Raw genomic sequence first — 56,337 nt, forward strand, 5'->3', positions numbered from 1 at the left:
GCGGGCGGCGTTGGTGTATCTGGCCGAGTTGCGGATGCCGATCAGTATCGAACTGCCCACCATGAACCGGGACATGACCCAACCACACCGCTGACACGGACGAGCGCGAGGCCGTTCCCGGAGGAGTCCCGCGCCATAAGCGCCAGTAGCGCGGCTGGGCACTGCGGGACGAGCAGTGCATTCCGTCCTGAGTTATGAGGAGTTCGGCAAGCATGAGCCATAGGACGCTCGGTCCGCCGCATGGCTCGACCGCGAAGCGATCGATGTCCGGAAGTGAAGCGGGGTGCGCCGTGTCGATACCGCCCACGGATCGAACAGTGCTGTCGATATGACAACCCCCCAGCACTTCCGGCATATCCACATCGAATCGGGAGCCTTGGTCCTGGACTACCGAGCGTGTGCGGAACAGGCCAGGAGCGTGGCCGCCAGCTTGGCGCAGAGCCATCCGGAGCTGATCGTCACCATCGATGACGACGTCCACGTCGAGTTGCCGACGCTGCCCTGCGGCGATTTGTGGAAGTGAATCCGCCAGGCGCGGACCCGCCCGAGCACGCCATCGAGACAGCGGAGCTGATCGCGCCCGGGCGGATCGGTCCGAGGATCGTCGCGGTCGGAGTCGCTGTCTACGTGAATGCGCGTAGGGATATGGCGATCGGCTGCGTCGGTCGTCGTAGCCGATCGCGCGCTCGCGCGGGGGCGCGCGAACTCGGGGATGCCGTACCCTCACGGCATGGATCTGCGGGCGGTGTCACGACGGCTGTCCGCCTGGATTTCGCGTCGGCCCGCCTGGTTTCCGGATGTCCTGCTGGCGCTGTTCGTCACCGTGATCCAGGTGCAGAGCGCCGCGATTCCGGTGCCGCTCGAGCCGGCCTACACACCGGTGTCGGGTTTCGGATACGCCTTGCTGATCGTCAGCGGCTTGGCCGTCGCCGCGCGTCGCAGCCGGCCGGTCGCGGTGTTCGTGATCACGGGGCTGGCGAGTGTCGTCTATTTCGGTCTCGGCTTCCCCGACCGGCTTTCCTATCTGGGCCTCTTCGTCGCGCTGTACACCCTCGCCGCCTACGGCGACGGGCGGCGATCGCTGCTGGTCGCCGGTGCGGGCATCACGGTGCTCGCCCTCGGCTGGCTGATCGCCGCGGCGGACATCCAGCCGCTGGTGGCCATCGGCTGGGTGTTCTTCCGGATCGGCGCGTCGGTGATCAGCACGATCCTCGGTGAGTCGGTCCGATCCCGCCGGGTCATCGCCGCCGATGCGCAACAGCGCGCGGAATTGGCCGAACGGTCCCGCGACGAGGAAGCCAGGGCGCGGGTCGACGCCGAGCGGCTGCGGATCGCGCGCGAAGTCCACGACACCGTCGCCCACGCGATCGCCATCATCAACGTGCAGTCCGGCGTCACCGCCCACGTGCTCGACAAGCGACCGGAACAGGCCCGCGAAGCGCTGCGCACCATCGAACAGACCAGTTCGCGGGCACTGCGGGAGATGCGAGCCATTCTCGGCGTCCTGCGCGACGGCGACGAACGCGAGCCCTACCCCGGTCTCGGCCAGATCGATGAACTGGTCGGCAAGGCCCGCGACGCCGGGCTCGACATCGCGTTCGAGCAGACCACCCCGGTGACGCCGCTGCCCAGCGCGGTGGGCAGCGCCGCGTACCGCATCGTGCAGGAATCGATCACCAACGTGATCCGGCACGTCGGCCCGACCAGGGTGACGGTGGCGCTCGAACCCGGCATCGACGCCTTGCGGATACGGGTGATCGACGAAGGCCGCGGCGACGCCGCGCGTGTCCCGGCGCACGCGGGCGGCTCGAACCCGACCGGCCGCGGCATCCTCGGGATGCGGGAACGCTGCCGGTTGCTCGGCGGTGAACTCGACGCGACGCCGCGTCCCGGCGGCGGGTTCGAGGTCACGGCCCGATTGCCGCTGACGCCGGTCGGGTCGCGCTTGTGAACTCGCCGCCTCCGATCAAGGTTCTGCTCGCCGACGACGAACGCCTGGTCCGCTCCGGTTTCAAGGTCCTGCTCGACCTGGAGGACGACATCACGGTGGTCGGCGAAGCCACCACCGGTGCGGAAGCTGTCGAACTCGCCCGTGCCACTCGCCCCGACGTCGTCCTGATGGACATCCGCATGCCCCGACTGGACGGGATACGCGCCACCGCCCAGATCGCGCAGGCCACCGGAATGGAGCGGGTCAAGGTGCTCATCCTCACCACCTACGACACCGACGAGAACGTCTTCGACGCCTTGCAGGCGGGCGCGAGCGGATTCTTGCTCAAGGACGCGGGCCCCGCCGAGCTCTTGCACGCCATCCGGGTGATCGCCGCCGGTGACGCGTTGCTCGCACCCCGGATCACCCGCCGCCTGATCGGCCAGTTCACCGCGCAGCGCAGGGCTGCCAAGTCCGCGCAGGACCGGCTCGCCGTGCTGACCGACCGTGAGCGCGAAGTGCTGGCCCTGGTGGGGCAGGGCATGAGCAATGACGAGATCGGCGCCGCGCTGTTTCTCAGTCCCGCCACCGCGCGCACCCATGTCAGCCGCGCGATGGTGAAACTGGGTGCGCGCGACCGCGCGCAGCTGGTCGTGATCGCCTACCAGACCGGGCTGAGTGATCCCACCCCTTAGCGATCGGGTTCCTCCGCGTCCGGGTGCCGGCGCGGCCCCGGGCAACGAGCGGTGTGTGCACGAGATCCCCGCGGTTCGTCGGGGTGGTTGTCGCGGTACATCGTTGCCGCGGTGAGTGATTGGTGAACCGGATGCGCGACCGGCTACGACGATCGACGCAGCCGATCGCGCTTGGTGTACGCGTATTCACGTAGACAGCGACTCCCGTCGCAGGAAGCCGAGCATGCCCGGTGAGCGCGACGATCGACGGCATGATCTTGGATCCCGAACTCGAAGCAGCTGTCTCGTTCTTCCCCCCGGCCGACCTGAGCGACCCCGTCACCGCACGCGAACGCCTCGCCGAGCTGGCCGCCGCGATCCCGGTACCGGCCACCGCGCACCTGCGGATCGAAGATCGCACGGTGCCCGGCGACGTCGATGTGCCGATCCGCATCTATCGGCCACGCGAGGCGCGAGGCGCGATGATCTGGCTGCACGGCGGCGGATTCGTCATGGGCGATCTGGACACCGAACATCCGTGGGCCACGATGCTCGCCGAGAACTCCGGCGCGACGGTGATCTCGGTGGGCTTCCGCTTGGCGCCGGAACATCCGTTCCCCGCCGCCCATGACGACGTCTACGCGGTGCTGGCCTGGACGGCCGAGCACGCGGCCGAACTCGGCATCGACCCGGCGCGGATCGCGATCGGAGGCCACAGCGCCGGCGCGGGACTCGCGACCGCGGTGGCGCTGCGGGCGCGTGACCAGCAAGGGCCGCCGATCCGGTTCCAGCTGCTCAACCAACCCGTCCTCGATGACCGGCAGCAGGCGTGGTCGGCGCGTAATTTCACCGATACGCCCTTCGTGACTCGGGCGAAGGTGGCTCAGATGTGGCAGCACTACTTGGGTTCCACGCCTGCCACACCGTACGCCGCGCCCGCGCGGGCCACGGATCTATCCGGTCTGCCACCCGCGTACATCGCCACCGCCGAGTTCTGCCCGAACCGCGACGAAGACATCGACTACGCGCTGCACCTGCTGCGGGCGGGCGTGCCGGTCGAGCTGCACCAGTGGCCCGGCACATTCCACGGGTCGCAGGCGATCCTGTCCGCCGAGGTGTCCCAGCGTCAGAGCGCCGAACTCGCCGCTGTCCTGCGCCGCGCCCTGGCCGATGCCTCGACCGGCTCGCAAAAGCATTCAGCCGCACAGTGATCGACGAAGGCCGGAGAACGATGAGCACCATCGACCTCGCCGAGGCGAGGAAGCAGTCCACCTCACCCCCATCGGCTGCCGAACCCTCGGCGCAGCGGAGCGCGACGGAGTTGCTGCGCCCATACCTCGGGGGTATCGCCGCCGTCGTCGTCCTCCAGATCGTCGGCGCCGTCGCTGGTCTGGCGCCGTTGCTCGCGGTGGTCGAACTGGGCCGAACGCTGTTGTCGCCGAACCCGATCGATCACGGTCATGTCCGGATGATCGTGCTCGCGGGTGCGGCCGGGCTGTTCATCCGGCTGCTGTGCACGGCCGCGTCGTCCGGACTCGGACATCTTCTCGACAGCCGGGTGCAACTGTCGTTGCGCAGGCAACTGGCCGCACGACTGGGCCTGGTGCCGATCGGATGGTTCTCCCGCCGCCGCACCGGCGAGCTGGCGACGATCGTGGGCAAGGACGTCGACGCCGTGCACCCGCTCATCGCCCACACCCCAGGCGAGCTGGTCGCGGCCTTCGTCGTGCCGCTGGTGTCGCTGATCTACTTGTTCACCGTCGACTGGCGCCTGACGTTGATCACGCTGATACCGGTGGTGCTGGCAGTCGCGCTGGTCCCCCTCATGATGACCCCAGCCCGGCTGCACGCGCAGAAGGAGTTCGACGCGGGGATGGGCCGGATCGCGAATGCGACCGTCGAGTTCGTGCAGGGCATCTCGGTGGTCAAGGCGTTCGGCTCCGGCGAGCGTGCCCACCGGAGGTTCCGCACGGCCACAGATGATTTCGCGGACTCCTTTCTGCGCATGGTGCACGGTCTCGCCGGAATCGGCGCGGCGATGCAGGTGGTGCTTTCGCCGCCGTTCGTGCTGCTGGTCGTGCTGATCGGCGGCACGGTCCTGATCCAAGGCGGATCCCTGGCTCCGGCGGATCTCCTGCCGTTCCTGCTGCTGGGACTCGGCCTGACCGCTCCGGTCGCGGCGCTGGGTCACGGCTTCGACGATCTACAGGCCGCGCGGCGCGCGGTCGGCCGGATCCGGGACGTGCTCGCGGTGCCGTCGCTACCGGAGCCCGCGCTCCCGGTCGCACCGCAAGGGAACCGGGTGGAGCTGCGTGACGTCCGATTCGGCTACGACGCCGATCACGAGGTGCTGCGCGGGATCGACCTGGTGCTCGAGCCGGGTACGGTCACCGCCATCGTCGGGCCGTCGGGAAGCGGGAAATCCACCCTGGTGCAGCTGTTGCCCCGATTCTTCGACCCGACCCACGGTTCGGTCCTGCTGGGCGGGGTCGACCTGCGCCGACTCGGTAGCCGGGAGCTCTACCGGATGGTCTCCTTCGTCTTCCAGGACGTTCGCCTGCTGCGCGCGTCGGTGGCGGACAACATCGCGCTGGCGGTACCGCGGGCCTGCCTCGACGACGTGGTGCGCGCGGCCCGGCTGGCGAACATCCACGACCGGATTCTCGAGCTGCCGCACGGCTACGACACAGTGCTCGGCACCGATGCCGGATTGTCCGGCGGTGAGGCGCAGCGGATCTCGATCGCCCGCGCGCTGCTGGCCGACGCACCCGTTCTCGTGCTCGACGAGGCGACCGCCTTCGCCGACCCGCAGACCGAACAGGCCGTGCGCCGAGCCATGACGACTCTGAAGGGCGATCGCACCATCCTGGTCATCGCGCATCGTCTCGAGACCATCGCCGACGCCGACACCGTCGTGATGCTGGAGAACGGAACGATCGTCGAACGCGGCACGCCCGCCGACCTGCTGGCACAGAACGGGAAGTTCGCCGAATTCCGGCGATCGCACCGAGCCGCGCGCACCGATGCGATCGAAACCCTCGGCGGCGTGCTACGGCGCGAGTTCGGGCCACGGAGCGGGCAGCGGAACGCGGCCGCGCGGCGGCCCGCGAACGTCGCCGATCAGACATCGCAAGGAGGCGAGCCCCGATGATTCGAATGTTGCTGCGCGTGCTGGGACGCGAGTACGCCCGGCCCGTACGTCGCACCGTGGCCATGATGACGGCCACTTCGATAGCAGAAGGCCTGTCCTACGCACTTCTGGTTCCGCTGTTGCGGGCGCTGTTCGGCGACACGCCCACGGACGCCTGGCCCTGGCTGATCGCCTTCGGCGCGGCGATCGCGGGCTATGCGGCGCTGCGCTATCGCAGCGATCTGTCCGGATTCCTCGTCGGGACCACGCTGCTGCGCGGTGTCTATCGCCGATTCGGCGATCGCCTGGCCCGATTGCCCCTCGGCTGGTTCACCGCACGCCGCGTCGGGGAGGTCTCGGTACTCGCGAGCGAGGGTGTGCTGCAGGCGATGAGCGTCATCGCGCATCTGCTCGCACCGATGATCTCCGCGAGTGTGACGCCGCTGACGATCGTCGCCGTGATGCTCGCCTACGACTGGCGCATGGGGCTGGCCGCGCTGGCCGCCGTACCGGTCGTGGCGGTGATCCAGCTCTGGACGGGACGCTCGATGGCCGCGGCGGATGCCGAACGGACCGAGCGCGTGCAGGAGGCGACGGGGAGAGTCATCGAATTCCTTCAGGCGCAGCCGGTCCTGCGCGCCGGTGGCCGGACCGCCGAACGATTCAAGATGCTCGACGATTCGTTGTCGGGACTCGAACGCGCCTCCCGCCGGGCCATGCTGTCGGCGCTGCCCGGCATCGTGGGACTGACGCTCACGGTCCAGACGATGTTCACCGCGCTGCTGGCCCTCGGCGCCTACCTGGCGCTCGGCGGGCACATCGGTGCGGCGGAGATCCTGACCATCCTGGTGCTGGCCGCCCGCTGCGCGGATCCGCTGCTGTCGCTGTCGGAGATCGGCGGCAAACTCCGCGGCGCGCGTTCCGTGCTGGACGGTCTCGACACGGTGTTGCGCACCGAGCCGCTGCCGGAACCTCGCAGGCCGATCCCGCCGACCGGTCACGACCTGGCGTTCGAGTCCGTCGTCTTCCGGCACGGCGGCCGCACCGTGATCGACGACGTGTCGCTGTCGGTACCCGAGGGACGGCGGGTCGCGATCGTCGGACCATCCGGTGCGGGCAAGAGCACACTGCTGCAACTGCTCGCACGGTTCTACGACGTGGACGACGGCACGGTGCGTGTGGGAGGCGTCGACGTGCGCGCGATCGGCACCGATGTGTTGATGCGGCGGTTCGCCATCGTCTTCCAGGACGTCTATCTCTTCGACGGCACCATCGAGGAGAACGTGCGCCTCGGCCGTCCCGATGCCGACGACGCCGAGGTGCGGGCCGCCGCGGCCGCCGCCCGGCTGGACGAGGTGATCGAGCGGCTGCCCGGCGGCTGGGCGACGAATGTCGGCGAGGGCGGGGCGCTGCTGTCCGGTGGTGAGCGGCAACGAGTTTCGATCGCACGAGCGTTGCTCGAGAACGCGCCCATCGTGCTGCTGGACGAGGTGACCTCCGCGCTGGACCCGGCGAACGAGGCGGCTGTGCACGACGGTATCGAGCGCCTGATGGCGGGCCGGACGGTGGTGCTGGTCGCGCACCGGCTGCGGACCGTCCAGCGCGCCGATCACATCGTCTTCCTGGACAACGGCCGGATCGTCGAAGAGGGCAGCCACGACCAGTTGGTGCGCCGGGGTGGCCGATACGCCGATTTCTGGGCGATGTCCATGGCGACGTCAGCGGGCGAATGAGCCGGGGCCCGGTTATGCCGCCGCGAGACGCCGTTCGGTGGCGTAACGGGATTCAGTGCGCTTCTCGGATCCAATCCCGGTAGTGCGTCGATGCCAGGTGCGCGTCCGGCCCCGCGGTGAGCACATCCCCGGTGACGGCGGCGAACATGCCCGCGGTGTCGTCGGTGACGACGGTCCGGTCGTCGTGCCGGGCGGCCAGGGTGAGCCTGCCGAGTTCGTCGAGGGTGAAGACGTCCGGACCCGCGAAGTTACGAATTCCCAGCAAAGGCTCGCCGGTGGCGACCTCGACGACCGCGTCCACGACGTCCGCGGCGGCGATCGGCTGGATCGGGGTGGCGGGCAGGCGAACGGTGTCGCCGTCGGCGGTCCAGGACAGCACCGCGTCCATGAACTCGAAGAACTGGGTGACGCGAACGATGGAGTACGGCGTCGGCCCCTGCCGGAGCAGCTCCTCCTGCAGGGTCTTGGCCCGGTAGTAGTCCAGCTGGGGCACCTGGTCTACTCCCACGATCGAGAGGACGACCTGGTGGCGGACACCTGCGGTCTGTCCGGCGGCGAGCAGGTTGTCCATGGAGGTGCGGAAGAAGTCCAGGGACGCCTCGTCGAAGGTCGGCGAGTTCGCCAGGTCGATCACGACTTCGGCGCCTTCCAGTGCCTGGTCCAGGCCTTTCCCGGTGATCAGGTCTACACCGGTGGACATCGCCGCGGGGACGGCCTCGTGCCCGGCGGCGGTCAGTTTCCGAACCACCTGCGAGCCGATCCGCCCGGTTCCGCCGAGCACTGTGATCTGCATGGTTCCCGCCTTTCCCGTTGTGCCACCGGCCATTCCGGCGGTTCGTGGCGGGTGGCCGTGCGCCACGAGCAGTCGACCGACCGTCCGCGGTCGAAGCATTCCACCGGCGACCGGCGGCGGGGTGGCTTTGCCGACCCGCACGACAGAACCGTTATCGGTTCGTTCCGGCCGAGAGACCGGACAGGTGGCCGGGGGCCTGGCGCTGAGCGGTAGGACTCCGGCTGATTCGGCGCGGTGGCCCGCCGGATCCGGCTCAGCGATCGTCGAGCCGCCCGGGGCAGGTGCGACGGCGCCGGATCACTCCTCGGTTTCCATGTGCGAATCCATCCGCGAGAGGATCTCCTCGATGCGGTCGCGCACCCACAGGGCCAGCCGGTCGCTGCCCATGGCGGTGGCGACCGGGGCCGGGTCGTCCAGGGGCATCACGTAGCGTCCGTCGTCGGGGAGGTCCCGCCACAGCAGGCCCGCTTCGACACGTCCGCGGGGTCCGTATTTCGAGCGGCCCTGCAGCACCTTGACGATGCCGGTGCTGACGGCGGCGGTGTCGAAGAATGTGGCGCTGCGCAACGCGTCGTCGTCGGGATCGTCGTTGTCCGAGATCGTAGCGGCGGGGCGCTCGGGCTCGGGCCCGGGCTCGGTAGCCGGGAGCGAGAGGCGGATGTCGTCGAGCCGGCCCGCCCCGGACCGGGGGAGGAGTCCGACCACGGTGTCGGCCAGCGCGTGCGGATCGCACTCGAAGGCGTCGAAACCGCCACTGTGCGCGAGTGTTTCGGCCGGCCGCTGGGTGATCACGTAACCGCGTGCCCGGTGCCGCACCGCGTGCACCCGGGTGCGCGCTTCGGGATTGCCGAAATCCTGGTCGTTCCAGGCGTGCGCGACGAGGAAGACGTCCGGTTTGGCGAGCGCGCCCGCCAGGGCGTCCAGGTCGTGGTCGAGCCGTTGGCGCAGCCGCTGCCGAACCTGTGCTTTCTCCTGCTCGTAGTCGGCTTCCAGCCGGGTGCGGCTGGTGAAGACGAACGGGGCGGGCAGTTCGCCCTGCCGGACCTCCTCGCAGAGCAGGTTGAACTCCAGATCGGTGAATTCCCACGTGCCGTTCACGACTCGATCACCGGCTTCACCCGGTCGGGCACGGCGCCGATGGCGTCATCGAGATGCACCTTCGACTGCAGGAACTTGGCGGGCTTGTGGGTCGTGTTGCCCTGTCCGGCGCCACCCGCCGCGCTGGGCGCTCCCATCATGGGCGCGCCCGCGGGCATACCGTCCTGCCGCGCACCGGCCGCTGCGGCGGGATAGAGCGGCGCTTCGGCGCCGGGCAGCGATGCGCGCGGAAACAGATGTGCGGCACGGGATTGCTGCGTCGGGTGTTCCGACAGCTGGGGCTCCGCTCCTGCTCCTGTGCCCCCGGGGCCGGAGCCCGCGCCACTCCCGCCCGCGGGATCGACGGGAGCGTGCCCGGCCGCGGCCGCCAGCGCATCCGGATCGAACTGCCGCAACAGGTCCTGTAGTTTCTCCGCACCCGGCAGCGTGCTCCCGAATTGCGTGAGACTTTCCAGCCCCTGGGTCAGCGCCTTGCCCAGCTGTCCGAGGAACTCCCGGCCCGCCGAGGCGAGTGAACCGGCGCCTTGCCCCGCCGCGGCACCCGCCGCCGTGTCCTGTTGTGCCAGACCTGCCCCGGTGGCCGACGGCCCGTCCGTGCGGGTCGCCGCCGCGAGCGCCTGCTCGTCCAGCGCGCGGGGGAGGTTCTCCAGGACCGAGCGCACCCCCGCCGGGTCCACACCGCTGAGTTTCGACAGCGCGTTCTCGTCGACGACGTCCGGGATGCTGTCCAGAATCGAACGCACCTGCTCCGGCGGCAGCCCGGTCAGTTGCGACAGCGTGTCCTCGTTCAACAGGCCCGGGAGATTGTCCAGGACCGACCGCACCTGCGCGGGGTCCGCGCCCGTCGCCCGTGCCAGCGCGTCCTCCAGGGACCCCGTGTCCGCCCCGGAAGCCGTGCCGCGCGATCCCGCCGGTGCGCCGCCGGGCGAGCCGCCCGTGCCGGAGGACATGCGCGGCAGCGGGACCGCGCCGAGCGAGGGAACGTCGGGCATGCCACTGCTCGTGGCGGTTTCGGGCTGCCCGCCCGGCGACCCGCCGCCCCGGGGTGAGGAAGAACTTCCCGACCCGCCGGACGAACGCGCGGGCGCCGCGCTGTCCTGGGATCCCGCGGCGCCGCCGAACAGGCCCGCGGGCACGGACCCGGATCCACTGCCGGTGGGGCCGCCCGCCGCCTGCGAACCGGTTTCCGCCGCGTCGTAGCCTGCGGGCAGGGAGCCGCCGCCACGGCTGCCTGGCGAGGCGCCCGCCGGCTGGGCGTCACCCCCTGGACCGGCCGCGGAGCCAGGGCCGGAACCCGCGGTCTCGGAGCCGGCCTGCCCCTGTCCGGCCTCCAGGCCTTCCCGGTAGCCCTCCTCGTAACCGGCCTGATAATCCGCGCTGGGGCTCTGATCGCCGGTGCCCTGGTCGCCATAGCCGGATTGCTGCCCGCCGCCACCCGGCTGCTGGCGGCCCTGCCGGTTCGGATCGCTCCCGGGGGTGTTCTGATTGCCGCCCGGCTGGTTCTGAGTGTTGCCCGGTTGATTCTGTCCCTGGCCCCCGGAGGGTTGCGGTGCGGCGATCGGCCCGTTCACCACCGGCATCACCGACACCGTGTTCTTCATGCCCTCGCCGTAGTGCTTCTGCCATTCGTCGCGGTAGCGCCGGGTCACCCTGCCAGGGCAGCAGTCACCGGGATCCGAGGTCGCGGGCATGCTGAGTTTGGTGAGATGCAGCCACTGCGCCGTGTAATCCAGGTTCTGGCTCATCGCGATCATGGAGGTGATCAGCGGCTGCATCCCGTCGGAGTAACCGCGAACCGCTTCGGCGGCCGCGGTCGCGCCCTGTCCCTCCCATGCGTCGGTCCCCGCGGAGATCACGGTCACGAAATTGTTCAGTTTGCCGAGCAGATCGTTGGCCAGGCTGTGCCAGGTACCCGCGGCGGCGAGAACCGGCTGCGGATCGAGATCGCGTCCCAGCTCGTACAGTTCGGTGAAACTGAGACTGTCTTTGTTCTCGATGTTCGCCGTGACACCGGGATCCTTCGCACCCTGGTAGTCCTTCAGCGACGAGGGGAAGCTCTCGGCGTTCGCCTTCTCGACGTGCAGGTGCCCGTCTTCGTCCTTCCAGCTGATACCGCCGCTGGGCTTGTCGAATTCGGCGTCGGGAGCACCGGGCGCCTTCTTGCCCGGCGTGTAGGGCGTCGCCCGGGTGGGCATCTTCAGCGCGCTGAGCGCCTTGAAAGTGTCCCCGGAATCGCCGTCGGTCTTCGTGTACGACTTTCCCGCGGCGATGTAGGTCTCGCCCATGTCGGTGACGATCTTCGCGTGGTCGCCGAGGATGGTGTGCAGGCGGGAACCCTTGGTGGTGAACGCCATCGCCAGTTGCGCGCCGGAGGTCAGCGTGCCGATCGGCGCGAAATTGTTCAGGCGCAGGTCGGTCACCGCGGCCGCCATGCCGAGCAGGTCGTCGACCAGATCGGCGCAGGCCTTGGCCGCGGCGAGGGCGTCGGCCGGGTCGAACTTCAGATACCCCGCCTTCGCCTGGTTCTCCAGTCCGGACCACGTGTTCGATTCGAGGGCCATCGTCACTTTCCTCCGCGGGGGATCGGGTCCCCGCTCCTTCGGTTGTCCACTGCCGGTGCGGCGTCAGTCGTCGTTGTCCGCGACCACCGACCGCGGACCAGGGGCGCCGGGATCATCGACAGGCCAGCGCGCCGGATCGGGCGGCGTCAGCGGCGGGTCGGGCGCGGCAGGCATCAGCGAGCCGAGATCCGGTGCGCCTTCCACGATCTCGGAGAGCTTCGGCAGCGCGTTCTTTCGTTCCAGCAGCGGCGTCATCAGTTCCCTGCCGCGCGCGGCGACCTCGGCGGCCGCCGCCTGCACGGCCGCGGTGATGTTCTCGGCGATCTCGTCGAGGCTCAGATCCAGGACGTCGTCGGCGAATCGGGTAGCGATCAGGACGCCGTCGGCGTTCACCGTCACCTCGATGCGTTTGTCGCACGCGGTCACCGTGGCCGTGAGCAGCGAACGCCGCTTCTGCAGTTCGGCGATCCCGCGGAACTGCTCGCCGAGACCCTCGAGCATCGTCGCCATATCCGCGCGCAGGCGTTCGTTCACCATGTGCCGCTCACTTCCCCAACTGCCCGCCGGAGGCATGGTCGGTGCCGGTGAGCGAGTCCGCGGCCTCCCGCTGCCCCTCGGACATGTCGTGCAAGGTCTGCGCGGCACCGCTCGCGCCGTCGAGCAGGTTCTTACGCGCCGCCTGGTAGCCCTTCTCGCCCTGCGCGAACTTCTTGCCCCGTTTGTCGTTTCCCCAAGGCATCGTGGTGGCGTCGGATTCGATGCCCGCCAGGGTGTTCCGGAGCTTCTCGGCGGTCGCCGCGACCTTCGTCGACAACTCCGCGGTCAGCTCCGATGCCCGGCGCAGCTGCTGCGGATCGACCTCCACTCGGTCGGCCATGGCACTCCCTTCGATGTCGGCGGTCTAGAGGGTGAAAGGAACATCGACTTGCTGCGGTTCCGCGGCCTGCGCACCGGCTCCGGGGGAGGGGGCCCCGGGCAGCCAGTCCTTCGGCTCCGACGCACCGCCGGCAGGTGGCGTGAAGGGGCCGGGCAGCGGTTCCACGGAGGGCCACTGTTTCGGGCGTGGCTTGCCGCGGACGTCCTTGCCCTCACCCAGGAACGGTTCATCGGCGCCCGTGGCGATCGGGTTCCCGTGCGTGCCCGAACCACCCGTCACCTGCGATCCGGCCGGGCGCGGGCCACCACCGGGCGTGGCGGACGGCGTGTGCCCGCTGGTGGTGGGCGTCGCGGGCGGCATCGGACCGGGGGCGGGTGGAAGCGGCGCGCCGCCGGGAAGCCCCGATCCGGTGTTGCCGGGCTGCGGCCCTCCGGTCGAGCCCCAGCCGTCCACCGACGACTCCCACGAGGTAGGTGGCCTTCCGGTGAAATGGCCGGACTGACCAGCGCCGGTAGAGTAGCCGGAGGTCGAACCCGCGGGGGAACTCGAATGGGTGCCCGCCGCCTCGTGATACACCGTATGGCCCGATCCCGTGCTGACGCTATCGGGTGTGGCGGGTCGTGAGGACTGCCCGCTTCCGCTGTATTGGCTGGTGGCGTCGTGGTACACGCTATGGCCCGAAGCGCTCGAGGACGAGACACTGTCGGGTGTGGCGGGTCGCGAGGACTGCCCGCTTCCGCTGTATTGGCTGGTGGCGTCGTGATACACGCTATGGCCGGAGCCGCTCGAGGACGAGACGCCGTCACCGCGGCCCGAATGGGTCGACGCGCCGCCGCCGATCTCGGAGGGTGGGCGCGAGCCGCCGGCCGTGGAGCCGGTGGGGTGCGGTGCCGGGCCTGCTGGAGTACCGGTGGAACCGGCGACCGTGGACGGCGCGGGCGACGGGCGCCCGGATGGCACGCTCGCCGACGCACCGGTGGCCGTCGACCCCGCCCTGCTCCCGCTCGTGCCGGTGGACGATCCGTCCTGGACCGGTGGGCGTCCGGTATTGCCGGTCGACGGTTTCGGCATCCACACATAGGAGCGGATGTCCCCGCGTCCCGGCGGAATCGGGGTGCCGAGGGCGAATCCGCCCCGCGCCCCGCCGACCATGCCACCGCGCGCGATGCCGCCGACCCAGCCCGCACCGGACGAGAACGACGACCAGTCGCCGGTGACCGCGCCCGCCGCCACGTTCCCGAACGCGGTGCCGACGGCGCCGGAGACGCCGCCGATCACGACGCCCCGGCCCACCCGGCCGAACACGTTGTCGAGGTTCTTGCCCGCGGCCTTGTCGATGGCCTTCCCGAGATACCGGCCGACCTCACGGCCGGGGATCATGCCCGCGACACCGGCGAGGATGGACAGCCCGAACTCCCCGCCGTTGAAGTGGCGGCGCTTGCCGTCGGCGAGCTGTCCGATCTGCACCGCTCCGTTGATCGTTCCGGTGATGGCGGCGGCCTCGATCGCCCGCGTGCCGTAGACGCCGTACCCCTTCGCCGTGGGCAGCACCGGCCGCAGCTGCACCGCGCGGGTCCAGAAGTGCCGCTTGACCGTCGGTGCGCCGAGGCGCGCGGCGATGTTCGTGATGATCTTCTGCACGAAGTCCTCGAACACCTTGAGGAAGGACCGGGTGGTGGTGATCGCGGCCGCCTCCACCGCGGGCGCCGTCGGCGGGAACAGCCATGCCCACAGGATCTCCAGCGCGAGCCAGGCCAGGGTCACGATGACGGTGATCTTGGTGGCCTGGATCTCGGTGCCCATGTCGAACGCGCTGTCGCCGACCGTGCTCATCAGCTTCGCCAGCGCTTCCAGAGACTGATCCCCGGTGCGCAGGACGTCGTAGCGTGCCCCCATCGCGGCGCCGCCTTCCCCTTCCGGGTAGGCCGACACCGTGACCCGCTTCGCTTCGTCGATGCCCGCGAGCAGCGCTTCGAGTTCCTTGCTCGCCGTCTTCCACGCCTCCGACGCCGCCCAGGCCGCGTCCTCGTCACCCTCCGGCCAGGTCGTGCCCGCCACCCAGGCCAGCCACTGCAACCCGTCCGGCATGTAGAGGGTCACCGCTGCTCCGCGGTGGCCCCGAAGCGCCCTCTCGGATTGCTCCCCACAGCTCGCCTCCTCGGCGGTCGACGTCATCGGATTACACCGCAACAAGTTGAACCTTCATCGACGCGCAAGCGAATTCTGCTCCCGCGCAGCACGGATCGATCGACCGATGGTGAAAACCTGTTGTCGGCAACACCGTTGGTTTCCCTCGCGGTGGTAGCCGCGCCGCGATCGAGGAGGTACCACGCCGTGACCGAGCCGTCCGCGGGCGGACCCACGCCGCCGGATGCGGCGAGCCGCCGGATCGCCGCGTCGCTGACCGCGCTCGCGCCGCAGGGCGGCCACGAGATCCACGCGGTCTTCGTACTGACGGCCGACGCCGAGCTTGCCTCGGTCGTCGCCACCGACGAGCAGGGCCGTCCGGTGCAGATCCTGCCGACGGAGGAGGTGCTGGCGCTGGTTCGCCGTCACCGGGAGGCGTCGGCCGCGCTGCCCGAAGGTCCCTGGTGGCGGTATATGCTGCTGGTGTCGTCGTCCGGTGAAGTGCGCACCGACTACGACTTCGGCGAGGAACCGTTTCCCGACGACCACCTCTTCCCGCCCGAGGTCTATCGAGCGGATCTAGAAGCCTTCCCGCGCGAACGGCTCCCGGTATGGCTCGCCGCCCACATCGGGCATGCCGACCGGCAGTCGCGCCCCGCCGAGACGGCGGCGCGGGCCGAGCCGGGCGCGGCGGTGGTGGAGGACGGTCTGCCCGCGCTGCCGGTGCTGGTGGCGCGCTGGGCGGTGCTGTCAGCGGCGTTCGTGGCGGTCGGCTCCCCGCTGGGGCCGCGGGTCCTGCCCTCGCTCGGCTTGTTCGAGGGGGCCGAGCGCAGCGGCTCATCGCTCTGGATCGTGCCCGGCGACCGGGCGGTGCTGTCCGGCGGCGTGTGGAACGATCCCGTCCTCGACGCCGTCTACAACGCCGCGGAACCCATGCCGGACCTCTACGCGGGCGCGCCCGCATGGGTGGCGAATCCGCTGCTGAACCCGCGAGCCGGTGTCGGTCTGCTGTCCTTCTGCTACTGGTGGGATCGGGGCCGGTGGTACCGCGGGGCCGCACCGGCCGCCGGCGACGTGGCCGCGGCTATACCCGGTGTGTGGAGCACGGAGAGCGCCGCCGCCATCGTCGCCGCGCTGGTCGAAGACGAACCCGGTCCCCAGGTCAGCGAGGCGGCGCTCGGCCTGGTGCACGCCGCCGAACGCGGAGCGATCGAACACGCCGCGCTCACCCAGTTCTTCGGCACGGGCGAGACCGACGATGCCTATCTTCAGCTGGTCATGGCGGGAGTGGCCCGTTCATGAAAACAGCAGTGGCGATCAACGATCCCGCAGACCGGCCGGTCACACATCACCAGGAAACAGCGGCGGCCGGTGCGCCCGGTCCCGACGTCAGCGGCACAGGGCGGTTTCGCGCTGCATACGGGAGAGTTTCTCGGGATTGCGCACGGCGTAGAGCCCGGTGACGAGTCCGTCGTCGATGCGCAGCGCCAGGACGGTGTCGATCTCGCCGTCCTGCCGGATGATCAGCGCGGGATAGCCGTTGACCTGCGCAGGCTGCCTTGACGACGCGGCCAGCCTGCCCAATCCGGCAGCCAGTACGCCGGCCACCCTGTCGGCTCCCACGACGGGCGACAGCGTGGCCTGCACGACGCCGCCGCCGTCACCGAGCAGGACCACATCCGGCGCGAGGATGTCGAGCAGGTTCTGCAGATCGCCCGTTTCGATCGCTCGCTGGAACGCCTCGAGCGCGTTGCGGGTCTCGGTCGCCGACACGACTCCGCGTGGGCGGCGGGCGGCGACGTGCGCCCGCGCCCGGTACGCGAGCTGGCGGACCGCGGCCGGGCTCTTGTCGACGGCCTCGGCGATCTCGTCGTAGGCCAGATCGAACACCTCGCGCAGGACGAACACCGCGCGCTCGATCGGCGTCAAGGTCTCCAGTACCAGCAGCATCGCCATCGACACGCTGTCGGCCAGTTCGACGTCCTCGGCCACATCGGGCGCGGTGAGCAGCGGCTCGGGCAGCCACGGGCCGACGTAGGACTCCCTGCGCCTGCCGAGCGCGCGCAGCCGGTCGAGGGCCTGGCGGGTGACGATCCGGACCAGATACGCGCGCTGATCCTGGACGATGCCGAGATCGACGCCCGCCCACCGCAGCCAAGTCTCCTGGAGGACGTCCTCGGCGTCGGCCGCGGAGCCGAGCATCTCGTAGGCGACGGTGAACAGGAGGTTCCGATGGGCGACGAACGCCTCGGTAGCGGGTGCGGGGCGGTGGTCGCTACTACTGGTCTCGCCGGGCGTGCTCTGCGATGTACCGGCCATGGTGTGGCTCCTGTTCCCTCTCGACTGGCTCACCCACCAGACGCCCGGCCGCGCCGTTTTGTAACACCGGAACGTGGTGGCGCACGTCACATCAGGGCGTTGTGACAAATCCCGGGCAGCCTACGTCTGGTGTTCGTTCGGTGCAGGAGCACACGACACCACGAGTGAGGACCAACGTCATGGAATCCCGTTTCGATCTCAACGACAACGAGCTCGGCGCCAAGATCGGCAGGCGGTTCGCGAATACCAGCATGGCGATCATGCAGTCGACGCTGCCGGCATCCACGCTGCAAATGGTGGAGCTGCGCGCCAGCCAGATCAACGGTTGCGGTTGGTGCACCGACGTGCACACCAAGGAGCTGGCGGCAGCCGGTGAAACCGCGGTCCGGATCAATCTGGTCGCCGCCTGGCGTGCGGCCGGGGTGTTCACCGAGGCCGAGCGCGCCGCACTGGCCCTGGCGGAGGAGGGCACCCGTCTCGCCGACGCCTACCAGGGCGTCTCCGACGAGACCTGGGCTCAGGTGCGCGAGCACTACGACGACGATCAAATCGCCGCTCTGATCTACTCGGTCGCCATGATCAACGCGGCCAACCGGCTCGGGGTGATCGCGCGTATGCCGGGAGGTTCCTACCGGCCCGGCATGTTCGACGCGATCACGAACTGATCTGAAGGCGAATCCCGGCCCGGTGTCGATCGAACCCGGGCGGCTCGTCGAGTCGGTGTGTCGGTAGGTGCGATTAATCTGCCGACATGGTCGAACCGGACGCGGCGCTGCGCCGACTGACACGCGACGCGCGAAAACTCGTGCAGCCGTACGGCTTCGAGGGATCGGAGGCCAAGTGGGTGCGGGCGGCGCCGGGTGGCGTGGCCTCGGTCGGCCGCAGTCGGACCTTGCGTACCTGGACCGATGGCCGCCAAGAGTTGAAGTTCGGCTTGACCTCGAGTGCCACGCCCACCGCTTGGTGGGAGTTCTGCAACTGGCGCAACGCTCAGCGGGGCCTCCCCTCCGTGCCGCTAGAGCAGGCGAGCGGCCCCGGCCTGATCGACGAGCACGGTATGGCGGACGACCTGACCGAGTTGTGGTCCCTCCGCGTCGACCCGGCGCAACCGGGCCACGTGCGGCAAGCAGACGTCGACGCCGTCCGCGCCGCACTGCCCCGGCGCGTGCACGCCTATGCGCGCCGTGCGCTGCGGCTGCTGGAGCCGGGCCGGTACCTGGAGGAACTGCTGGCCTTACCGGACCCGCAAATCGGAACCCGGGAGGCGATCGTCGTCCTGCTCGCCGACGGGGGTCCCGGATCGCAACTGGAAGAAGCGCTCATCCAATTCCGGTCGTGCTTCGCGGAGCGAGACGGGGCGGCCTACGCGGAGAACGTCATCGCGTACGCGCGAGGCCGCGCGGCCCGGGTTCGAGCAGGCACGACTGTGGCCGGTCCCTTCGGCTGACCAGCGCGCTCGCCGGTGGGTTCGGCGATCGCTCGGGAAATGTCCTGGCACCCACCGTGGAGGCCGGCGAACTGTCGGGGTAGGAGCAAGGACGGCCGGTCGCGGGACAACTTGGAGCGAACCCTGGTCGGTGGCCGGTGCCGAGACTTAGAGTTATCGGCTATGGGTGGTAGGCATCGGAAAGATCGGGGGCGGAGCAGCATGGACTTCGCGGCGGTCGCCCGTGACGTCGCCGCGGCGTGGCGTGATCCGGAAAGCCCGGCCGTGCGCGAAGGATTCGCTGTTCGTGCGCTGGCTGCGCAGCCGCAGGTACCGGGGTGGATCGTGTGGTTGTACGAGCATGCCGGTGAGCAGTTGGCGCGGCTGGAGTATCAGATGCATTACCCGCTGGACTACGGCGGCCCGGGAGCTCGCACGAGCGAGGAGTGGCTGATCACCCAGCGCGCCTATCTCGCCGAGCGTTCGGCTCGCGCGGTCGAGCGTGCCCGCCGCTTCCACGGTGATCGTCCCGGTGTGGTCTACGCCCACGGCCCGGAGTTGCCCGATGACGAGGATTTCTACGATGCCCTCGAATCGGGCAGGGAATGGACCGGGCATTGGTATTCCCGCGACTCGGTCGAGGCGTGGGACTGTCCGGGAGTGCCGGCCTGACCTGATCGGTGCAGGCCGAGCCCACATGAGCCCCTTTCGGGGCCCCGGGGGGTGGAGGGCGCCCACCCCCCGGGTGGGTGGGGGCGCCCTCAGGGGGTGGACACCCGCATCCCAATGGGACCGTAGCGGCTTGCGGGCCTGCTCCGAGGCAATTCGACTGCGGCGTCGGACGGCCACGAGGTTGTCCGCGTCTGATCGCACGAGTGCGGGTCACCACCGCCCGCGGTAGCAGGCTTGCACCCGGGGATCGCACGGCGGTGCCGCTGATTCACAACCAGACGTTGTGTCCGCGAAGTGCTCGGTTGTTTGATTCCATTGTGCGCGAGCTGATTTCATCCGTCGGTCGATGTGATTGATTCGGATGAGGTGGTGGCGGTGGGTGACCCGGGTGGCAAGTCGCCGGGACGTCGGTTCCGGTTGTTGTGGGCAGCCTATGCGGTCAGCGCCTATGGTTCGGGGTTCGGTTTCGGTGCGCTGCCGTTGATCGCGATCGGTGTGCTGCACGCCGGACCGGCGGCGGTCTCCGCGTTGGCGGCGTCCGGTGTGGCGGTGGGAGCGCTGATCGCCGTGCCGTTGGGTCCGTGGGTGGAGTTCCGCCGCAAACGTCCCGTGATGATCGCGATGGATCTGGCCCGGTTCGTGATGCTGGCCGGTATCCCGGTCGCGTTCGCGTTCGGAGTGTTGAGCTTTGCCCAATTACTCGTCGTGTCGGTCGTCGCCGCGGCGGGGGATATCACGTTCAAGGCCGCGAGCGGGGCCTATCTGAAAACGCTTGTCCGACCGGAGGATCTGTTGGTCGCCAACGCCCGGTTCGAGTCGACGACCTGGACCGCGCAAATGGTGGGACCGCCCTTGGGTGGGGCCGCGATGGGGTTGCTGGGGCCGGTGGTGACGGTAGTGGTGGATGCGATGAGCTACCTGCTGTCGGCGGTGGCTATCGGTGCGATCGGTGGCGGCGAATCCCGGCCCGCGCACGAGCGACGATCCCGGGTCCGGATGGGAGAGCTGCTGGACGGGTGGCGGTACATCTTCGGCCATCCGGGATTGCGGATGACGATGGCCAATTCGGTTCTCTTCGCTGGGCTGATCCTGGCGACCGAACCACCGTTGGCCGTACTGCTGGTCGGCGATCTCGGGTTCGCGCCTTGGCAATACGGTCTTGCTTTCGCCGCACCCTGCGTCGGGGGTCTGATCGGTTCCCGATTCGCTCGCCCGCTGGCAGCGCGATTCGGTCGTCATCGCGTGATGCTCGTCAGCGGGACGTTGCGCGCCTGCTGGCCACTCGGACTGGCGTTCGTCGGGCCCGGAACGACCGGCCTGGTGCTGGTCATCGTGATCGAGTTCGGGTTGATCTTCTGCATAGGCGTGTCCAACCCGCTGATAGCCACCTATCGACTCGACCACACCCCTAGCGACCGTGTCGCCCGCACCCTGTCGGCGTGGGCGATCACCACGAGAGCCACCACCGCTGCCCTGACCGCGCTGGGGGGACTGCTGGCGGCGGTCACCAGCCCACGTGCCGCCATCGCCGTCTCCGGGCTGCTGCTGTTGGCCACCCCGCTGCTGCTGCCCCGGCACGACCACCCCGCATCCAGCGAACCCGAGCTGGTCACCGATCCCGCATAGTTCTTTGTGCGCGCCGAATCGGCTGCCCGCAACGATCAGGAATCGAGAAGCGCCGGTCGCCGAGCAGTAATTAGTGTTATCGCCATGGATACCACCACCGAGCAGCCCACTATCGACTCCGTCATTCTCGAGATGCCCGATCCCGCGATCGGCGCGAACTTCTACGCCGCCGCTTTCGAGCTCGGCGACAAGGTGCGCGTACGCGCCTCGGAGGCGCCGACGAACGGGTTCCGCGGCTTCATCCTCTCGCTCGTGGTGTCGCAGCCGAGCACCGTCGACAGCCTCGTCGGCGCCGCGCTCGACGCGGGAGCGACGACGCTGAAGCCGGCCAAGAAGAGCTTCTGGGGGTACGGCGGCGTCGTCCAGGCTCCGGACGGGGCGATCTGGAAAATCGCGACGTCGTCGAAGAAGGACACCGGCCCGGCCACCCGGGAGATCGACGATTTCGTGATTCTGCTCGGGGTCGACAACGTCAAGACGACCAAGCAGTTCTACGTCGATCGCGGCCTGACCGTGGCGAAGAGTTTCGGCAGCAAATACGTCGAGTTCGATGCCCCGTCGTCGTCGGTCAAGCTGGCGCTCTACGGGCGTCGTGCCGCCGCGAAGGACGCCGGCGTCTCCCCGGATGGCGCCGGCTCGCACCGGATCGCCATCGGCAGCGGTATCGGGCCCTTCGCCGACCCCGACGGGTTCGCGTGGGAGGCCGCGGCCTGAGCGATGGCTGTGCGCGCGTTTCAGGAGGACGTCGAGAACGCTTACCGGAAAAATGTTCCCCACGTCCGGTAGCGGTGCGCGGAGATGGCGGTGAGCGGTTCCGCGGCCAGCGCCCCCGGGGTGACCTGCGCGAAGCTCGACACGTCCCGCGACAGATGGGACTGGTCGGTGTAGCCGCAGGTCGCGGCGACCTCGGCGGCGGGGCGGCCGGCCACCAGCCCTTCCACGGCGTGACGGAATCGGACCAGCATGGCGGCACGCTTGGGCGTCAGACCGATCTGGGACTCGAACCTCGCCCACAGCCGCTTGCGGCTCCATCCGCACGATGTGGCGAGTTCGCCGACCGTGACCTGTCCGCGGTCGGCGAGGATGCGATTCCAGCCGGCGACCACTTCCGGGTCCGGTGTGCGTGCCGGGTCGGCACACCGCAGCAGAAACGATCGCGTCAGCGCGAAGCGCTGTTCCCATGTCGCCGCATCCGCGAGTTGCTCGCGCAGCCACTGCGCCCGACGTCCGAAGAGGTCTTCCACGCCGACGACCGCCGTGCGGCCCAGCTCCGCCGGTGCGATATCCAGCAACGAATAGGCCCGCGCCGGTGACAACCGCACCTCGACACACTCGACCCGCTCACCGCGGATACGCATCGTTCCGGGCGGATACCCCGAAACGAACCCGGCGAATGCCTCACTGCCGCCATTGCTCTCGACGACCAGTTCGCTGCCGCCGAACTCGAACAGCACCGTGACCGCCGGTATCCCGGTGACCCGCAGGTCCAGCTCGCCGCCCCCGCGATCACGGAAGCCGATCATCGCCGCCCCACCCGCGTGCCCGCCCGCGGCCGCACGCCCGAAATCCCAATCGGCACCGCGATCCCGCTCGAACCCGACCATTCCCACCCACCCAGGCTAGCCAGTCGCACCACCGGAGATCGGACAGTCCTCAACCGGCGTAGGGCGCGACACCGAGTCGGGTGATTTCTTCCCGTTTGCGGGGTATACGCGGGCTAGGTGAACGGAGGTGGCTCATGCCTGAGATCAAAGGCCGTGACGATCGAGAGTGGTCTGCGACGGAGTGGGCGCGTGCGCGGTTCGCGCAACAGATGTTGCAGTCGGTTGCTCGTCCGGACCGTGTCGCGGAGGTCATCGCGGAGATCGTCGGTGAGCGTATCGAGGTGGGCCCGGTTCATGCCGGTCCCGGCGGGCTGGTCTGTGTCACCGCGACGGGGCGGCCCGGGAAGGTCCGGGCCGAAGTGTGTGAAGGCGAGGGGTGGGACGTCGCCGTGGAGGTGCCGATCACGCTTCGGCTGCGGGCGGACTTCGCCGGGGTCATCGGGCGGTTCGCCGCGGCGGTGCGGGTGCGCATGCGAGTGGAGCTGGTGCTGGAGGACCCGTGCGCGGTGTTCGTCCGTACCGAGGAGGTGGGCGAGGAGCAGGTGGACATCAGGGTCCGCGCGGTGGATGCCCCCGCCCGGCTCCTCGGTCGGCTCGGTGATGTGCGTTCCCTGCTCGCCGAGCATGTCGTCGCGTATATCGGGGATCTCCTGGCGAGCCCGGAGATCCGCGAGGTGCGGCGCATCGACGTCGCGCGAGTCATCGAGCGGGCGTGGGAGGCGGGACTGATCGTCAACCCGGTAGCTCGGCCGATGCCCCGCAGCGCCTGAGTCGCAGCACCTGTTCGTAGCGGTCAGCGTCGCCAGAAGACGTGGTGCACCACTCCGCTCGAGCTCGGGATCCGCTCCAGGTGGAACCGGTCGACGAGTTCGTCGGGGCTCGCCCACAGCCTTTCGCCGCGACCGAGTTCTACCGGCGCGACGGCGATATGCATCGTGTCGATGAGATCGGCGTCGAGGAACTCCCGGACGACGGCGACACCGCCGCCGATCCGCACGTCCTTTCCCTCGGCGGCATCGAACGCCTGGGCCAGCGCGTCCTTCGGAGTCGCGTCGAGGAAATGGAACGTGGTGTCTCCCAGCATGATCGACGGTCGCGGATAATGGGTGAGGACGAACACCGGTGTATGGAACGGTGGTTCGTCTCCCCACCATCCTTGCCAGTCGTAGTTCTCCCATGGTCCGCGCTGCGGACCGAATTTGTTGCGCCCCATGATCTCGGCGCCGATGTTGTTGTGGAAGTCGCGGGTGAAGTAGTCGTCGAGACCGTAGCTGCCGCCCGGATCGGTGCGGTTGGGCCAGTGCGCGGTGGCGCCCGCCCATGACATGAGCGGCCCCGGATCGGCGTGTCCGAACGGGCGATCCAGGCTTTGCCCTTCCCCTGATCCGTAGCCATCGCTGGACACGCTGAAGTTCTGAACGCGGACCAACTGTGTCATTGGCGCTCCCATCTGGTTGCAATCTGCAATTAGAGAAAACCTAGCCGCACTGATCTCATATTGCAACCAGTTGCCCTGGGTTGCGAGTTGCAGGGGTGCCGAGAGGCCGCTGGCAGCGCTCCATGCCGACGCTCGACGACCGTCCGGAAAGGCACTGCGACACAGCCGATCCGGGGTGCCGGAGGGGAAGAACGCCAGGCCCCGTTTCCATCTCGTTCATGTGGGTAGCTCGGACTGGGAACGCGCGTAAGTTTGCGTGGGTCCTGGACTTCGGTGGTGGGAGGCGATGCGTATGCCGGGTTCGCCGGCTGCGGGTGCGGCTCGGGCCGGGTCGTGGGGATTCCGCTCGGCTCGGTTGGAGGAACAATGACTCGTGCACTGCTGAAGGTCGTCGCCGCGGCGGCGCTGGCGTGCGGCCCCGTCTCGGTGGGCGCCGGCGCGGCGGCCGGTGTTCCGCAGTTGCCGCTACCGCCGATCGGCGGTGGATCGGGCATCGCGATCGACGACGAAGCCGAATGCACGCTCACCACCATCGGGCACGACGCGGCCGGCCGGTTGGTCGGACTGACGGCGGGACATTGCGGCGAACCCGGGGCGCGCGTCACGTCCGTGACCTATCCCAGCTATGGGGTGCTGGGTCGATTCGTCTACGCCGATCACGCACTGGACTACGCGGTCATCGAATTCGATGCCGCACGGGTGGTTCCCGCTCGGGAGGTCGGCGGGTTCCGCATCGACGGACTCGGCGCTCCCGCGCGGTTTCCCGACGTCGTCTGTAAGAAGGGCCGGACCACCGGCCAGACCTGCGGTGTCGCCTGGGGCGACATGACGGGCGACAGCAGCGATACCTGGACGCAGATGTGTGTGCTCAAAGGCGACTCCGGCGCGCCGGTGGTGATCGGTTCGACCCTGGTCGCGATGGTCAACGCCTACTTGGGCATGGGGTGTCTCGGGCCGGAGGTGGGAACCGACATCAACGCCATTCTCACCGACATCGATTCCCGTAATGACGTAGGCGCCGGTTTCCGCCCCATCTGAGCCGCCGGCGCACCGATGCGGCCATCTCGAGACGATCCGCCGATGTTTCGAATAATGCGCGAGTTCGGTGTTCGAGCCGGCCTCCATGGTCGACAGAGCAGACGAAAAGTCCCGTGGAGGTCGTCGCCGCCCGAAAAGGGGCAAGGCCGGTGCGCAGCCCGCTCGACGGTGCCGCCGGCGCGCGGGAGTCGAGCTCGAAACTGCTGGTGATCGACCCCGGACCCCGATCCCGGGCGGCTAAAATCCACTTATCATGGGGCAACGCAGGCCCACACGCGGAGTCGGTAATCTGCCGTCGGCGGTCACGAGTTTCGTGGGCCGGCAGCGGGAGATCCGCGAGGTCCGGGCACTGCTGGCGACCGCGCGCCTGGTCACGCTGACCGGAGTGGGCGGGGTGGGGAAGACCCGCTTGGCCACCGAGGTCGCCGCTGCGTCCGGCCGCTCGTTTCCGGACGGGTCGTGGCTGGTGGACCTCGCCGCCGTCGATGATCCGCAACTGGTGGCCCGGGCTGTGGTGGCCAGCCTCGGGATCCCGGATCTGTCGCACCGGACCGCGGAGGAGCAGATCGTGGAGCGCCTCGCCGACCGGCGGGTGCTGATCGTGCTGGACAACTGCGAGCACCTGCTGGACGCGTGCCGCGTGCTGTGCCACCAGTTGCTGCGCGCCTGCGCCGAGCTGCGGATTCTCACCACGAGCCGTGCGCTGCTGGGCGAACCGGGCGAGCACGTCTACCCGGTCCGTCCGCTGTCGATGCCCGCTTCGGACGAGTCCGTGACACCCGTGGCGGTGGCCGGTTTCGACGCGCCCACGCTGCTGGTCGAGCGTGCCAGGGCGGTGCGTCCCGACTTCACGGTCACCGAGCGCAATGCGGACGCGGTGGTGCGGGCCTGCGAGCGACTGGACGGGATTCCGCTCGCGATCGAACTGGCCGCCTCCCGGCTGCGATCACTGTCCCTGCAGACGATTCTGGACCGGCTCGAGGATCGGTTCGCGTTGTTGACGGGGGGCGCCCGCGCCGCGCTGCCACGACAGCGGACGTTGCGGGCGCTGATCGACTGGAGCTACGAGCTGTGCACACCGGCGGAACAGTTGCTGTGGTCGCGTCTGTCGGTCTTCGTCGGAGTCTTCACCCTGCACGCCGCCGAGGGTGTCTGCACAGGCCCTGACCTGCCCCGCGAGCAGGTGCTCGACCTGATCGATCACCTCGTCGCGCAATCGGTCGTCGTCCTCGTCGCGGCGGACGACCAGACGCGGTATCGGCTGCTGGAAACGATCCGCGAGTACGGGTGGCAGCGGCTGACCGAGCGCGAGGAGGCCACCGCGCTGCGCGACCGGCACCGTGACTACTACCGCACGCTCGCGGAGCGGATCGCCGGGCAATGGAACGGGCCCGGTCAGGAGACCGGCCTGGCGGTGTTGCGCGCCGACCGCGCGAACGTCCGGGCCGCGCTGGAGTGGGCGACCAGCACTCCGGCGAGTTCGCGCGAGGCGCTGGCACTCGTGACGGCCCTGCGCTATCACTGGTGCGCCGATGGGTTCCTCGGCTCGGGACGGCGCTGGGTGGACCGTGCGCTGCGGGTTGCCGTCGACGCCGACCCCGAGCGGATCCACGCGCTCTGGGTAGCGGGGTGGGTGCGGGTTCTGCAAGGTGACCTCGACGCCGCCGACGCGGCGCTCGACGAGTGCGTGGCCCGCGCCACGGAAGCCGGAGATCGCCGCGCGCTCGGCTGGGCGAGTAGCCTGCGCGCTTCGGCCGCGGGCTTCCGCGGCGACCTCGCCGCCGCCGTGACCGGCTTCGAGCGAGTGGTCGCGAGCTTCTCCGAGGATGACGAGCTGGTCCGGCTGACGCTCTTTCAGCTTGCGGTCGCCTACGGCCATGGGCGCGATCCGAGGGCGGGCGCGACGGCTCGGCGCGCGATCGAGCTGGCCGATCGGCGCGGCGAGCAGTGGACCAAGTCGTACGCGGTGTGGGCACTCGGCTACGACCAACTCGTTCGCGGCGACTATGACCAGGCGATGGCCTCCGCTCACGCGGCCTTGGAGATTCAGCGCGAATTCAACGACCATGTGGGGACCGCGCTGATGATCGAACTGCTGGCCTGGACGGCGGCCGCACGCGGTGAGCATCGCCATGCGGCCCGGCTGCTGGGCGCGATCCATACGATGTGGCGGCGAATCGGGACCTCGATCGCCGCGTTCGGGCCGTACATGCCCGAACAGCACACAGCGTGTGAGCGCAGGGTGATGGACGCGCTGCCGGAGACGGTGGTGCGTGCGGAACGGGTGCGTGGCGAAGGGCTCGATCACGACCAGGCGATCACCTACGCGCTCGACCGGAGCGCGAGCGGCCCGCGACCGGCGCAGCTGCGAGCCGGGGTGCTGACGGCACGCGAGCGGCAGGTGGCCGAGCTGGTCGCGCAAGGTTTCAGCAACCGGCAGATCGCCGAGCGGCTCGTCGTATCGCCCCGCACCGTCGACCGCCACGTCGAGAATATCCTGGGCAAACTCGGCTTCTCGTCTCGTACGCAGGTCGCGGCATGGACGGCACGCCCGCGCTGAATCCCGGCTCAGGCGGGCACGGCCCGTGCGGCTTCGGGTGCCCCGAACTGCGGAGATGGGTACAGAAGTGGGTATTTTTACCCATGACCGCGCGGTGCCGGGTCTGTGATGCTCGTCAGATCGTGACGAGCAGGAGGTCGGTTTTGACAGCGGTTGACAGCGGCGTGAACGCCACCGGCGCCTTCGGCGGCCAGGCGAGTGGTATCACGGGCGGGGAACGACGGGAGCGTGGCAAACGATCAGCCGGCTGCCCCGCGCCGGTCGGCGTCCGGTCGATCGACGGTGATCGCCGACCGCGCGTGCGATGGGGGACCGCGGATGGATGAGGTCCGAACCGAAGCCGACGGCCTAGGCGTCACCTGGCGGGTATTGCAGGATCATCTGATCTCCATCGTCGCGGTGCACAGCGCGTCCGACCCCGCGCCGATCGTCTCCTTCGGCCCCGACGCCTATCCGGATCTCGTGCAAGCACGAGAACTTCTTCCGGAGCTGACCAGGTTGTGGGACGCGGTGCGGCACGATTTCTGGGCGAAGCTCATTCCGCCGCCACCCGGATCGTCGAGATCACGGCGATGGGCGTGACCGCGGCACCTCGCGAGGCGTCACGGAAGTATCGACCGCGGCATGGCGGCGGCGATCTCGCGCCGCGACCGGAGGTCGAGTTTGGCCAGGATGTTCGACACGTGTGACTGAATCGTGCGGCGCGACAAGAACATCTGCGCTGCTATATCCGAATTGGAGCAACCTTCGGCGACCAGCGCGGCGACCTTGCGCTCGGTGTCGGTCGGGCCGGACGATCTCTTTGCTCGAGGACATCGTCAGCACCAAGGGCGCCACCTTCTGCACACCGCAGACACCGATCGACCGCACCGAGATCGAGGATCTGTTGCGCACGATGGCCACGTGGCACGCCCGCTACTGGAACGATGCCGAGCTGGAGGCCCATCGGTGGCTGAAGCCGCCGCGGGCGCATTTCGCCAATCTCGACCGGTTGATCGGCATGTCGAAACGCGCGCGGGTCGGAGCCCGGCGAGCGGCGGCGGTGATCCCGGAAGCGCTGGCGCACGACCACGACCGGCTCTACCACGCGCTGCAACGATCGCTGGAGATAGCCAGCACCGGTGCACAGACTTTTCTGCACGGCGACAGCCACATCGGCAACACCTACCGAACCTCCAGCGGTCGAATGGGCTTCACCGACTGGCAAGTGGTCTTGCGCGGCAGCTGGGCGTACGACGTCGCCTATGTGGTCGGTTCCGGTCTCGCCGTGCAGGACCGGCGGGACTGGGAGCGCGAACTGCTGGCCGTCTACCTCGACCACGTCGCGGCATGCGGTGCGCCCGCGCCCGATTTCGACACCGCGTGGCTGGCCTACCGGCAGCAGGCGTTGTACCCGTATTTCATCTGGTTGGCGACCATCGGCCACAGCGCTATCCAGCCGAGATACCAACCTGACGAGATCTGCCTGGGCATCATCGAGCGCACCGCCAACGCGGTGCTGGACCTCGACGCCGTGAAAGCGCTGGAGGAGGGATAGGCCGTGCAGATCATCAGTACTCGCTCGGTACGGCCTTGACTCTCCCGCCACGGGAGAGTCCACCATGGCTGGCGGCAACGCTCCCTTCGTCGCCCGCCACACGCGCGGCCGCGCCCGTCCGCGCGGCACATCCCGTCGGGTAGCGAGGAGCCGCGAGATGACCTGATGATCTGCACTCGGGGAGGCATGGCATGGCCACGGTGATGAACGTCGAGGCGCGCGGTACGCAGCACTGCGAGACGACGGCCCTGGGAGTGCTGCTGCGGCATCACGGTATCGATCTGTCCGAGCCCATGCTGTTCGGTCTCGGCTCCGGTCTGTCCTTCGTGTACTGGGACAGCAAGAACATGGGCTTCCCCTTCCTCGGGGGACGGGTCAAGCCTTTCGACCTCACCAGGAACCTGGCCGCCGCGCTCGGACTGGAACTCTCGGTCGAGGAGACCACATCCGCCCGCCGGGCTTGGGAGAACGTGGTCGCCCCGATTGATGCCGGCCTCCCCGTAGGACTGCAACTCGACAGCTACTACCTGGACTACTTCAGCTCGAAGGTGCACTTCGGTGGTCACGTCGTCGCCGTGTACGGCTACGACGACCACGACGCTTACCTGGTGGACACCGACCAGCAAGGCGGAGCGGTATCCACCAGCTTGACCGGCCTCGCCCGGGCCAGGGCCGCGCGCGGCCCGATGACCGCCAGGCACCGGTCCTTCACCCTCACCGTTGGGCGGAACCCGCCCTCCCCGCACAGCCGTATTGTTCCCGCCATCACCGCCTGCGCCGCGGCTTTCCTCAACCCGCCCATCGCCAACCTCGGTCACCGAGGCATCGAGAAGGCGGGCAAGCTGGTGCCCACGTGGCTCCGGCGCACCGACGACCCGCGGCGGGATCTCGCCCAGGCCGCCCTCTTGATGGAGAAGGCCGGCACCGGCGGCGCGCTGTTTCGCAACTTCTACCGCGACTTCCTCGCCGAATGCACCCAGATCCTCGACAGCAGCCACCTGCGCACCGGCCACGGGCTGTACACCGAGGCAGCCACCCTCTGGACGGAAGTCGCGGCACTGATCGCACAGGCCGGTGAATCGGGCGATGAGCGGCGCCTCGTACGGGCAGGCTCCGTTCTCCGGGATCTTTCGCGGGTCGAGTACGAGGCCATGCGGGCGCTGAACTGCCTGGGACGGTAGCGCTTCGAACGCCGCCCCTGCCTGTCGGCGCCTGACGCGGAGTATCGCTGGTCAGGTGGCTGAGCGGAGTTCTACGCAGCATTCCCCCGTCTTGGGTGCGAGCACCGCGTCGATCGTGTCGGCCTCGAGCCCGGCGAGCACGCCTGTCAGATAGGCGTGGTTGAGCCCGCACACCAGCTCGGGTTCGGCGGCGGCGAGCGGATGGAACGGGCAGTTGCGCATGCGCAGGCAATCCGGTGCCGCACGGGTGGGTTCGAAGCCCTGTTCGGCGAGCAGCGATCGAAGGACCGTGAGGGCGCGTTCGGCGCCGAGCCGTCCGGGCCGTACCTGTTCTCGGGTGGCCCGGCCGAGAGCCGTGCCACGGTCGGTCGCTACGCGGCGCGCGGCGTCGCGCGCGGTCTCACCGGAATCATGAGTGAGCACCGCGCCCATCAGTATCTCGGCCAGGACTTCGTGGCGGCGTTCGGGGATGCTCACCCGCACCTCGGTGCCGGAGGGCTCGTACACCTTCGGTGCGCGCCCGACTTTCCGAAGGCCGTCGAGCTGCTGGTAGCTCGCCCGCAGCAGTCCGGCGGCGACGAGCTTGTCCAGATGGAAGGCCGCGAGTTTGCGCGAGATGCCGACCTGCTCGGCGGCCTCGTCACGAGTGACCGGACGACCCGCGCGGCGGATGAACCAGTACATGCCCCGCCGCAACTCGTCGTCGAGCGCGGCGACGGCGCCGATCGCCGATTCACTGGTCACCCGGCCATGATAGCGCCCATTGTGTTCGCCGGAACTGCGCAAACAACCTCGTGAGGTGGGTGACTTGACCCACAGGCTGAAAAACGCCAATAATCTTTAGTGTAAATAAAGCCAGGGTGGAGGTTGTGATGAGCAGCGACATGCGGCAAGCCAAACGCCCGGTGAGCGCGGCGCTCGCCGGGCCGTACGGTCATCCGTTCCATCCGATCCTGGTCACCGTGCCGATCGGAGCCTGGGTGGCGAGTTCGGTGTTCGACATCGCCTCGCACGTGGTCGAGGACCCGGCCTTCCTCGCCCGCGGCGCGGTATGGCTGATCGCGCTCGGCGTACTCGGTGCGCTGGCCGCGGCGGCGATCGGGTTGCTGGATTTGTTCGCCATCCCCACCGGCACCACGGCGTTCCGCACCGGGCTGGTGCACATGAGCCTCAACCTCGTCGTCACCGTGGCGTACGCGATCAACTTCTGGTGGCGCCATACCGGCAGCGGCCCGGACGGCGCTGTCCCGGCGGGCCCGCTGCTGCTGTCGATCGTGAGTCTCGTGGCACTGGCCGTGTCGGGCTACCTCGGCGGCAAGCTCGCCTACCACTACGGCGTCCGGGTAGCCGACGAAACCACCCAAGCCACCGGCTACCACCGGTGAATCCGTATCCCAACCCTTTCCGTCAGGAGACACCATGGCCATCGCGTCGTTGATTCTCTGGCTGCTCACCGCCGTCGGCGGCTTCGTGCTGCTCGGCACCTGGATCGCGAGAGGCGGCGCTCGGCAACCGAACAGCAGCCACCTTCCCGCGCCGGTCGTGTTCGGGCACTTCCTGCTCGCCGTGGCCGGCCTGATCGTGTGGATCGCCTACCTCGCCCTCGATGACGACGCCCTCGCCTGGGTGGCGTTCGTGTTGCTGATTCCGGTGGCACTGCTGGGATTCGCCATGCTGCTGCGATGGCTGCCCGTTTACCGAGCACGCACGATCGCCGAGACGCCCGAACCGGCCGAGCGGCATTTTCCCGTCGCCGTCGTCGGTGGCCACGGCGTCTTCGCCGTCGCCACCGTGGTTCTGGTGCTGTTGACGGCCCTCGGCGTGGGCGGGAGCTAGCCGTGCTACAGCCCGCGCTCCGAGTCGTCCACGAACCCGCTACGCAGGTGGACCTGGACGCCGCCGAAGACGCCGCCCGGCAATTCCTGACCGCGCTCGGGGTCGGCCTCGACGACGAACACGTGCACGCGACTCCCCGGCGGATGGCCCGCGCCTACGCCGAACTGTTCACGCCCCGCCCGTTCGACTTGACCACTTTCCCCAACGACGAGGGCTACGACGAGCTCGTGCTGGCTCGCCGCATCCCGCTGCGATCGGTGTGCGAACACCACCTGCTGCCGTTCGTGGGCGTCGCCCACGTCGGCTACCTGCCGGGCGAGCGCATCCTCGGGTTGTCCAAACTCGCCCGTATCGTCGAGCATTTCTCCCACCGGCCCCAAGTGCAGGAACGACTCACCAAGCAGATCGCCGACTGGCTCGCCGAGAACCTGCAACCGATCGGCGTCGGCGTCGTCATCGAAGCCGAACACACCTGCATGACCCTGCGTGGCGCCCAAGCGGCCGGCACCACCACGGTCACCTCGACCTTGCTCGGCACACTGCGCGAAGACGCCCGCTCCCGCCAGGAATTCTTCTCGCTCACCGGGATCATGCCCTGAGCGACCGCGCGGGCACCGGAGCTGCCTTCGGCACACCGTCGGTCGCCGCCACGCTCGCGTGCCGAGCCGCGGCCAGCCGCGTGAGCGCGGCCTCGGTGAAGACCGACAATCCGAGGTCGGGGTTGTATCCGTGAATCTCCTTGACGTCGAGCTCGGCCAGGAAATAGAGGATCTCCGTCGAGATCAGCTGCCCCGGGACCAGCACAGGGAAGCCCGGCGGGTAGGGCACGACGAAGGTGGCGGACACCAGCGGCCTCCCCTTGGCGAGCTGTCGCCCCGCGTCGCCGAGCAGGACGTGCTCGCGGTCGGACTCCGCGTACCCGGCGTAGAAGGCCGATCGCATGTCCCCGAACGAGCTGGCGCCGTCGGGACGGAACGCGCTGTCGAACGCGCTGAAGTCGGGCAGCGCGGGCAGATCCTTGGTGATCTCGTCGACCCGTCGCTGTTGCAGGGCGCGATCGGCCTTACCGGCCGCGCTGCGGTCGCTCTCGAAGTCGGTAGCCACCCGGCGCAGCACGTCGAGCAGGTAGTGCACGCTCGACCAGGTGACGCCGATCGTGAAGATCAACAGCACGCTGTTGATCGAGGTCTTGTTGATCTGGATGCCGAACCGGTCCATCAGGATCTTCTCGCGGAAGTCGTACCCGTTCATGCCGGTTTCGCCGATGAACAGGGTGACCCGCGTCGGGTCGAGCACGAACTGGTCGGACCGCCACGCCTCGTTCCACTCTGCCAAGCCACCCTGTCTGACCTGCCGGTACGAGCTGACGGCGGAGGTCCGGAACTCGCCGGGCACCAGGTCGGCCTCGTCGAGGATGCGGAACCACTTGCCGATCAGCCGGTCTTTGCGGACGCGGTGACGGAACACCAGCGCCATGTCGTAGGCGTGCCGGACCAGCTGGAAGCCCTCGATATCGACCTGCCGGCGCGCCAAGTCCAGCGACGCGAGCAGTTGCTGGTTCGGCGAGGTCGAGGTGTGGGTCAGAAACGCCTCGGCGAACGCCTCGCGAACGAGGGCTTTGAAATCCTGGTCGCGGATGTGGATCATCGACGCCTGCCGAAGCGCCGACAGCGACTTGTGGGTGGAATGCGTCGCGTACACGCGTACCCGCGCACGCTCGGGATCGGGAAGCAGCCGGTGGTCGCTCCACTCGGCACGGTCGACGCCCCGCATCGACGCGCGCCACGCGCGGTACTGCTCGGCGTATCCGGACGACGACAACGCCGATTCCAATTGCTCGGCGGCGACCATCGCGGTCCGCTGCCGTGCCCACGGCACCGCGGTGGCGAAGGCGTACCACGCCTCGTCCCACAGGAAGCAGATGTCCGGCTTGATCGCCAGGACCTCCTCCATCACGCGCCGGGGGTTGTAGACGATGCCGTCGAAGGTGCAGTTGGTCAGCAGCAGCATGCGCACGCGGTCCAGTTGACCGGCCGCCTCGAGGTCGAGCAGCGCCTTCTTGATGGTTCGCAGGGACACCGCTCCGTAGATCGCGAACGGCGCGAGAGGGTAGGCGTCCAGGTACATCGGGTACGCCCCGGCGAGCACCAGGCCGTAGTGGTGCGACTTGTGGCAATTGCGGTCGATCAGAACGATGTCACCCGGCCGGGTCAGGGCCTGCACGACGATCTTGTTCGCGGTCGACGTCCCGTTGGTCACGAAGTAGGTCTGATCGGCGCACCACGTCTTGGCGGCCATGTCCATCGCCGCCCTGATCGTGCCGTGCGGGTCCAGCAGTGAGTCCAGCCCGCCGGAGGTGGACGAGGTCTCGGCCATGAAGATGTTGCGGCCGTAGAACTCGCCCATGTCCTGGAGCGACTTGGAGTTGAAGATGCTCGCGCCACGCGCGACGGGAAGGGCGTGGAATTGGCCTACCGGCTCGGCCGCGTAGGCACGCAGTGCGTCGAAGAAGGGGGTGGCGAACCGGCTCCGGATACCGGCGAGCACCGTGCTGTAGAGGTCGGTGGCGTCGTTGAGCCGATAGAAGGTGCGATCGTAGACGTCCGGCTCTTCCTCGGTCTCGGCGGCGATCGACTCGTCGGTGAGCAGATACAGGTCGATATGCGGCCGCAGCTTCCTGATCCACTCGCCACATTCGACCCAGTCGCGGGTGCGGTCGGTCACGACCACGTCGTCGTTGACGCCGAGCAACGTCGTCATCAACGGCACCCGGTCGCGGGAACGAAGGGGTAGGTCGTGCCGGATGATGGCCGCCTGGATCTCGCCGTTCAACGCGACGGCGGTGATGGCGTCCTCGATGCTCGCCACGACGAGCAACTCGAACTGCACGTCCTCCGACGGGTCGCGAAGCGCCCGCAGGCTGTGCGCCAAGCCCTCGGGCGCCTCGGGCGGGGAGTCGTCGCCGAGCAGAACGGTGTAGAACTTCTGCTGTTTGGCCCGCGCCACGAGTTCCTGATCGGCCAACGGCGCGGCGTCGTCGAACATGGCCGCGCGGTCGCCGTACTCGGAGAGCAGGCGCACGGCAAGCGACACTTCCTCGGTGAGCCGCACCGTGGCGAGATCGGCGACATACCCGCGAAACGCCGCCAGCCTGGCCGCGCCCGGGTACAGCCAGTACCGCTCATAGGCTCCGAGACGGTCGAGCAGGCGCCGCACCCGCGCGGCTTCGCGGGTGGTATCCAGACCGGCGCCGTTGACATCGGCGAGCCTGCGGCACGCGTCGTCGAGCAGATTCCATGTGTCGATTCGCGAGTACGACGGGTTCGCTACCGCCGCCAGCGCGGAAACACTGAGCCCCTTCGGGCGCTCGCCGTCTCGGTGCATGTCGTCAGTTTCGCCCCTCGATCGCTGGGCGAGTGATCCGTCGGATGCGGCAGATCACGCTGGAAAATCTATTCCCTGCGAATATTGTGCTCCGCCGAAGATCGAATTCCTAGCAGGCGAGAAATCCCGCCTCGCCGGTTCGGCCGGTGCGCGTCCACCGATGAGCCCACTCCGGGTGCGATCGGCCTCGCGTCGGCGGTGACGCTGCCCACACCGCGTCGCCTGAGGCCACCGAAGTGTCGGTGGGGTGGAGTAGGCAGAGGCTATGACTCGATCCGCCGCAGATCAGGACCCCTTCCGGCCCGCATCGGGCCCTCGCCTGCTGGACGTCCGTCGCCTGTGGGCCGAACCGGAGGCGCTGGCGAGCCCGCGCGGGCAGCAGGTGCGCGCGCGGTTCCCCGACGCCGAGATCATCAGCGTCGCATCCCACTGGAAGATCGACCAGCTGCACGGCAACGCGGGCAACGTCGACCGCTGGATCCGGGTCAAGACCGAGGACCTCGTCCTCGGGGTCAAGAAGTCGCTCACGGCCCGGGTCAACGGCCGTTCCGCCGATTGGATCGCTCCCTCGACGTCCAACGGCTGCGCGATGGCGTGCGCCTACTGCTACGTCCCCCGCCGCAAGGGCTATGCGAACCCGATCACGGTGTTCACGAACATCGACAAGATCGTCGGCTATCTCGAAAGGCACGTGCGCAAGCAGGGGCCCAAGACCGTGCCGAACCAGTGCGACCCGCACGCCTGGGTCTACGACCTGGGCGAGAACAGCGACTGCTCGGTCGACGCCCTGGTCAGCGACAACGTCGCCGACCTGATCACCGCGTTCGGCGCGTGGCCCACCGCGAAGGCGTCGTTCGCCACCAAGTACGTCAATCGCGACCTGCTCGGCCTCGACCCCCGCGGGCGGACCCGGATCCGTTTCTCGCTCATGCCCGAGGCCGACGCCCGGTTGCTCGACCTGCGCACCACACCGATCCGTCAGCGCATCGCCGCGATCGATGACTTCGTGGCGGCGGGCTACGAGGTGCACGTCAACTTTTCCCCCGTCGTCGTCCGCCCCGGCTGGGAGGAGGACTGGGCGGAGCTGCTGGAGGATCTCTCGGACGGCACGGGCTCCGCCTTCAAGGCCCAGGCCGCTGCGGAGATCATCATGCTCACCCACAACGAGCAACTGCACGAGCTCAACCTCGGCTGGCACCCGAAGTCCGAGGACCTGCTGTGGCGGCCGCCCATTCAACAGGCCAAGCGCTCCCAGTCGGGCATGTGGAACGTGCGCTACCGCAACGACGTCAAGGCCGCCGGTGTCTCGACTCTGACCGGCCTCATCGCCCAGCGGACGCCCTGGTTGACGGTGCGTTACGCGTTCTGAACCATCCGGATGCCCGTCGCCGAACGCCGTCCGGGGCTATGGTTGTGCACAAGCGCCGGACGTACGTCCGCGCTCCGGCCGGGCGATCCGTGAGGATCCTTCTGCCACGCAATGCGATTGACGCCCGATGACCTGGGTATGGCGAGGACAGACGCTCGCTCGATCAGTGTGCGGGCTCAACTGGACGAATCGGAGAATAAGATGCTCGGTCTCGGAATCCTCGGTTGGATCATCATCGGCGGTCTGGCCGGCTGGATCGCCAGCAAGTTCATGAAAACCGATGCTCAGCAGGGCATTCTGCTCAACATCGTGGTGGGCGTCGTCGGCGGCCTGCTCGGTGGGTTCCTGCTGAAGCTTCTGGGAGTCGATGTCGAGGGCGGCGGACTGTGGTTCAGCTTCTTCACCTGCCTCGGCGGCGCGGTGATCCTGCTGTTCCTGGTCGGGTTGGTGACCGGCCGTCGCGGCGCACTGCGCTGAAACCCGCGCTCGGCGGCGTAGAGCCGAACGCGCGCTCTTCGAACGGCCCGAACCTTCGAGGTTCGGGCCGTTCTTCGTGAGAGCGGACGGTTGCGAGAAAGCTTGCGCGACAAGCCACGTCCGCGACAATGCTCCGTAGCCGACTACGCTCACCGCAATATCGGCATGGGGCACGTGATCAGCGAGGGAAGGCGTAATGGAGGATCTCGCCGCGCGATTCGAGGAGCTGGGTCGCCTGGTACCGATCCCCGATCCATGGGACATGACGGAATACATCGCGCGGGTGGCAGCGTACCGGGAACGGCCGATCACGCTGTGCCCGATCGACGTCGGCGCACTCTCGGGGAACGGATGCGGCACCGGAAGCGGCCTGTGGATCGCCCGGGAAGGCGACGACGTGATCATGTACGGGGCCGACACCGAATGGCACGCCGATCACATCATCGCCCACGAGGTCGGTCACATGCTGCTCGGCCACGGCGGGACCGCGAGCGGTCCCGGTGCAGGCGCGGCCGATCTGCCGTTGCGCGAATTGATGCCCTCGCTGTCGCTGGAAACCATCCGCAGCGTACTGCGCCGCCAAGACTACGGCAGTGAGCGTGAGCGCGCCGCCGAAACTTTCGCCGACCTACTGCTGGTGGAAGCGATGCTGCCGAAGCGGTCGGCTAGCCGGTTCCACTCGACGTTCTTTCGAAACCGGCGCCGGTGAGATGACCTCCCCGATCCCGGTTTGGATCACCTGGCCTGTCCTGACAGGTCTCACGTCGGTGCTGGCCGGTCGGTGGTGGCTGTTGGGAGACAGCGTCGTCGACCGTCTCGTCAACCGCGCGCTCGCCGCCGGTATCTGCGAGCACCTGTTGCGGGAGGCACGGTTCGAACAGGCACTGGTCTGGTTGCTGCCCGGCGGTGACAGCGACGTGGTGAACCTCGCCCGGCAGCTCTCGCTGGGAGCGACCGTGTTGGCCGTCTCGAATATTTATGGCATCGCCGAACTGTGGGCGGGCGCCGACCCCGCCCACACGTGGCGCAGGCAGCGGCGCTATTACCTCCTCTCGATCGTCGTCACCGCCGTCATCCTGATCGCAGGGGCGCCCGCCCGCCGCGCTGATCAGTTGATCGACCAAGCCCTCGGCCGGCCTGCTGTGGTGGTCTGGGTCGCGTTTTCCCTGCCGCTCGGCGCTACGGCCCTGCTCGTCGGACGGGTGAGCGTGCGCGAGATGCGCGCAGCGGGGGACACCACCTGGCAGGAACGCGCCCTGTACGCAGCGGTCCTGTGCACCGCCGTGGGCATGGGGATCGTGGCGGTCGTCTACCCGATCGAGACCGCCTGCGATGTCGTGACCGGTCGGCCGTCATTCGATCCGGAGATGCACTGGAAAGCATGGAGCGGCTTCCTTCTCTCGGCTGTCGGCGCTCCCGCCGTGGTCACGGTGCCGCTGATCAGCACCCTGCTCAGCCGCCTCGGATGGGACCGCACCGGCCGATACTGCCGCCGCCTGCAACCGATGTGGGCCGATCTCGCCGCAGCCGTCCCCGAAATCGTTCTGGAGGCGCACGACCGCGACGGCCGAACCGACCCGGCCATCCGTCTGCACCGCATGACGGTCGAGATCCGCGACAGCCTGCTGCATCTCAAGCGCTACAGCGACAGCCCCGACGATCTTGCCGCCACCGGCGCTGAACCACATATCTATGCCCGCCGCGTCGCCGAGGCGATTGCCGCCAAAGCTGCCGGGCGCCCCCCGAGCACGAACCGGATCACATCCCGCCACCAAATCCGGCCGGGGGCACGGGATCTCACCGCGGAGTTGCGCCGGCTGCTCGCACTCGCCGAGGCATGGCCACACGTCCGCGGCCTGACAAAGCCGCCGTAACGCCGGTGACGCGGACCGGCCACGGGGGCCCGCCTCGACGCCGCTGTGCCGCGGTGGGCTCGGTCACGCCGGCCCACCGCCGCACCGCTACGGCACGAGCGCCGGCTGATCCACGGCCCACAGCCACGACCCGTCCGGCTGGCGACGGGCGATCTCGACCGTCACCTCGCCGGTGGTCAGCGTGGACGCTGTCAGTGCCAGGTCGCCGCTCACCAGCGCTGGATGTTGCCTACCCGGCGAGAGCACCGGCGCGGCCGCGACGAATTGTTCGTACACCTTGCGGATCTCCGCATGTCCGGTCGCGAGGTTGCCCGGTGGGAACGCCAGCACGGCGTTCGGCTCATACAACGCCACCAGCCCCTCGACGTCGCCCGCATTGGCGCGCTCGATGAAGTATTTGCCCAGATCGTTGGGGTCGGTGGCCATGTTCTCGTTTGTCATGGTGATCAGCCTCCCAGCGAATCACGACATCCTCTGTCGTGTATTCCGGGTATTTTTTTCGGATGCGCGCCGACCGATTGGTCTCGCTGGTGTTGCTGCTGCGTCAGCGCGGTCGGTTGACCGCTGACACGCTCGCCCGCGAGCTGGAGGTATCCACCCGCACCGTGCTGCGCGACATCGAAGCGCTGTCCGCGGCAGGCGTCCCGGTGTATGCCGAACGCGGACGGCACGGCGGTTTCGCATTGTTACCCGGTTTCCAGACCGAACTCACCGGGCTGAACCACGACGAGGCGCTCGCCCTGCTCGTCGCCGGATCACGACGTGGCGCACAGGCATTCGGCCTCGGCTCCGCGCTCACCTCGGCCATGCGCAAGGTGGTCGACGCGCTACCGGAAAGCTATCGGGCCACCGCGACCGGCGCGGCCCAGCGATTGCTCGTCGACCCGGAGACCGACCTCCTCGCACGCCGGCTGGTTCCCGAAGAGGTGCCCGACACCATAGTGAGCGAGATCCGCCGCGCGGTGTTCGCCGGACACAAGCTGCGCATCCACTACGCGGCGGTAGCCCACGCCCCGAAGTGGCGAACGGTGGACCCGATCGGCCTGGTCACCGTACGCGACCAGGGTTACCTGCTGGCCACCGTGTCCGGCGCGGACCGCACCTACCGGCTGTCGCGGGTGCTGGCCGCCGAGGAACTTCCCGAACCGGCACAGCGACCGGAACGAGTCGATCTGGACCGCGCCTGGCAGGAACGCAGCACGCGGTTCCGGACCGGTGGCGACCGAGTCACCGTGCTGGTACTGGTGGACCCGGCACGGCGGGAAGACCTGGTGCGCACCGCAATCGCCGTCCGCGCCGAAGAAGCCGACGCGGACGGCCGGCTGCGACTGGAGGTGAGCTTCCAAGATCGCAGACACGCCGAATGGGCGCTGTGGCAACTCGCCACGGACGCCGAAGCCCTCACCCCGCAGTGGTTGCGCACCTCCCTGCGCGACCGCGCCGCCGCGATCGCCACCTGCTACGGAGAGTCGTCCGGCCGAACCGGAACAACGTGAGTCGTCCTCCTGAACGGCCGGACACCGGCTCTGACCGCCTCCAGGCGTTCTCAGATCTCTGGTGCGGACTCCGGATCGCCGGGCCATGGCGTTCCCGATGCTTTCAGTGCACGGGCTACGACTGTCGATCCGTGTTCGACGAATTCGGTGATCGGTCCGGCGAGAGTGTCGGGCAGGACGTCGGTGTGCCAGACGAACAGTGTCCGCCCGCCCTTTCCGGGCAGAGCCTGCATCGACGCATGGTGATGGGAGGGGTGAAGGCTCCCGCCGACGATGGTGTAGGCGACGCGCCTGCTCACCGGATCGAGATCCACGAGGCGTTCGTAGACGATGGAGCCGTCGGCGAAGGTGACGGCGCGGGTGTCCGCGTTCAGTTGCGTGTCGGTGACGAAACCCGGTGCGAGGCGTTCGTGCACGGCGCCGAAGTCGCTCAGTACGCTCCAGACCTCCTCGGGTGTGGCGTCGACGATGAATTCCTTGTGAATGGATGCCATGAGATCCTCCGTGTCAGACCGCGGCGATGCAGAACGGGTTTGCCCACCCAGCATCCGGTCCGGACCACCCGCGGGTCTTGAAGATCCTTGCGGACGTTTTCTGTCGTACCCCGCGCGTACGGTCCGCGAGTGCTATCCGCCAGAACACTCGCCGCCGGAGGAAAGTTCACCGTGACCACGGTGGCCTGCCAGGCCGACAACACCGGCTGGTCGGCGCCGGAGGAACGCGATGACCATCGCCTCGTGCTCGTGCGACGCGGCCGGTTCCGGCGACAGGCCGACGGGGATCACGCCGATCTGGACCCGACCATCGGCTACCTGGGCGCACCTGGCGAAGAGGAACGGTTCGCGCATCCCGCCGGCGGCGATGTCTGCACCGTGGTGACCGTCGAGCCCGAACTGTGGGAAGGTTTCGCCGATTCGAGAATGGTGTACGTCGACGCCCGTATCGAGCTGACACACCGCCGCTTGCTCGCCGCCGCCCGCGGTGGCGACATCGACTACGCACTGACCGAGGAACTGCTCCGGCTCGTCGCGCTCGCCGCCGGGCAGCCGCGCCCGCGTCCGCGGCCCACCGACCGAGTGCTGGTCGCAGCGGCCCGCGAGGCGATCATCGATGGCGCGCCGGAAGCGGCCGGGCTGTGCTCGCTGGCCGGCCTGCTGAAGGTCTCGCCGTACCGGCTGAGCCGAACGTTCTCGCAGCACATGGGCCTTTCTCTGACCCGCTACCGCAACCGAGTACGCGTCGGTCAGGTCATCGACCGGCTCGCCGACGGCGAAGTCGGTCTCGCCGGCCTGGCCGCACACCTCGGCTTCGCCGACCAAGCACACCTGACTCGCACCGTCCGCGAGCACCTCGGCCATACCCCGACCGCCCTGCGCCGACTGCTCGACAAAACCGAACAGCCCACCGAACGCAGCCATTGATCACAGCCACGAATCATCGTGGACGGCTGGATTCACAGGAACAGGTTCCGGCGGCGGACTATCGAGCGTGTGGTGTCCTGATTCGCTGCGGCTTTCGCTGTTTCGGTGACATCGGGGTCGATGGTCCAGCGTGCGCGGTTCGGGACGTGTCGACGGCACTGGTCGCTTCGGCCTGGATCCAGACGCCGATCATCCGCCCGGTCATGGCGATAGTCCGGTGGCGCAGGTCCGGGTCGACGTCTGTCGCTGTGGCGCGCAGGACCGCGGCGAAGCTGGTGTTGATCAGTACGAACGTCATCGTATCGTGGGCGCCGTCGTCACCGGGCCCGAGGAGCTGGACGAGCAGTGCGTTGACCAGGCGATTCAGGCGGGGTTCGAACTCGGGCAGACCGCTGCTGTAGAACTGCACGCCCCCGACCAGAGCGCGCACCAGGGTGGCGTTGGCGACCAGTTCGTCCGCGAACAGATGCAGCATCTCGGTGATCACCCGCGGCGCCGAGGACAGCAGGTGGGGCCTCGGTTGCTGCGACAGCTCGGAGACCCAACCGGCGAAGCGGCGTTCGACGTGGTCGAGCATGCGGTCGAGCAGGGCGTCGACGATGACCTCACGGGCGGCGAAGTATCGGTAGACCGTGCCGATGCTCACCCCGGCCTCCGCCGCGATCCGGTTGGTCGAGGTTGTCGAGATTCCGCGCTCACCGAACAATCGTGCTGCGGTATCGAGTATGTGCTCCCGGGTCGCCTTCGCGCGCTCCTGATTGGGTTGACGCCGCTGTCCGCCGGCTCGTGCGCCCACAACACCCCTAGCCTGTCCGATGAAACCGAACCGGACACATCCTAAGTGTGCATGCTATCTGCGGGGAGCGGATCGTCGAGGGATCTCGGCCTGCCGGTCACCGGCGGATCGCGGCGATATTCCCGACGTCCGGGTCGAGCTCCGCTACCGGGCGGCCCAGCGGTGCGACCATGTCGCTCCAGCTGCGGAACTCGGTATCCCAGCCGATTTCGTCGAGCCATTGCTCGACATCGTCGCCGAGGCCGCCGGGCGCACGCGGAGGGGCCGCATCGCCGGAGACAAGGCGGCGCAACTCGGGATACGGGCCTGCCGTGGCATCGACCCGAAATCGGCTGACGCCGAAACGACTTCCCCGACAAGACAATTCGGTAAGTGTCAGAACGACTCGACGGTTCTGCTCGGGCGGCATGTAGGCAAGCGCGCCCTCGTCCACCCAATACGTCGGTATATCGGGACGGAAGCCGTTCTTCCTCAGCGCCGTTGCCCAATCCTCCGCCAGATCCATGGCGATGACCTGGCGTCGACAGGTCGCGGTGGAACCGGCCCGGGCCAGCACAGACTCCTTGAACGCGAACAGCCCGGGCAGGTCTATCTCGAAAGCGTGTATGGACTCCGGTAGCCCCAGCCGGAAGGCACGAGTGTCCAAGCCGGCGCCCAGCAAGACGATCTGGCGACAACCGGCGTCGATCGCCTCACGAACCCGATCATCGACCAACCGCACACCGAGGCTGCGCCCGGCATAGAACTGTTCCGCGAGCATCTCCAGCCGGGCCCAGCGCTCGGGTTCGAAATCCGACCGGGCGGCGGCGACGAACTGCTTCGCCCACGGGTCGTCGTACAGCCGATCCGGCCGCTCGGATTCGCGTGCCCGGATCATCGCGACCCCGATCGCGGTCATGGCCGCGCCCCTGACGGGCGCCTTCGCTGTCTCTTCGGTCATCGGTTCTCCCCACAGCTCCGATTTAACTTGCCGACCGGCTAGTTACTTGTACTAGGAGGTGACGTTAAGCTCCACCTAGCCGGTCGTCAAGCAAAATCGAGGAATCCCATGGACAGGCGTCGCAGCGACACCCGGGAACGAATTCGTTCCGTCGCCATGGAACTGTTCTCCGAACGCGGTTATGAGAAGACGTCGCTGCGGGAGATCGCCGAACGCCTCGGCATCACCAAAGCCGCGCTGTACTACCACTTCCGCACCAAGGAAGACATCGTCGCAAGCCTCTCGGAGGATCTGCGCCGGGGCATCGATGACATCGTCGAGTGGGCCGAATCCGCACCGCAGGGACCCGAACGCGCCCGGCAGATCGTCACCCGCTACGGCGCACTGCTACACGGGCTCGGCAAGGACATGATCCGCTTCTGGGCCGAAAACCAGCCCGCCTTCCGCGACCTCGGCTTCGGGACCAGCCTGCGCTATCAGTTCCGAGTTCTGGCCGGTCTGATGACCCAGCCCGACTCCTCGCCGCTGGCAGAATTCCACGCCCGCCAAGCCCTGCTGGCCATCAGTTGGAGCCTGTCCATGATGGGCGACCTCGACATCAGCGACGAGGACAGCTACCAAGCCGCCACCGGTATCGCCTCGAGCATCGTCGACCGCATGGGGCAGCCGTGATCGGGCGCTGCTGACGGCCGCGGGCACGGCCGCATGCGTTGCGGCCCGTGTCACCGCCCGATGAGCCCATTCGCGCGAAGCACACCGAAGCGCCGGATGTATCCGATCAGGTACCGGTCGATTCGTCTTCACCAGGGCACCGGGCCGTCCTCGCTGAACATGCCCGCGGTCGGCCCGTCGGCGCCGAGCGTGGCCAGGCGCACCAGGACCGCGGCGCCCTGCGCGACCGTGAGGAACCCGGTGTGATTGTTGCTGTCGGTGTCGACGTAGCCGGGGCAGGCGGCATTCACGAGGAATCCGTCCTTGCGCAGTTCGTTGGCGTAGTTGACGGTCAGCGCGGCCAGCGCGGACTTGGAAGGGTTGTAGGCGGCCGACGGCAGCAAACCCGCGAAGGGGCCGTTCGGGTCGCTGATCAGAGTGAGTGAAGCGGCGTGGCTGCTGACGTTCACGATGCGCGGCGCCGGCGACCGCCGCAGCAGTGGCAGCATCGCGTTGGTCACCGCGATCACGCCGAAAACGTTGGTCTCGAACACCGCCCGGACCATCTGCAGGTCCACGGTACTGGGCACCTGATCGTGCGCATCCTGCGGCGAAACCTGCCCGGAGCCGGTGATTCCGGCGTTGTTGATCAGCACGTCGAGTTGTCCGAAACGCTCCTCGATCCGCTTTGCCGCCTCCTCGATGGTGACCGGGTCGGTGACATCCAGGACGATGGCGTGTGCGTCGCCGCCTGCCGAGCGCAGTGCCGCCGCGGCTTCCTCTCCACGCAGCGGATCCCTGGCTCCGAGCAGGACCGTCGTACCCTGCGCCGCGAGTTGTTCGGCGGCCCCGCGGCCGATCCCTTTGTTCGCCCCGGTGATCAGCGCGACTTTCCTGTGTGTGGTGTGCCCGCTCATGGTCGGCTCCTAGCTGCTCGTCGTGTATCGGACGAACACAAGACGCCGGCGACCCGATCGCCATAACAGGGCACGCATGTGTCGTACATCACCGGTGGGCGAACGAATCAGGCGGAGCCTGCCACGGCGTCATGCAGCGGCACGAGGCCCGCCACGATCAGTTGCAGGCCGAAGCGGAATTCGCTTTCCAGAGTTTGACTCGGCAGGCAATCGGAGACGGCGATCGTGGCGGGGAATCGCGCTGGATCGAGCTGACGATAAAGCGTGGTGATTGTCGCGGGGTTCATGTCGGCTTCGGTGTCGTGACCTCGGAGCTGTGCGGCGAAGCCGACGACATAGCGGGCAAGGGTGGCGTAGACGAGCGCCGCGGACTCCGGGGGAAACCCGTTGGCGAGCAGTGTGGCAAGGACTCGCTCGCGCAACACGAGCGAATTGGGTCCGATCGGTACCTGCTCGATGAGCAGGGGCGCGATCCCGCGATGACGGTGCAGGACCGCGAAGATGGCCTCCGCGGCGGTGACGCACGCGCGCTGCCAATCGCCTGCGGGTGTGTCGTCGATTTCGATCTCGCCGAGGACCGAGTCGACCACGTGGGCGATGAGTTCGGCACGATTGGCGACCGCTCGGTAGAGCACGGCGGTGCCCGTTTCGAGACGTTGCGCGAGCGTTCGCATCGACAGCGCGTCGGCGCCTTCCTCGTCGATGATGCGCAGTGCGGTCGTCACGATCCGTTCGAAGGGGACCCGCGGACGGCCGGGGGAGCGGCGAGCCGGGGTCTCGACGGCGTCTGAATCGGCAGTGGTCACACTCGCATTGTTCCGCATCGGCAAGTTGGACACTTGACCATCATGTATCGGTCACGATGTTGCCGCTATCGCTTGACCTGCACACATATATCGGCAACACTGTCACCATTATGAGTAGACGAGCAGCCGCCGATGACTACATCGACTCTGATTCACGCTTCGCGATCGTCGAGGGCCGTAACCTCCACTACAAGCGGGCCGGGACGGGGCCGTCGGTGTTGCTTCTGCACGGCAGCGGTTCCTCGCTGCACTGCTTCGACCAGGTGGCCGCGGTGTTGTCGTCGTCGTTCGATGTGATTCGCCCGGACCTGCCCGGCTTCGGGCTCACGGGTCCGCGCGCCGACCGGGACTACCGGATACAAACGTTTGCCGAGACGGTCGCCGCCTTCTCGGACGCCATCGGAGTCTCCAAAGCTTCGGTGGTCGGCAATTCCCTCGGCGGCAATATCGCCTGGAACTTCGCATTGGATTATCCGCAGCGGGTGGATCGGCTGGTGTTGATCAATGCCACCGGCTACCCGGGCAAGTCGTTGCCGTTGGCGCTGCGGCTGGCGCGTAACCCCGCAGGGCGGGTGTTGATGCGGCATTTGGCGTCTCGCTCGGCCACCGAACGCAATCTGCGCTCGGCGGTGGGATCGCGCAAGTCGGTGGTGGACGACGCGATGGTCGACCGGGTGCACGCGATGCTGACCCGGCCCGGCAACCAAGAGGCGTTCATCGACTTCGCCAACACCGAGCAGATCGACCGCACCGCCGCGATTCCCACCATCACAGCGCCGACGCTGGTGCTGCGCAGCGCGTCGGTCGACGGGCAGTTCTTCACTCGCGATATACCCGGCAGCCTCGAACGGATTCACCCCTCCGGCGGCCACCTACTGCCCGACGAAGATCCGGACTGGGTGGCCGGCGCGCTACTGAATTTTCTTACTGCCGAGGCGAACTCGCCGACGGAGGGAAAGTGATGAAGTACTTCGTGGTGCGCGGCGAGACCCGCCGCCTGGACCAGGCGACACGTGCCGAGCTGCGCGGTGACTTCATCGAATGCGGTGACGGGATCACGCATTACGAGATGGCCGGGCCCGAAGGCGGAGAGGTCGTCGTGTTCGCGGGCAGCCTGACCACCCCGCTGTTCTACTGGGATCAACTCGTCGGTGAGCTGCATTCGCGCGGATTCCGTACCGTTACCTTCAGTGCCTACGGACGCGGCTATTCCGACCGTGTGCAGGCCACCTACGATGAGGCCCTGTTCGTGCGGCAAATCGTGGACTTGACCCAGCGGCTGGATCTGGCCGAACCTTTCCACCTCGTCGGAGCTTCGATGGGTGCATTGGTGGCTATGGCTTTCGCTCGACAGCACACCGACCGCATCGCCACCTTCACATTGGCCGGTCCCGCCGGCCTGCAGCCCGCGCCCGCCCTCGCCTCCTTGCTGCGCCAGGAAATGTTGGGCACCCTTCTGGCGAAGAAGCTGGGCAGCAAAATGCTCGATCGGCATCTGTCACACAATGTCCGGGATCCGCAGCAATCCGCGGCGCTCACGGCGATGGTGCGCGAGTGCTACCAGTTCGAGGGCTCGATCTACGCCTTGACTGCCACTATCGCCGACTTCCCGCTGTCCGGCCGTCAGGACCTCTATCGGCAGACCGGGTGCCTGCGGATTCCGAAGATGTTGCTGTGGGGTGACCGAGACGAGGTGACCCCGATCACGAGCTTCGATGAGGTATCCGCGTTGTTCGCACCGACCGAGGCGCACATTCTCTCGCCCTGCGGGCACATGGTGCCCTACGAGGAGCCGGCCCAGATGGGTCTGCGGTTCGCTGCCTTTGTCGATACTGCCAGAAAAGAGTCGTCACGATGAACACCGAATCGAAGACCGAACCGACCGACGTTCTCGTCGTCGGCGGCGGGCCGACCGGCACCGCGTTGGCGATCGATCTGGTTCGCCGCGGCCTGGCGGTACGGATCATCGACAAAGCCGCGAAGCCCTTCGACGGTTCACGCGCCAAGGGAATCCAGCCGCGCAGCCTGGAAGTGCTCGAGGACCTCGGCGTCCTCGACGATATCCGCGCAGGCGGCGCCGAGTACCCCCTGCTCGGCATCCATGCGGGTCCGGTGACGATTCCGTGGCACATGATCTCCCGAAACGAGCTGACATCCGATGTGCCGCACCCGAATACGTGGTTGATTCCCCAATTCCGCACCGATGCCGCGCTGCGCGCCGGACTGCGACGGCTGGGCGTGACCGTCGAATCGGAACATGAACTCGTCGGATTCGAGCAACATCGGGATGCGGTCATTGCGACGGTCGCCGGTCCCGACGGTGCCGAAGAGATCGGCGCTCGCTACCTCGTCGGCGCCGACGGCGGAGCGAGCGCGGTCCGAAAAACGGCGGGCATCGGTTTCGAGGGCTCGACCGACGAAGCCGATCGGATGATCATCGTCGACGCCGTGGTCGAAGGGCTTTCCCGCAACCGCTGGCATGTGTGGCCGCGCCCGGACGGCCGGTTCGTCGGCGCGTGCCCACTGCCGCACTCCGATGTCTTTCAGGTGATGATCCGTCTGCAACCCGGTGAGGAGCCCGCCCTCGACGAGGACAGCCTGAACGCGCGCATCCGCAAGCACACCGGCGACAAGCGCATCCGCTTGTCGCGCATCGGCTGGACATCGGTATTTCGCCCCAACATTCGCCTGGCGGACCGGTACCGGGCGGGACGGGTGTTCATCGCCGGTGACGCCGCTCATGTCCATCCCCCCGCGGGTGCGCAAGGACTCAATACCGGTTTGCAGGATGCCTACAACCTGGGCTGGAAACTCGGCCAGGTGCTCGCCGGCGCACCGGACAGCCTGCTCGACACCTACGAGGCCGAGCGGCATCCGATCGCGGCCGGAGTTTTGGGCTTGTCGACCAAGAAGTATGAAGGCCTGGCCAAACTCGACCCGTCTTCGATCAAACGCGGCGACGATGAACGCCAGCTCGGCCTGCATTACCGCGGCGGTCCGCTGGTCACGGCCGATGCCGAACACACCGGGACGTTGCGGGTGGGCGATCGGGCGCCGGACGCGAAGCTGCTGAACGCGGCCGGAGGAGCACAGCGCCTGTTCGACCTCTTCTCCGGACCGCATTTCACCGCGATCGGCTACGGCCGCGCGGCCGTAGCCGAACTGGCCGCATTGACGTGGCCGTCGGCGGGCGCGGGACTGAGAAAGATCGCCATCAATGGCGGAGAGCAGGCGAACGCCGATGTCGTGCTCGCCGACATCACCGATTCCTTCGCCCGGATCTACGGTGTCGCCGATTCCGCACTCCTGCTGATCCGTCCCGACGGCTACATCGGCTCTATCGCCACCACCGACATGGCTCGGGTAACCATGGCGCACGCCACCGCGATGACCCCAGCCGTCACCGGTATCGAGGGAAAGGGATGAACCGCGACGACGCCCTGCGCCCAACGGCGACGCCGCGACCCGACGAGCTTCTTACACCGAATGCACGAAGACGTTCGGGCTGCCGTCAGCGCTGCTGAGAGCGTTCTATCAGTTTGGAAACGCGCTGATGTGGCATCTGATGGTCGATTTCGGTATCGGTTCACCATTGCATTTCGTTGCCTCCTACGAGGCGGCCGTGACGTTCGCTCGGGAGGCCATCGAAGGGGGCTGGGCTCACGCCGTCGCTGTCGATGATCGAGTGGAGCAGAGCTATCCGGCTATGCCATGCCAATGCCTGTTCTCACCGCCGAACGGGCAGGATCCCGCGCCCATGTTCTGAAACGCCGGACGGTCCAGCCGGGGTGCCGCGACGAAGTAGGCCGTCGCCGTGGAGTGGGGCTCAACGCGGTTTCACGAAGCCGGTCGTATGGGTCCGGAGTACACTGAATTCGCTATAAATTGTCGGCGGATTTCTGAAACGATCCGCGCGCTCGCACCGGTGGCGGGCAGTGCCCGGCCGCGTTGTTGCCGACTGGAACATGACTGGGATATTCGCCCGCCGACGATAGCGCCGACTCTCGACTGTCGGCCTGGCTGAATCAACCAGTGTGGCGCCACCCGCTCGGGCGGGGGTTGGAATGTAATCACCGTTTGCCAGTCGGGTGGTCATGGGACGGCACGATGGATGACACGTTACTAGGTGACGGGGACGCCACTCGGGGGCCTGCGGAGCCGTTCGGACGCTATCGGCTTCTGTCGCTGCTGGGGCAGGGGGGCATGGGCCAGGTTTGGCGGGCGCACGATTCGCTGACCAACCGGGTGGTGGCGCTCAAGGTGTTGCCCGAGCGCTTCGCGGATGACGAGCAACTGCGCGAGCGGTTCCGCCGGGAGTGCCGGGCGGTGGCACAGTTGACCGAGCCGCATGTGATCCCCATCCACGACTTCGGCGATATCGACGGTCGGCTCTATTTGAATATGCGCTTGATCGAGGGCACCGACCTGCGCACGGTGATCACCCGAGAAGGGGCCCTGTCGCCGAAGCGGGCAGCGGCGATCACTGCGCAGGTGGCCGGCGCGCTACAGGCGGCCCACGACGCCGGGCTCGTCCACCGCGATGTCAAACCCTCCAACATCCTGCTGGGGGACGACGAGTTCGCCTCCCTGATCGACTTCGGAATCGCCCACGCCGCCGACGACCGTACGCTGACCACTATCGGCGAGACCATCGGCACCGTCGCCTACATGGCGCCGGAGGAGATCAGCACGGAGGTCAAGGCCGATGCCCGAGTGGACGTCTACGCGTTGACGTGCGTGCTGTACGAGTGCCTGACCGGCCGTCCGCCGTTTGCGAGCGCATCGGGACCGCAGGGTGTGATCGCTCATCACCTGCACAGCCCGCCGCCGCGTCCCAGCGCCGATACGCCCGATGTACCGGCTGCGTTCGATGCGGTCATCGCCAAGGGGATGGCCAAAAACCCCGACGATCGTTATCAGACCGTGCGTGAGCTGGCCGCGGCGGCCTGCGCCGCGGTGGACGATGCCGTGGCCGGCACCACCGGGGGCGTGGCTTCGCGCCATCGGTGGCGAATCGGACTGTCGCCCAAGACCGCTGCGCTGCTCGCCGCCACGGTCGCGGTAACGGTGGTGGCCGTCGTAGCTGTCGTCGCCGGTGTTCAACGGGGCTCAGACGGCGGGAGCAACTCGCCCACATCGGTCGCCTCGGCTCAGACTCCGCTGCCGTTCACCGGCGTCAGCCTGCCCACCGATGTAGCGGTCGACACGGCCGGCAACATCTATGTCACCGACATGGGCAACGATCGGGTGTTGAAGTTGGCGGCGGGCGCGTCGGCGCCGGCGCCGCTGCCGTTCACCGGCCTGAATAATCCCCAGGGTGTGGCGGTCGACACGGCGGGCAACGTATACGTGACCGACACGAGCAACGATCGGGTGTTGAGGTTGGGGGCGGGCGCGTCGACGCCGGCGCCGCTGCCGTTCACCGGCCTGAAGAACCCCCACGGTGTGGCCGTCGACGTGGCGGGAGACGTGTACGTCGCCGACTGGGGTAATGATCGGGTGTTGAGGTTGGGGGTCGGCGCGTCGGCGCCGACGACGCTACCGTTCACGGGGCTGCGAGATCCCCAGGGTATGGCGGTCGACACTGCGGGCAACGTCTATGTCACCGAATTGGGTACCGAGCGGGTGTTGACGTTGGCGCCGGGCGCGTCGGCGCCGACCACGTTGCCATTCATCGGGCTCAAAGATCCCCAGGGTGTGGCCGTCGACGGGGCAGGAGACCTATACGTCGTCGACTGGGGTAACAAGTGGGTGGTGAGGTTGGCGCCGGGCGCCTCGACGCCGACACCGCTGCCCTTCACCGGCCTGAAGAACCCCCAGGGGGTGGCGGTCGACACTGCGGGCAACGTATACGTCACCGACCTGGGCCCCGATCCGGTGGTGAAATTCCCGGTCGGCTGAACACCCGTTTCGCCTGGCATCGATCTGCCTTGCTCAATGCGCGGAGCGCCGGCGATGCTCGGCCAGGCTGTCGAGCCCGAAATCCGAACGCGGATCTCGCCAGACGGAATGTGCGTGGTTGGCGTGGCGCTGGGTGTTGTCGTACTCGATGAGCAGCCGCGGGCCTTGGATCCGGTAGTAATGCGGTTCACCGGCCCGCAGGCTGCCCGCCCACCCGAAGTGGACCTCGTCGAGTACGTCGTCGGCTTCGTAGTGCGCCGCGTGAACATCAGCGAGGGCACTCGGTGCGCGACCGGTGTACAGGCTGATCAGTTGCCGCAGTGTGTGGCGCTGTGCCGGGTCGAGGTCGCGCGCGGCCAGGCCCTTGGGTGGAAGGGAGATGGCCATGGCCGTGTGGTCGGCTTCGGTGTAGCCGCTGTTTTCTTCGGCACGCCGGTCGACCTCGTCGACCAGATCCCGCAGCGCCGGGTCGGTGAAAGTGCCACGCCACAAATCCTGCATGTGCATCATCACGTCACCGTGCGCGATGGTCGGCCGGTTGCCGGAGACGATGTCGGAGACGGCGCTCTCGTGCAACAGTGCCGCTCGGTATCGATCGGAGTCCAGCGATCGGGCCAGGTGCCGCGCCGCCGCTTCCGGTCCGCCCAGCGGCCGTAGCGTTCCACCGAGCAAAGCGGCACTGGCTGGATCGGCGCCGATGAAGCACGGTGTCGTCGAGACGATGCATCCGCCGATGATCAGGTTGTTCAGGGAGATGTGGTGGCCGCCGAAGCGCCATCCCCAGACGAAGTCGCCAGGGTGGCCGAACAACCTGAGCCAGTAGAGGCCGGGATCCCGGCCTCGATCCCGTCCCCAGCGGACGTGCCATCCTTCGACTTGATCGAGGACATTCTCCGAACCCATCACGGTGGCGACGGTCGTGTATCCGGCCTCGGACAGTCCCGAGGCGACCAGTCGCATCGCCAAGCCCTGCTGGCGTGCGGTTTGATCGCGGAGGGCAAGTCCGCCGTGGTCGGTCGGGGTGTAGAACCAACGGAGCCGCTCGGCCTCCGCGTCAGCAGCCAGAGGGGAGTCGAACTGCGCTCGAGTGAGTTGATCCGGGGCGAGCGATTCCAGCCATGCGGCCGCGCAGGCAGCCATGTCGGTGGCGACCAGTTCGCGGACCGGGGCAAGCGTGGCCTCATCCGGTGACATCGAGCATGACCTTGATCGCGTTGTCTCGCCGTTCGGCGTAGGCGTCGAATGCTTCGGCGATGTTTTCGAGTGGGAAGTGATGGGTCACCAGGGGCCTGGTGTGCAGTCGTCCACGCGATGCCAGCGACAGGGCCCTCGCTACCGAGTTCGCGCCTTCGCCGCGGACGGTGTTGATCGAGATTCCGTTCATGACAGCGTGATTGAGATCAGCCGTCACCGGTTGTTCGAAGAAGCCCGCCAAAACGATTCTGCCGCCGCGCTTGACCATGTGAATCGCGTCGTCGACCGCGGCGGGAGCCCCGGAGCACTCCACGACGATGTCGGGGCCGAGTCCGCCGGTGATCTCCCGAACCGCCGCGACGGCGTCCTCCTCGCGGGAGTTGAGCAGATGGTCGGCCCCGAATTGCTTCCCGATCTCCAGTCGGTTGTTGCGTGTGCCCACCAGCATCACCGGCTCGGCCCCGAGTTCGCGGGCGACCTGGACGGCCAACAATCCGATGGGACCGGGACCGATCACCGCGACGCCCGCGCCGACCAACAGCGAGCCGAGCACGTCGAACACGTGCATCACGGTGCCGGCGGTGGTCAGCACGACGGCCGAGTCGAAGTCGATGTGATCGGGAAGCCGGTACAGCGTGGAGACGTGGTTGACGACATATTCGGCGAAGCCGCCGTTGACCGTCATCCCCTGTGTCCGATGGCCTTTGGCCTGGTTGCCGTAGTTCAAACAGTCGGTGTAGGAGCCGGACAGGCAGTTGACGCATCGCATGCAGCCCCGATGTGCCTCGGTGACGACGCGATCGCCGACGGAGAACTCGTCGACGGCGCTGCCGACCGCGGCAACGACGCCCGCGTACTCGTGGCCGGGGATGAAGGTGTCCGGCGCCGGGCCGGCTCCGTGGAAGAAGCGACGGCTGCGGATCTTGAGGTCGGTGCCGCACAACGAAGCTCGATGCACTCGCACGAGAACGTCGTCCGGGCCCGGGTGCGGCACCGGCAGAGTTTTGGTCTCGATAATTCCCGGCTCGCCGATCACAGCTGCGAGCATTGTATCCGGAATGGACACCACATAGCCTTTCATTTGGCTTCCAATGGTATGCAGCGAGGCTATGGCAGCGAATTCTTGTTTGTCCAACAGACTTTTGCGCCGATGGGTGAATTTCTTCCCGCCGACCGCGCGCTGTGCTCGATGTATAGGCCTGCCCTATAGGGGTTGTCAATTATTCGTATTGGGCACGTTCGACTGCGTGACTTACGGTGTGGAAATCAGGTAAAAGCCGGAATTTCCGGCGTTCGGTCGAGGAGGAACCTTGGATCTCGAGATTGCCGGTCGAACCGCAGTGGTTCTGGGCGGAGGCGGCGGCCTCGGAGGCGCCATTGCGGAGAAACTGGCGGCCGAGGGGGCCGAGGTGGCCGTCGCCGATATCCATTTCGAAGCGGCCGCGGCGCGCAGCGACCTGATCGCCGCGTCCGGTGGCCGTGCCATGCCGGTGGCCTGGGATATCGCCGACCTCGATGTCATCGAGGCCAAGGTCACCGAGATCGAGCGGACCCTCGGTCCGGTCGACATCTTGGTGAACAACACCGGCGGACCATCGCCCGCACCGGTCCTCGGCCTGCCGGCTACCGTGTGGCTCGACCATTTCCGTTCCATGGTGCTGTCTGTGATCGCCGTCACCGACAGACTCGTCCCGGGCATGCGGACGCGAGGCTGGGGGCGCGTCATCACCAGCGCCAGCTCGGGAGTCGTCGCTCCCATTCCCGACTTGGGCCTGTCGAACGGTCTTCGTGCCGCACTGCTCGGTTGGTCCAAGACGCTGGCGCGGGAGGTCGCCTCGGACGGCGTCACGTGCAACATCGTCGTGCCGGGAAGGATCGGCACCGGCCGGGTCGAGCGTCTCGACCGGATCAAGGCCGAGGCGGAGGGCCGAACCGTCGAAGAGGTCACGGCCGACAGCGTGGCCACCATCCCGATCGGACGCTACGGCGACCCGAGTGAGTACGCCTCGACGGTCGCGTTCCTGGCGAGCGTCCCCGCGTCGTACATCACCGGTTCGGTGGTGCGCGTCGACGGCGGGCTCATCCCCAGCCTCTGATTCCGAACCCCGCGACGACAAGGATCCGATCATGGCCCCGCTCACCCGTGAGGCGAGAGGCGTCTTCGCCATCGCGCCGACCCCCTTCGACGAGGAAGGCGCGGTGGACTTCGACTCGCTGCACCGCCTCGTCGATTTCTACGAGTCGGCCGGCGTCACCGGGATCACCCTGCTCGGCCAGATGGGCGAAGCGCCCAAGTTGTCCCACGACGAGGCGACGAAAATCGTGTGCCGAGTCCTGCGCAGGACTCGACTTCCGGTGATCGTAGGAGTCTCCGCTCCGGGCTACGCGGCAATGCGCGCGCTCACCGCCGATGTCATGTCGGCGGGAGCAGCGGGCGTCATGGTCGCACCGCCCAATACGTTGCGCACCGACGACCAGATCGTGGGCTACTACGAGGGCGCCGCGGCCGTGCTCGGTGACTCGGTACCCCTTGTCGTGCAGGACTATCCCTTGTCGTTCTCGGTCGTCATGAGCGCCTCGGTCATCGCCCGCATCGCTCGCGCCGTGCCCAGCTGCGTCATGCTCAAGCATGAGGACTGGCCGGGGCTGGAGAAGATCAGCGCACTGCGTCACCTCGAAACCGAGGGGGAAATGCCCCGGATCTCGATCCTGTGCGGAAACGGCGGGCTGTTCCTCGATTTCGAGACCGAGCGTGGGGCAGACGGCGCCATGACCGGATATTGCTTTCCGGAAATGCTGGTGGATGTGGTCGGTCATGCCGCCGCCGGCCGTTTCGAGGAAAGCCATGACATCTTCGATGCGCATCTACCGCTGCTGCGGTACGAACAGCAGCCGGGTGTCGGCCTGGCGGTGCGCAAGTACGTCATGAAGCGGCGCGGACTTCTCGCCTC

The 56,337-nt window shown here is 68.0% G+C and carries 54 protein-coding genes and 1 pseudogene (1 of these 55 only partly in view); 35 read left to right on the forward strand and 20 right to left on the reverse strand.

Going from position 1 to position 56,337, the window contains the following annotated elements:
- The first annotated feature begins 328 nt into the window (after positions 1-328).
- The 6 genes from ABZ420_RS31765 to ABZ420_RS31790 all read left to right on the forward strand — a co-directional run bounded on the left by ABZ420_RS31765 (position 329) and on the right by ABZ420_RS31790 (position 7,467).
- A complete protein-coding gene (locus tag ABZ420_RS31765) occupies positions 329-523 on the forward strand; it encodes a hypothetical protein (RefSeq protein WP_357130630.1) in 195 nt (64 codons plus the stop codon).
- Positions 524-730: 207 nt separating this feature from the next.
- Entirely contained in the window at positions 731-1,951 is a 1,221-nt protein-coding gene (locus ABZ420_RS31770) for a sensor histidine kinase (RefSeq protein ID WP_357130633.1), read from the forward strand.
- Positions 1,948-2,625 carry a response regulator transcription factor gene (locus ABZ420_RS31775; RefSeq protein WP_357130637.1) on the forward strand — a complete coding sequence of 226 codons (678 nt, stop codon included), beginning with the start codon at positions 1,948-1,950 and terminating at the stop codon, positions 2,623-2,625. Before ABZ420_RS31770 ends, ABZ420_RS31775 begins: the two co-directional genes overlap by 4 nt.
- 230 nt (positions 2,626-2,855) lie before the next feature.
- Positions 2,856-3,815: an alpha/beta hydrolase gene (locus ABZ420_RS31780; protein WP_357130640.1), complete on the forward strand. Its 960-nt coding sequence runs from the start codon at positions 2,856-2,858 to the stop codon at positions 3,813-3,815.
- A gap of 20 nt (positions 3,816-3,835) precedes the next feature.
- Complete coding sequence (locus ABZ420_RS31785) at positions 3,836-5,755, forward strand: ABC transporter ATP-binding protein (RefSeq protein ID WP_357130643.1); 1,920 nt, start codon at positions 3,836-3,838, stop codon at positions 5,753-5,755.
- Positions 5,752-7,467 carry an ABC transporter ATP-binding protein gene (locus ABZ420_RS31790; RefSeq protein ID WP_357130646.1) on the forward strand — a complete coding sequence of 572 codons (1,716 nt, stop codon included), beginning with the start codon at positions 5,752-5,754 and terminating at the stop codon, positions 7,465-7,467. Before ABZ420_RS31785 ends, ABZ420_RS31790 begins: the two co-directional genes overlap by 4 nt.
- 52 nt (positions 7,468-7,519) lie before the next feature.
- On the opposite strand, the gene ABZ420_RS31795 is transcribed toward ABZ420_RS31790, so the two are convergent.
- From ABZ420_RS31795 to ABZ420_RS31820, 6 genes are all read right to left on the reverse strand, one after another.
- Complete coding sequence (locus ABZ420_RS31795; protein ID WP_357130649.1) at positions 7,520-8,260, reverse strand: NAD(P)H-binding protein; 741 nt, start codon at positions 8,258-8,260, stop codon at positions 7,520-7,522.
- A gap of 297 nt (positions 8,261-8,557) precedes the next feature.
- A complete protein-coding gene (locus tag ABZ420_RS31800; RefSeq protein WP_357130652.1) occupies positions 8,558-9,358 on the reverse strand; it encodes an ESX secretion-associated protein EspG in 801 nt (266 codons plus the stop codon).
- Entirely contained in the window at positions 9,355-11,919 is a 2,565-nt protein-coding gene (locus ABZ420_RS31805; RefSeq protein WP_357130655.1) for a hypothetical protein, read from the reverse strand. The genes ABZ420_RS31800 and ABZ420_RS31805 overlap by 4 nt, the downstream gene beginning before the upstream one ends.
- A 63-nt stretch (positions 11,920-11,982) precedes the next feature.
- Positions 11,983-12,456 (reverse strand): YbaB/EbfC family nucleoid-associated protein, encoded by a 474-nt coding sequence (locus tag ABZ420_RS31810; RefSeq protein ID WP_357130658.1) that lies wholly within the window; start codon positions 12,454-12,456, stop codon positions 11,983-11,985.
- Between the two features lie 7 nt (positions 12,457-12,463).
- The gene (locus tag ABZ420_RS31815) at positions 12,464-12,796 is read right to left on the reverse strand and encodes a hypothetical protein (RefSeq protein ID WP_357130661.1); all 333 of its coding nucleotides are present in this window, start codon (positions 12,794-12,796) and stop codon (positions 12,464-12,466) included.
- A gap of 24 nt (positions 12,797-12,820) precedes the next feature.
- Positions 12,821-14,896, reverse strand: a complete 2,076-nt coding sequence (locus tag ABZ420_RS31820; RefSeq protein WP_357130664.1) for a hypothetical protein — start codon at positions 14,894-14,896, stop codon at positions 12,821-12,823.
- A gap of 234 nt (positions 14,897-15,130) precedes the next feature.
- Here ABZ420_RS31820 and ABZ420_RS31825 point away from each other — a divergent pair, with 234 nt between their 5' ends.
- Positions 15,131-16,225 carry a hypothetical protein gene (locus ABZ420_RS31825; protein WP_357130667.1) on the forward strand — a complete coding sequence of 365 codons (1,095 nt, stop codon included), beginning with the start codon at positions 15,131-15,133 and terminating at the stop codon, positions 16,223-16,225.
- An 87-nt stretch (positions 16,226-16,312) separates the two neighbouring features.
- Here the strand turns inward: ABZ420_RS31825 and ABZ420_RS31830 are convergent, their stop codons facing one another.
- Positions 16,313-17,242 carry an RNA polymerase sigma-70 factor gene (locus tag ABZ420_RS31830; protein WP_357130670.1) on the reverse strand — a complete coding sequence of 310 codons (930 nt, stop codon included), beginning with the start codon at positions 17,240-17,242 and terminating at the stop codon, positions 16,313-16,315.
- Positions 17,243-17,421: 179 nt separating this feature from the next.
- On the opposite strand from ABZ420_RS31830, the gene ABZ420_RS31835 reads away from it, so the two are divergent.
- The 5 genes from ABZ420_RS31835 to ABZ420_RS31855 all read left to right on the forward strand — a co-directional run bounded on the left by ABZ420_RS31835 (position 17,422) and on the right by ABZ420_RS31855 (position 21,680).
- Positions 17,422-17,907 (forward strand): carboxymuconolactone decarboxylase family protein, encoded by a 486-nt coding sequence (locus ABZ420_RS31835; RefSeq protein ID WP_357130673.1) that lies wholly within the window; start codon positions 17,422-17,424, stop codon positions 17,905-17,907.
- Positions 17,908-17,993: 86 nt separating this feature from the next.
- Entirely contained in the window at positions 17,994-18,689 is a 696-nt protein-coding gene (locus tag ABZ420_RS31840) for a hypothetical protein (protein WP_357130676.1), read from the forward strand.
- Between the two features lie 201 nt (positions 18,690-18,890).
- The gene (locus ABZ420_RS31845; RefSeq protein ID WP_040871551.1) at positions 18,891-19,340 is read left to right on the forward strand and encodes a hypothetical protein; all 450 of its coding nucleotides are present in this window, start codon (positions 18,891-18,893) and stop codon (positions 19,338-19,340) included.
- 375 nt (positions 19,341-19,715) lie between these two features.
- Positions 19,716-20,966 (forward strand): MFS transporter, encoded by a 1,251-nt coding sequence (locus tag ABZ420_RS31850; protein WP_357130679.1) that lies wholly within the window; start codon positions 19,716-19,718, stop codon positions 20,964-20,966.
- A gap of 84 nt (positions 20,967-21,050) precedes the next feature.
- Entirely contained in the window at positions 21,051-21,680 is a 630-nt protein-coding gene (locus ABZ420_RS31855) for a glyoxalase (protein WP_357130790.1), read from the forward strand.
- 41 nt (positions 21,681-21,721) lie between these two features.
- Here the strand turns inward: ABZ420_RS31855 and ABZ420_RS31860 are convergent, their stop codons facing one another.
- Positions 21,722-22,570 carry a helix-turn-helix domain-containing protein gene (locus ABZ420_RS31860; RefSeq protein ID WP_357130793.1) on the reverse strand — a complete coding sequence of 283 codons (849 nt, stop codon included), beginning with the start codon at positions 22,568-22,570 and terminating at the stop codon, positions 21,722-21,724.
- Between the two features lie 134 nt (positions 22,571-22,704).
- On the opposite strand from ABZ420_RS31860, the gene ABZ420_RS31865 reads away from it, so the two are divergent.
- Positions 22,705-23,340, forward strand: a complete 636-nt coding sequence (locus ABZ420_RS31865) for a hypothetical protein (RefSeq protein ID WP_357130682.1) — start codon at positions 22,705-22,707, stop codon at positions 23,338-23,340.
- A 23-nt stretch (positions 23,341-23,363) separates the two neighbouring features.
- On the opposite strand, the gene ABZ420_RS31870 is transcribed toward ABZ420_RS31865, so the two are convergent.
- Entirely contained in the window at positions 23,364-24,008 is a 645-nt protein-coding gene (locus ABZ420_RS31870; protein WP_357130685.1) for a dihydrofolate reductase family protein, read from the reverse strand.
- A 366-nt stretch (positions 24,009-24,374) separates the two neighbouring features.
- On the opposite strand from ABZ420_RS31870, the gene ABZ420_RS31875 reads away from it, so the two are divergent.
- The 3 genes from ABZ420_RS31875 to ABZ420_RS31885 all read left to right on the forward strand — a co-directional run bounded on the left by ABZ420_RS31875 (position 24,375) and on the right by ABZ420_RS31885 (position 28,188).
- Positions 24,375-25,046 carry a serine protease gene (locus ABZ420_RS31875; protein WP_357130688.1) on the forward strand — a complete coding sequence of 224 codons (672 nt, stop codon included), beginning with the start codon at positions 24,375-24,377 and terminating at the stop codon, positions 25,044-25,046.
- A 253-nt stretch (positions 25,047-25,299) separates the two neighbouring features.
- Positions 25,300-27,606 carry a LuxR C-terminal-related transcriptional regulator gene (locus ABZ420_RS31880; protein WP_357130691.1) on the forward strand — a complete coding sequence of 769 codons (2,307 nt, stop codon included), beginning with the start codon at positions 25,300-25,302 and terminating at the stop codon, positions 27,604-27,606.
- Between the two features lie 318 nt (positions 27,607-27,924).
- Complete coding sequence (locus ABZ420_RS31885) at positions 27,925-28,188, forward strand: hypothetical protein (RefSeq protein WP_357039848.1); 264 nt, start codon at positions 27,925-27,927, stop codon at positions 28,186-28,188.
- A gap of 20 nt (positions 28,189-28,208) precedes the next feature.
- Here the strand turns inward: ABZ420_RS31885 and ABZ420_RS31890 are convergent.
- Positions 28,209-28,379, reverse strand: a pseudogene (locus tag ABZ420_RS31890) (helix-turn-helix transcriptional regulator); the annotation flags it as partial.
- A gap of 29 nt (positions 28,380-28,408) precedes the next feature.
- Between ABZ420_RS31890 and ABZ420_RS31895 the strand changes: the two are divergent.
- Together ABZ420_RS31895 and ABZ420_RS31900 are read left to right on the forward strand one after the other, a co-directional pair.
- Positions 28,409-29,143 carry a hypothetical protein gene (locus tag ABZ420_RS31895; RefSeq protein WP_357130694.1) on the forward strand — a complete coding sequence of 245 codons (735 nt, stop codon included), beginning with the start codon at positions 28,409-28,411 and terminating at the stop codon, positions 29,141-29,143.
- A 191-nt stretch (positions 29,144-29,334) separates the two neighbouring features.
- Positions 29,335-30,324: a BtrH N-terminal domain-containing protein gene (locus ABZ420_RS31900; protein WP_357130697.1), complete on the forward strand. Its 990-nt coding sequence runs from the start codon at positions 29,335-29,337 to the stop codon at positions 30,322-30,324.
- Between the two features lie 51 nt (positions 30,325-30,375).
- Here the strand turns inward: ABZ420_RS31900 and ABZ420_RS31905 are convergent, their stop codons facing one another.
- Positions 30,376-31,068 (reverse strand): helix-turn-helix domain-containing protein, encoded by a 693-nt coding sequence (locus ABZ420_RS31905; protein WP_357130700.1) that lies wholly within the window; start codon positions 31,066-31,068, stop codon positions 30,376-30,378.
- 128 nt (positions 31,069-31,196) lie between these two features.
- On the opposite strand from ABZ420_RS31905, the gene ABZ420_RS31910 reads away from it, so the two are divergent.
- The 3 genes from ABZ420_RS31910 to folE are packed head-to-tail and all read left to right on the forward strand — an operon-like array spanning position 31,197 to position 32,759.
- On the forward strand, positions 31,197-31,709 hold the full coding sequence (locus ABZ420_RS31910; RefSeq protein ID WP_357130703.1) for a DUF2231 domain-containing protein: 513 nt from the start codon (positions 31,197-31,199) through the stop codon (positions 31,707-31,709).
- Between the two features lie 34 nt (positions 31,710-31,743).
- Positions 31,744-32,160, forward strand: coding sequence for a hypothetical protein (locus tag ABZ420_RS31915; RefSeq protein ID WP_357130706.1), 417 nt, complete (start codon positions 31,744-31,746; stop codon positions 32,158-32,160).
- 2 nt (positions 32,161-32,162) lie between these two features.
- Complete coding sequence (gene folE, locus ABZ420_RS31920; protein ID WP_357130711.1) at positions 32,163-32,759, forward strand: GTP cyclohydrolase I FolE; 597 nt, start codon at positions 32,163-32,165, stop codon at positions 32,757-32,759.
- On the opposite strand, the gene ABZ420_RS31925 is transcribed toward folE, so the two are convergent.
- Positions 32,749-35,544: an aminotransferase class I/II-fold pyridoxal phosphate-dependent enzyme gene (locus ABZ420_RS31925; protein ID WP_357130714.1), complete on the reverse strand. Its 2,796-nt coding sequence runs from the start codon at positions 35,542-35,544 to the stop codon at positions 32,749-32,751. The genes folE and ABZ420_RS31925 overlap by 11 nt on opposite strands.
- Before the next feature lie 265 nt (positions 35,545-35,809).
- Here ABZ420_RS31925 and ABZ420_RS31930 point away from each other — a divergent pair, with 265 nt between their 5' ends.
- From ABZ420_RS31930 to ABZ420_RS31945, 4 genes are all read left to right on the forward strand, one after another.
- On the forward strand, positions 35,810-36,913 hold the full coding sequence (locus ABZ420_RS31930) for a spore photoproduct lyase family protein (RefSeq protein ID WP_357130717.1): 1,104 nt from the start codon (positions 35,810-35,812) through the stop codon (positions 36,911-36,913).
- A gap of 201 nt (positions 36,914-37,114) precedes the next feature.
- Positions 37,115-37,390 (forward strand): GlsB/YeaQ/YmgE family stress response membrane protein, encoded by a 276-nt coding sequence (locus tag ABZ420_RS31935; protein ID WP_040871565.1) that lies wholly within the window; start codon positions 37,115-37,117, stop codon positions 37,388-37,390.
- A gap of 196 nt (positions 37,391-37,586) precedes the next feature.
- Positions 37,587-38,099 carry a hypothetical protein gene (locus tag ABZ420_RS31940; RefSeq protein WP_357130720.1) on the forward strand — a complete coding sequence of 171 codons (513 nt, stop codon included), beginning with the start codon at positions 37,587-37,589 and terminating at the stop codon, positions 38,097-38,099.
- Between the two features lies 1 nt (position 38,100).
- Positions 38,101-39,264: an MAB_1171c family putative transporter gene (locus ABZ420_RS31945; protein ID WP_357130722.1), complete on the forward strand. Its 1,164-nt coding sequence runs from the start codon at positions 38,101-38,103 to the stop codon at positions 39,262-39,264.
- An 87-nt stretch (positions 39,265-39,351) separates the two neighbouring features.
- Here ABZ420_RS31945 and ABZ420_RS31950 read toward each other — a convergent pair whose 3' ends face one another.
- On the reverse strand, positions 39,352-39,705 hold the full coding sequence (locus ABZ420_RS31950; protein WP_357130725.1) for a nuclear transport factor 2 family protein: 354 nt from the start codon (positions 39,703-39,705) through the stop codon (positions 39,352-39,354).
- A gap of 62 nt (positions 39,706-39,767) precedes the next feature.
- On the opposite strand from ABZ420_RS31950, the gene ABZ420_RS31955 reads away from it, so the two are divergent.
- Positions 39,768-40,760, forward strand: a complete 993-nt coding sequence (locus ABZ420_RS31955; protein ID WP_357130728.1) for a WYL domain-containing protein — start codon at positions 39,768-39,770, stop codon at positions 40,758-40,760.
- Positions 40,761-40,810: 50 nt separating this feature from the next.
- Here the strand turns inward: ABZ420_RS31955 and ABZ420_RS31960 are convergent, their stop codons facing one another.
- Positions 40,811-41,254 (reverse strand): SRPBCC family protein, encoded by a 444-nt coding sequence (locus tag ABZ420_RS31960; protein ID WP_357130731.1) that lies wholly within the window; start codon positions 41,252-41,254, stop codon positions 40,811-40,813.
- A gap of 129 nt (positions 41,255-41,383) precedes the next feature.
- On the opposite strand from ABZ420_RS31960, the gene ABZ420_RS31965 reads away from it, so the two are divergent.
- The gene (locus ABZ420_RS31965; RefSeq protein ID WP_357130734.1) at positions 41,384-42,181 is read left to right on the forward strand and encodes an AraC family transcriptional regulator; all 798 of its coding nucleotides are present in this window, start codon (positions 41,384-41,386) and stop codon (positions 42,179-42,181) included.
- A 58-nt stretch (positions 42,182-42,239) separates the two neighbouring features.
- Here ABZ420_RS31965 and ABZ420_RS31970 read toward each other — a convergent pair whose 3' ends face one another.
- Positions 42,240-42,977, reverse strand: coding sequence for a TetR/AcrR family transcriptional regulator (locus tag ABZ420_RS31970; protein ID WP_357130736.1), 738 nt, complete (start codon positions 42,975-42,977; stop codon positions 42,240-42,242).
- A gap of 97 nt (positions 42,978-43,074) precedes the next feature.
- Positions 43,075-43,917, reverse strand: a complete 843-nt coding sequence (locus ABZ420_RS31975) for an SAM-dependent methyltransferase (protein ID WP_357130739.1) — start codon at positions 43,915-43,917, stop codon at positions 43,075-43,077.
- Between the two features lie 108 nt (positions 43,918-44,025).
- Here ABZ420_RS31975 and ABZ420_RS31980 point away from each other — a divergent pair, with 108 nt between their 5' ends.
- Positions 44,026-44,589 (forward strand): helix-turn-helix domain-containing protein, encoded by a 564-nt coding sequence (locus ABZ420_RS31980; RefSeq protein WP_357130742.1) that lies wholly within the window; start codon positions 44,026-44,028, stop codon positions 44,587-44,589.
- A 128-nt stretch (positions 44,590-44,717) separates the two neighbouring features.
- On the opposite strand, the gene ABZ420_RS31985 is transcribed toward ABZ420_RS31980, so the two are convergent.
- Both ABZ420_RS31985 and ABZ420_RS31990 read right to left on the reverse strand, forming a co-directional pair.
- Positions 44,718-45,485 carry an SDR family oxidoreductase gene (locus tag ABZ420_RS31985; protein ID WP_357130745.1) on the reverse strand — a complete coding sequence of 256 codons (768 nt, stop codon included), beginning with the start codon at positions 45,483-45,485 and terminating at the stop codon, positions 44,718-44,720.
- Between the two features lie 107 nt (positions 45,486-45,592).
- The gene (locus ABZ420_RS31990) at positions 45,593-46,291 is read right to left on the reverse strand and encodes a TetR/AcrR family transcriptional regulator C-terminal domain-containing protein (protein WP_357130748.1); all 699 of its coding nucleotides are present in this window, start codon (positions 46,289-46,291) and stop codon (positions 45,593-45,595) included.
- 110 nt (positions 46,292-46,401) lie between these two features.
- On the opposite strand from ABZ420_RS31990, the gene ABZ420_RS31995 reads away from it, so the two are divergent.
- The 5 genes from ABZ420_RS31995 to ABZ420_RS32015 all read left to right on the forward strand — a co-directional run bounded on the left by ABZ420_RS31995 (position 46,402) and on the right by ABZ420_RS32015 (position 52,192).
- Entirely contained in the window at positions 46,402-47,253 is an 852-nt protein-coding gene (locus ABZ420_RS31995) for an alpha/beta hydrolase (RefSeq protein WP_357130751.1), read from the forward strand.
- Between the two features lie 11 nt (positions 47,254-47,264).
- Positions 47,265-48,149, forward strand: coding sequence for an alpha/beta fold hydrolase (locus tag ABZ420_RS32000; RefSeq protein WP_357130754.1), 885 nt, complete (start codon positions 47,265-47,267; stop codon positions 48,147-48,149).
- The gene (locus ABZ420_RS32005; protein ID WP_357130757.1) at positions 48,146-49,717 is read left to right on the forward strand and encodes an FAD-dependent oxidoreductase; all 1,572 of its coding nucleotides are present in this window, start codon (positions 48,146-48,148) and stop codon (positions 49,715-49,717) included. The genes ABZ420_RS32000 and ABZ420_RS32005 overlap by 4 nt, the downstream gene beginning before the upstream one ends.
- 127 nt (positions 49,718-49,844) lie before the next feature.
- Complete coding sequence (locus ABZ420_RS32010) at positions 49,845-50,057, forward strand: hypothetical protein (protein ID WP_357130760.1); 213 nt, start codon at positions 49,845-49,847, stop codon at positions 50,055-50,057.
- Positions 50,058-50,398: 341 nt separating this feature from the next.
- Complete coding sequence (locus ABZ420_RS32015; RefSeq protein ID WP_357130763.1) at positions 50,399-52,192, forward strand: serine/threonine-protein kinase PknD; 1,794 nt, start codon at positions 50,399-50,401, stop codon at positions 52,190-52,192.
- A 33-nt stretch (positions 52,193-52,225) separates the two neighbouring features.
- Here the strand turns inward: ABZ420_RS32015 and ABZ420_RS32020 are convergent, their stop codons facing one another.
- Positions 52,226-53,386, reverse strand: a complete 1,161-nt coding sequence (locus ABZ420_RS32020; protein WP_357130766.1) for a DUF3500 domain-containing protein — start codon at positions 53,384-53,386, stop codon at positions 52,226-52,228.
- Positions 53,373-54,467 carry a zinc-binding dehydrogenase gene (locus tag ABZ420_RS32025; protein WP_357130769.1) on the reverse strand — a complete coding sequence of 365 codons (1,095 nt, stop codon included), beginning with the start codon at positions 54,465-54,467 and terminating at the stop codon, positions 53,373-53,375. The genes ABZ420_RS32020 and ABZ420_RS32025 overlap by 14 nt, the downstream gene beginning before the upstream one ends.
- A 229-nt stretch (positions 54,468-54,696) precedes the next feature.
- Here ABZ420_RS32025 and ABZ420_RS32030 point away from each other — a divergent pair, with 229 nt between their 5' ends.
- The gene (locus tag ABZ420_RS32030; protein WP_357130772.1) at positions 54,697-55,482 is read left to right on the forward strand and encodes an SDR family oxidoreductase; all 786 of its coding nucleotides are present in this window, start codon (positions 54,697-54,699) and stop codon (positions 55,480-55,482) included.
- A 31-nt stretch (positions 55,483-55,513) separates the two neighbouring features.
- Positions 55,514-56,337: the 5' portion of a dihydrodipicolinate synthase family protein gene (locus tag ABZ420_RS32035; protein WP_357130775.1), read on the forward strand. Its footprint extends 112 nt past the window's final position; only the first 824 of its 936 coding nucleotides appear in the window; it begins with the start codon at positions 55,514-55,516; the stop codon falls past the right edge of the window.

The organism is Nocardia sp. NPDC005745, from assembly GCF_040630775.1.
GTDB lineage: Bacteria > Actinomycetota > Actinomycetes > Mycobacteriales > Mycobacteriaceae > Nocardia.

Coding starts and splice junctions, on each gene's coding strand:
- ABZ420_RS31765 (WP_357130630.1), top strand. CDS start 329: ATGACAACCCCCCAGCACTTCCGGCATATCCACATCGAATCGGGAGCC.
- ABZ420_RS31770 (WP_357130633.1), top strand. CDS start 731: ATGGATCTGCGGGCGGTGTCACGACGGCTGTCCGCCTGGATTTCGCGT.
- ABZ420_RS31785 (WP_357130643.1), top strand. CDS start 3,836: ATGAGCACCATCGACCTCGCCGAGGCGAGGAAGCAGTCCACCTCACCC.
- ABZ420_RS31790 (WP_357130646.1), top strand. CDS start 5,752: ATGATTCGAATGTTGCTGCGCGTGCTGGGACGCGAGTACGCCCGGCCC.
- ABZ420_RS31795 (WP_357130649.1), bottom strand. CDS start 8,260: ATGCAGATCACAGTGCTCGGCGGAACCGGGCGGATCGGCTCGCAGGTG.
- ABZ420_RS31805 (WP_357130655.1), bottom strand. CDS start 11,919: ATGGCCCTCGAATCGAACACGTGGTCCGGACTGGAGAACCAGGCGAAG.
- ABZ420_RS31810 (WP_357130658.1), bottom strand. CDS start 12,456: ATGGTGAACGAACGCCTGCGCGCGGATATGGCGACGATGCTCGAGGGT.
- ABZ420_RS31815 (WP_357130661.1), bottom strand. CDS start 12,796: ATGGCCGACCGAGTGGAGGTCGATCCGCAGCAGCTGCGCCGGGCATCG.
- ABZ420_RS31830 (WP_357130670.1), bottom strand. CDS start 17,242: ATGGCCGGTACATCGCAGAGCACGCCCGGCGAGACCAGTAGTAGCGAC.
- ABZ420_RS31835 (WP_357130673.1), top strand. CDS start 17,422: ATGGAATCCCGTTTCGATCTCAACGACAACGAGCTCGGCGCCAAGATC.
- ABZ420_RS31840 (WP_357130676.1), top strand. CDS start 17,994: ATGGTCGAACCGGACGCGGCGCTGCGCCGACTGACACGCGACGCGCGA.
- ABZ420_RS31845 (WP_040871551.1), top strand. CDS start 18,891: ATGGACTTCGCGGCGGTCGCCCGTGACGTCGCCGCGGCGTGGCGTGAT.
- ABZ420_RS31855 (WP_357130790.1), top strand. CDS start 21,051: ATGGATACCACCACCGAGCAGCCCACTATCGACTCCGTCATTCTCGAG.
- ABZ420_RS31860 (WP_357130793.1), bottom strand. CDS start 22,570: ATGGTCGGGTTCGAGCGGGATCGCGGTGCCGATTGGGATTTCGGGCGT.
- ABZ420_RS31865 (WP_357130682.1), top strand. CDS start 22,705: ATGCCTGAGATCAAAGGCCGTGACGATCGAGAGTGGTCTGCGACGGAG.
- ABZ420_RS31870 (WP_357130685.1), bottom strand. CDS start 24,008: ATGACACAGTTGGTCCGCGTTCAGAACTTCAGCGTGTCCAGCGATGGC.
- ABZ420_RS31875 (WP_357130688.1), top strand. CDS start 24,375: ATGACTCGTGCACTGCTGAAGGTCGTCGCCGCGGCGGCGCTGGCGTGC.
- ABZ420_RS31880 (WP_357130691.1), top strand. CDS start 25,300: ATGGGGCAACGCAGGCCCACACGCGGAGTCGGTAATCTGCCGTCGGCG.
- ABZ420_RS31885 (WP_357039848.1), top strand. CDS start 27,925: ATGGATGAGGTCCGAACCGAAGCCGACGGCCTAGGCGTCACCTGGCGG.
- ABZ420_RS31900 (WP_357130697.1), top strand. CDS start 29,335: ATGGCCACGGTGATGAACGTCGAGGCGCGCGGTACGCAGCACTGCGAG.
- ABZ420_RS31910 (WP_357130703.1), top strand. CDS start 31,197: ATGAGCAGCGACATGCGGCAAGCCAAACGCCCGGTGAGCGCGGCGCTC.
- ABZ420_RS31915 (WP_357130706.1), top strand. CDS start 31,744: ATGGCCATCGCGTCGTTGATTCTCTGGCTGCTCACCGCCGTCGGCGGC.
- ABZ420_RS31925 (WP_357130714.1), bottom strand. CDS start 35,544: ATGCACCGAGACGGCGAGCGCCCGAAGGGGCTCAGTGTTTCCGCGCTG.
- ABZ420_RS31930 (WP_357130717.1), top strand. CDS start 35,810: ATGACTCGATCCGCCGCAGATCAGGACCCCTTCCGGCCCGCATCGGGC.
- ABZ420_RS31935 (WP_040871565.1), top strand. CDS start 37,115: ATGCTCGGTCTCGGAATCCTCGGTTGGATCATCATCGGCGGTCTGGCC.
- ABZ420_RS31940 (WP_357130720.1), top strand. CDS start 37,587: ATGGAGGATCTCGCCGCGCGATTCGAGGAGCTGGGTCGCCTGGTACCG.
- ABZ420_RS31945 (WP_357130722.1), top strand. CDS start 38,101: ATGACCTCCCCGATCCCGGTTTGGATCACCTGGCCTGTCCTGACAGGT.
- ABZ420_RS31950 (WP_357130725.1), bottom strand. CDS start 39,705: ATGACAAACGAGAACATGGCCACCGACCCCAACGATCTGGGCAAATAC.
- ABZ420_RS31955 (WP_357130728.1), top strand. CDS start 39,768: ATGCGCGCCGACCGATTGGTCTCGCTGGTGTTGCTGCTGCGTCAGCGC.
- ABZ420_RS31960 (WP_357130731.1), bottom strand. CDS start 41,254: ATGGCATCCATTCACAAGGAATTCATCGTCGACGCCACACCCGAGGAG.
- ABZ420_RS31975 (WP_357130739.1), bottom strand. CDS start 43,917: ATGACCGAAGAGACAGCGAAGGCGCCCGTCAGGGGCGCGGCCATGACC.
- ABZ420_RS31980 (WP_357130742.1), top strand. CDS start 44,026: ATGGACAGGCGTCGCAGCGACACCCGGGAACGAATTCGTTCCGTCGCC.
- ABZ420_RS31985 (WP_357130745.1), bottom strand. CDS start 45,485: ATGAGCGGGCACACCACACACAGGAAAGTCGCGCTGATCACCGGGGCG.
- ABZ420_RS31995 (WP_357130751.1), top strand. CDS start 46,402: ATGAGTAGACGAGCAGCCGCCGATGACTACATCGACTCTGATTCACGC.
- ABZ420_RS32005 (WP_357130757.1), top strand. CDS start 48,146: ATGAACACCGAATCGAAGACCGAACCGACCGACGTTCTCGTCGTCGGC.
- ABZ420_RS32010 (WP_357130760.1), top strand. CDS start 49,845: ATGTGGCATCTGATGGTCGATTTCGGTATCGGTTCACCATTGCATTTC.
- ABZ420_RS32015 (WP_357130763.1), top strand. CDS start 50,399: ATGGATGACACGTTACTAGGTGACGGGGACGCCACTCGGGGGCCTGCG.
- ABZ420_RS32020 (WP_357130766.1), bottom strand. CDS start 53,386: ATGTCACCGGATGAGGCCACGCTTGCCCCGGTCCGCGAACTGGTCGCC.
- ABZ420_RS32025 (WP_357130769.1), bottom strand. CDS start 54,467: ATGAAAGGCTATGTGGTGTCCATTCCGGATACAATGCTCGCAGCTGTG.